This window comes from Nocardia sp. NPDC004278, assembly GCF_053602975.1.
The window spans coordinates 1-46,840 of sequence record NZ_JBSGEQ010000042.1; the positions used below are offsets into that span (position 1 = coordinate 1).

Genomic DNA, 46,840 nt, shown 5'->3' on the forward strand with positions numbered 1-46,840 from the left:
CGAGGGTGGCCGAGAACAGCAGTCGCTGACCGTCTTTCGGCGTCCGGTCGAGCAGCTTGGTGACCTGGGGCAGGAAGCCCATATCGGCCATATGGCGCGTCCGAGTCGTCGAAGCGCATGCGACGCAGTCGCAAGTCTCGACGGCTCGGACGCGAGACAACAGGGGGCCGCGAACACGCCGCGCCGGAGGCGCGGCCAAAGATTCAGAAGAGCGGGTCGTGGCGGATGTTCTTGGTTTGGGTACCGGCGGCCATCAATCGGAACTTGGTGGTCTGCACCATCGAGGGTGAGCCGACGATCTGCACATCCCGGTCGGCCCAGGAACCGTAACTGGCGACGACCTTGCCGATCTGGCCGGTCACCCGGGCATCCAGGCCCGGCCAGATGCGTTCGGGCTCGCCGGAATCCAGATACCACCAGGGGTTTTCATCGCTCTCGGTGACCGGGGTGACGGTGAGCCACTTATTGGCGGTGGCCAGTTGGCTCAGGATCTCCAGATCATAGAGATCACAGGGATGGTGTCCGCCGACGAACAGGTGCACCCGAGGATTGATGCGCCGCTGTGCCATCGCCATGAGCTGGGCGCGCAGGGGTGCGATGCCGGTACCGCAGCCGACCATCAGCATTTTGCGTTTCACATTGCGTGGTATGCCGAGTCCGCCCAGGGGTGAACCGAGGAACCACTGGTCACCGACGGCGGTGTGGCCGACGATGGCCGGACTGACCCAGCCGCCTAGCACTCCGCGGACATGGAATTCGATCTCCCCGTTCGCATTCGCGGGCACTGCCGGGGACATATAGCGCCACATGCGCGGCCGGGACGGAATCTGCACGCTGATGTACTGGCCAGCGGCGTACTGCATCGGCTGATCTAATTGCAGCCGGACGACGGCGAGATTGCGCAGCACCTCGCGGCACTCGACGACGGTTCCGGACCAGACCGATGGCGCCGATTCCTGTTCGGCCGCGCCGATCATGGTGTCGCCGATGATCTTCAGGCCCTCATCCCACGCCCGGTCGACCTCGTCGGTCCACATCTCGGCGCCCGCGAAGATCCGCATCGCGGACTTCAGCGAGGTGGCCACGGCGGTGTAGTGCGCGGCCTGTACACCGTACTTGCGGTGATCCCGCCCGAGTTGGGCGAGGAATGGCAATAGTTTGTCCGGCTCCTCGAGCCGATCCAGCGCATAGGAGATGGCCTTGACCAATCGGTCACGCTGCGCGTCCATGGCCGCCGGAAAAAAGTCCCTTGCGGCGGGGTAGTTGGTGAAAAGGATTGCGTAGAACGAACTGGCTAGTTTGGCGGGGCCGCCCTCCTCCGCAGCAACCGCCTTGAACGTTGTTCTGATCAAAGCGACCGTCCGCGAATCCATTTGTGTCACAACCCCTTTTTGCGCTCGAACACAATCCGTGGCCGACAAGTGAGGTGCTGCGGGACACTCGACAGCAGCCAATGCGAACGAGTGTAGGCGAGGTTTGCCAGCTACGGAATCAGTCGGATAAACATCAAGCATGTAATTCGGTTGAAACGGCGGTCAACACCACGAAAACCCTTGAAAACAAACCGAAAGAACGAACACGGCGGCGAAATCCGTCACATAACTGCCGGTTTCGCACGGCCCGTTTTGCAAGATTCATCCCATTGCGCCTCCGAGAGCGATTCCTCGGCAATCCGCGCGCCGCAACCGCTTACCCGGCTCGGGCAAACGCCGCGCATCCCGCCGACTTGGCGACCGACGAAATCGCACGGGCGATCCGGCGAATAGTTTGCTGAAATACCGCCCGCAGCAAACTTCACAGGTCGGCACATCATCGGCAACCCCATCGGTGGCGAGCCGACGCCGCGCAGCCACGAACCACCTGCCGGATGCCGAAATCCGAAGTCAGGAGTTTGCTCGAGTACTGCCAGCAGTTATTCGCCGCGGCAGCGGTTACGGCGTTGCCGCATAACGCATTTACCCATCGGCGAAATGACAACGGCTCCGAGCTCGGTTGTGTACCGAATCCCGGAGCCGTTGCTTTTGCCGAAACGCCTTTCAGCGCCGATTGCGCGGCTTCCACACCACCAGTGCGGTACTGCGTTGCGGCGGCGCGAGATCGGGGCGGTACCCCGCGCGCAGCCGATCCAGCTCGGCCGACATTTCGGCGACCCGCTGTTGCAGTTCCTCGACCTGATTGGTGAGTTCGATGATGCGCTTGATGCCCGCCAGGTTGACGCCCTCGTCCTGGGACAGCCGCTGCACCTCGCGCAGCAGCTCGACGTCCCGTGCCGAATAACGTCGACCGCCACCCGAAGTCCGTTGCGGCGTAACCAGTCCCAGGCGGTCATACGTGCGCAGTGTCTGCGCGTGCATACCCGCCAGCTGGGCCGCGACCGAGATCATGAAGAACTCGGCCCGCGCGGACCCACCGGATGCCTGCTTCGGATTATCGGACATCACGCACCTGCCCATCCTGCACGCGGATCGAACCCGCTGGTCTTCTCCGCCTCCGCGAACCGCTTGAGCGCCTCGGTGGCATTGTCGTCCAGCTTCTGCGGCACGGCCACCTTGACGGTGACGAGCAGATCGCCCGCCCCGCCGGCGGGGCCGCGCTTGGGCACGCCACGGCCACGCACCCGCAGGATGCGGCCGTCCGCGGTGCCGGGCGGCACCTTGACGCCGACGCGCCCTTCCAGCGTGGGCACGGAAACCGTTGTGCCCAGCACCAATTCACTGTAACTGACCGGCAGCACCAGGGTCAGGTCATCGCCATTGCGGCCGAAGACCTTGTCCTGGCTGACGTGCACGGTCACATAGAGGTCACCCGAGGGCGCACCACGCAGCCCGGCCTCACCCTGTCCGGCCAGCCGGATCTTCTGCCCGTCGCTGACACCGGGCGGAATCCGCACCGTGATGGTGCGCGTCCGATTCTGGATGCCGCTGCCGTGGCAGTCGACGCACGGGTCATCGATGATCGAGCCGGTACCACGGCATTCGTCGCACGGCTCGCTGAAGCCGAACGCACCCTGGTTGCGGCTGATCACGCCGTTGCCATTGCATACGGGACAGACTCGCGGACTGGTTCCCGGCTTGGCGCCGCTGCCGTGACAGGTGGTACACGGCGACGGACTGGTCATCCGCAGCGGAACGGTGACGCCCTGCGCGGCCTCGCGGAACCCGAGGGTCGTCTCGGTCTCCACATCCGCACCGCGGCGCGGGCGGCTCGAGGTTCGCGTGCCGCCCCGGTTGAACAGCCCACCCAGCAGGTCACCGAGGCCACCGTCGCCCGCATTCGCCTGGCCGAAGATGTCGCCGATATTGAAGTCCTGCGAGAAGCCGCCGCCCGTACCGGGAGTGAAGCCACCGCGCCCGTATCCGCCACCCGCGAACAGCTTTCGGGTGTCGTCGTACTCCTTGCGCTTGGCCGGATCCGACAGCACGGCATGGGCCTCACTGACGGTCTTGAACCGCTCCTCGGCCTTGGTATCGCCGGGGTTGGCATCCGGATGCAAGTCACGAGCGAGTTTGCGATACGCCTTCTTGATCTCGTCCTGCGAGGCGCTGGAGGAGACACCCAGCTCCTTGTAGAAGTCCTTTTCGATCCACTCCCGTTGACTCACCGGGCATCTCCTCCTCTCGGGTTCTTATTGGTTGTTCGCATTGGCATCATCGGATGCCTCTTCTTCGACCAGATCGGCCACGCCATCGGTTACCCCGACGAGCGCGTGCCGAAGCACCCGATCGCCGAACCGATAGCCCTTGCGCATAACTACACCGATCACCGGGTCGTGTCCGTCGCCCTCGTGCTGCACGGCCTCGTGCAGGGTCGGGTCGAAGGGCTCGCCCTCGGTACCGAATTCCTGCAGACCCTGCTTGTGCAGCGCATCGGCGAGCTTGTCCGCGACCGACTTGAGCGGTCCGGTTTCGAGGTCGCCGTGGGCGCGCGCACGATCGAGATCGTCGAGGACACCGAGCAATTCGGAGACCACGGCGGCCTTGGCCGCCTCGATGGTCGCCTGTCGGTCCCGCTCGACCCGCCGCCGGTAGTTGGCGTATTCGGCGGTCAGCCGCTGCAGATCGGCGGTGCGCTCGGCCAGCTCCTTGGTGATGGTCTCGGCCAGGACGTCGGCGCCCACATCGTTACCGAGGAGGGGTTCGGTGCCGTTCCCGGCTTCCGGGCCGGGCCCGGCGGCGGGCTCTGCCGCCGCCGGTTCCCGAACCTCACCTGTCTGTGCCGACTGGTCGCTCCGCTGGCTCCGCTCCTGCGGATCGATTCCACGATTGTCGACGAAGGTGATCGGCTCCTGTTCGGAGTTTCCCTGTGTCACTTCTTCTCCGTGTCGACCGGCTCGTCCACAACTTCGGCGTCCACAACCTGATCGTCACCAGCCGAGGAGCTGGCGGCGCCATTGCCGGAGGCAGCGGACTCGGCCGCCGACGCCTCGTAGATGGCCTGGCCCAGCGCCTGCGATTCGGTCGCGAGCTTCTCCACCGCGGACTTCACCGCGGCGATATCGGTGCCCTTGAGCGCCTCGTTCGCCTCGGCGATGGCCGCCTCGACCTTGGTCTTGACGTCCGCCGGGACCTTGTCCTCGTTCTCCTTGATGAACTTCTCGGTCTGGTGCACCAGCGACTCGGCCTGGTTGCGGGTCTCGGCCTCCTCGCGGCGGGCCTTGTCCTCGGCAGCGTGCGCCTCGGCGTCCTTGACCATCCGGTCGATCTCCTCCTTGGACAGGCCGGAGCCGTCCTGGATCTTGATCGTGTTCTCCTTGCCGGTGCCCTTGTCCTTCGCGGTCACGTGCACGATGCCGTTGGCGTCGATATCGAAGGTGACCTCGATCTGCGGCACGCCGCGCGGGGCCGGGGGGATACCGGTCAGCTCGAAGGAGCCGAGCAGCTTGTTGTGCGAAGCGATCTCGCGCTCACCCTGGAACACCTGGATCTGCACCGACGGCTGGTTGTCGTCGGCGGTGGTGAAGGTCTCCGAACGCTTGGTCGGAATGGTGGTGTTGCGCTCGATGAGCTTGGTCATCACGCCACCCTTGGTCTCGATGCCCAGCGACAGCGGGGTCACATCGAGCAGCAGGACGTCCTTGACCTCACCCTTGAGCACACCGGCCTGCAGGGCGGCGCCGACGGCGACGACCTCGTCCGGGTTCACGCCCTTGTTGGGCTCCTTGCCGCCGGTCAGCTCGCGGACCAGATCGCTCACCGCGGGCATACGGGTGGAACCACCGACGAGCACGACATGGTCGATATCGGCCACGTTGATGCCCGCGTCCTTGATCACGGACTGGAACGGCGCACGGGTGCGGTCGAGCAGGTCCGAGGTGATCTTCTGGAATTCGGCGCGGGTCAGCTGCTCGTCGAGGAAGAGCGGGTTCTTGTCCGCGTCGACGGTGATGTAGGGCAGGTTGATCGAGGTGCTCTGGCTCGAGCTGAGCTCGATCTTGGCCTTCTCAGCCGCCTCACGCAGGCGCTGCATGGCCATCTTGTCCTTGGTCAGGTCGATGCCCGCGCTGGCCTTGAACTTGTCGACCAGCCAGGTCACGACGCGCTCGTCCCAGTCGTCACCACCGAGGTGGTTGTCGCCGGAGGTGGCGCGGACCTCGACGACGCCCTCGCCGATTTCCAGCAGCGAGACGTCGAAGGTGCCGCCACCGAGGTCGAAGACCAGGATGGTCTGTTCCTTATCGCCCTTGTCCAGGCCGTACGCGAGCGCGGCCGCGGTGGGCTCGTTGACGATGCGCAGCACGTTCAGACCGGCGATCTGACCGGCCTCCTTGGTGGCCTGACGCTGCGAGTCCTCGAAGTACGCGGGCACGGTGATGACCGCGTCGGTGATCTCTTCGCCCAGGTAGGCCTCGGCGTCGCGCTTCAGCTTCATCAGCACGCGCGCGCTGATCTCCTGTGCGGTGTATTTCTTGTCGTCGATGTCCACCGACCAGTCGGTGCCGATGTGCCGCTTGACCGAGCGGATGGTGCGGTCGACGTTGGTGACCGCCTGGTTCTTGGCGGGCTGGCCGACCAGAACCTCTCCGTTCTTGGCGAACGCGACGATCGAGGGGGTAGTGCGCGATCCTTCAGAGTTCGCGACGACGACCGGCTCGCCGCCTTCGAGAACGGCGACGACCGAGTTCGTGGTCCCGAGGTCGATTCCGACCGCACGAGCCATGGTTGTTCCTCCTAGTTGACGTAACTACTTCTGTCGGTGCTGGGTAATCGCGGGTTTCGGGCAATCTGCCCGCCCGGCGACATCCGTGTTCGGCTGCCGCGAGACCTCGCCCCAAGCACCTCACGGAGCACGGTCCCAGCAACGCTGAGCGTGGTCGACTCAATCCTGCACCCGATTACGGCCGGGAGTCAACTCAAACTTGAGCCGAACCCACTCAACGTTGTCGAACGGCTCAACCGGCGTCCTGCGCGATCTATTCCCGGACCGCTCGGCAGGGCACTGTCCGCCATTCTCGCCAGCCGGATGGGCGCAGGCCAGGAACGTGCACCAGTTGTGACCAACCCCGATCCAGATCCCGACGAATCCCCCTGCCCTCGGCTTATCGGACCCCCGCCTATCGCGCTCGTCACCGTCGCCGCCTGTGCACGGAAGGCGCCGGTCCGGTCGAGCCGGTCACCCGCCTCCGCATTTCGGTGGCGCTGTCGGCCCGGGATATCGCAGGTGCTTGCCCGGCGATCGGTGCTCCACGAGGATGGCGGGCGGTGGTGCGGCCGATCGGACCGCCGAGAGGAGTGGTCGTGGCGACGAGGACGCGGTCGTGGTGGGGCTGGGGCAATGTCGAGGATGCGGTCGTCGGCGCGGAGTTGGACGCCCTGACGGCGCGGGTCGCGGCAATGCTGCCGGGGGCGGATCTCACACCACACGAACCGCCATCGGTCGAATCGCTCGGGCTGCCCGAACCGCGGATGACCGCGCCGGATTCGCTCGTCGAACTGGTATCGGCGGATCCGGCCGATCGCGCGGCACACGCACACGGTCAGGCATTTCGCGATGTGGTGCGCAATCTGCTCGGTGATGTGCGCAATGCGCCGGATCTGGTCGTTCGGCCGCGCGGCGAAGACGATGTCGTCGACATTCTGGACTGGGCGGCCGGGGCGAATATCGCGGTAATTCCGTTCGGCGGCGGGACGTCGGTGGTCGGCGGGGTGGAGCCGCGATTATCGAGTACGTCATCGACCGATTCGGCCGGCACGAACCGCGATTCCGACCGGGCGGCAGGCGAATACGCCGGGGCGATCAGCCTGGACCTGAGCGCTCTCGATCGCGTGTTGGAAATAGATCGGACCAGCCGGGCCGCGCGCATACAGGCCGGAGTGTTCGGGCCGGCATTGGAGGATCAGCTGCGCGGCGCGGATCTGACACTGCGGCATTTTCCGCAGTCGTTCGAATTCTCGACCCTCGGTGGCTGGCTGGCCACCAGGGCCGGTGGGCATTTCGCCACGCTGTACACCCATATCGATGACCTGGTCGAATCGATGCGGGTAGTGACACCGACGGGCATCAGCGAATCGAGGCGGCTGCCCGGATCCGGGGCAGGGCCGTCGCCGGACCGGATGTTCCTCGGGTCCGAGGGGATCCTCGGCATCATCACCGAGGCGTGGATGCGCCTACAGGGCCGACCACGTTGGCGCGCAACGGCTTCCGCACACTTCGACGATTATGCGAAGGCAGTTGCCGCCACCAGGGCCATCGCACAGTCCGGTCTGCACCCGAGCAATTGCCGACTGCTCGATCCGGCCGAGGCATTTCTCAATGCCGGTGCCGCCACCAGCGGGGGCGTACTGGTACTCGGATTCGAATCCGCCGATCACCCGACGCGCACCTGGATGGAACGCGCGCTGGAGTTGGTCGCCGAGCACGGCGGCACTCTGCCCGAACCCGCGCGCTACACCGAATCGGCCGTGCGCCAACCGAGTTCGGGCGCGGCCGATACCTGGCGATCGTCCTTCCTGCGGATGCCCTACCAGCGCGACGCCCTCGCGGCCCGATCGATGATCACCGAAACCTTCGAAACCGCCTGCACCTGGGACAAATTCGACAACCTGAAGGCATCGGTGACCGAGGCCGCGAACGCGGCCATCCGGTCGGTCGGCGCCACCGGCGTGGTGACCTGCCGCTTCACCCACGTGTATCCGGACGGTCCGGCACCATATTTCGGCATCTACGCCACGGGTCGCTGGGGCAGCACGCTCGCGCAGTGGGACGACATCAAAGCCGCTGTCTCCGAGGCACTCTCGGGTGCGGACGGGACCATTACCCACCATCACGCGGTCGGCCGGGATCACCGACCGTGGTACGACCGACAGCGCCCCGACCCGTTCGCGAATGCGTTGCGGGCCGCCAAATCGGCGCTGGATCCGGCCGGAATCCTCAATCCGGGTGTACTGATCTGATGCCGTAGCTCAGCCGCTACCCGGCCTGGAGGCCGGGATGAATGTCCGGGATCAGCCCATTGCCCATCGCGGTGCGCTGTAGGAGCTTGACGAGCGTCGCGCGCTCTTCGGGATCGAGCGATGCCGTCACATCCACATCCAATCCGGCCGCGATCTCCTCGGCCTGCGCGAGCAGCTTGTGCGCGGCCGGGAGCAGATAGACCGCGTGCGCCCGCCGGTCGGTCGGATGCTTGCGGCGCTCGACGAGTCCACGCTTCTCCAGTTCGTCGACGAGCCCGACCATCACATTGCGGTGAATCCGCTGCGCCTCGCACAGTTGCTGCTGCGATTGACCGTCGTTCGCGAGCAGTATCCGCAGCGTGCCGTAGTGGCGCGGGCTGATGCCGAGCGGCGCGAGCAGGTCGGTGAACCGATAGCCGACATGGAAGCCCAGCTGCCCGAGTAGGAAGGCCGGATGCTCGGACAGCGGCACGAAGGTCGGATCGTCGGTCACCAACCCAGCATACCCCAATCAACGCACTTTTAATGATTGCACACTTGATTGATAATCACTTCGTGTGCATAGTTTTGAGGAGTCGTCACATCCCACCGACCGAAAAGAGCTCCCGTGGATACCGACATCGCCCCGCACGCAGCCGCCCCACCACATCTCGATCCGCGCCGCTGGATCGCCTTCGCGGTCGTGCTGGCCGCCGGGTTCATGGACCTGCTCGACGTCACCATCGTCAATGTCGCGGTGCCGAGCATCCAGACCGATCTGGACGCGCAGTACTCGCAGGTCGAATGGATCATCGCGGCCTATGTCCTGGCCTTCGCCGCGGTGCTGATCACCGGCGGCCGACTCGGTGACAGCTACGGACGCAAGCGCATCTTCCTGATCGGCATGACCGGTTTCACGCTGGCCTCGGCCGCGTGCGGATTCAGCACGGATCCGACCATGCTGATCACCTCCCGATTCGTCCAGGGCGCGATGGCCGCGCTGATGGTGCCGCAGATCCTCGCGATCATCCGGGCCACTTTCCCGAAGGACGAGCGCGCCAAGGCGATCGCCATCTACAGCGGCGTCGGCGGTTCGGCCTCCGCGGTCGGTCTGTCACTGGGCGGACTGCTGGTGCAATGGGATCTGTTCGATCTGGCCTGGCGGCCGATCTTCCTGGTCAATGTGCCCGTCGGAATCGCGGCATTGATCGCGGCGAGCATCGTCATGCGGGATTCGCGCTCCGCGGCCGCACCGCGGCTCGATCTGGTCGGCATGTTGCTGGCGATCTCCGGGGTCCTGCTGCTGGCCTATCCGCTCACCGAGGGGCGCCGATTGGGCTGGCCCGCATGGACTTTCGTGATGATGGCGACCGCTGCGGTGGTCTTCGGTGTTTTCGTTGCCTTCGAGCGGCGGCGCGCGCGGACCGTCGGATCCCCGCTGATCGACCTGGAGCTGTTCCGGTCCCGGCCGTTCACGGTCGGCCTCGCGAGCTGGTTGCTCTTCTGGATCGGCCTCGGCGGGTTCTTCCTGGTGTGGACGCTGTTCATGCAGGCAGGTCTCGGCTGGTCGGCCATGCGGGCCGGACTCACCGCCGTGTTCTTCGCGGTCGGCGCCGGCATCGGGGCCGGCGTCTCGGTGAGTGTGCTCGCGCCGCGCTTCGGCCGCATGGTGCTGGTCGCCGGTGGTGTGGTCAATGCCGCCGGATTCGGGCTCTATGGGTGGATGGCCGCGCACTACGGTGCGTCGATCGCCTCATGGCAGATGGTGATTCCGCTGATCATCACCGGCGCCGGATTCGGAATGGTGGTCGCTCCGACCATCGACCTCATGCTGGGTCAGGTACCGGCGCGTGCGGCGGGGGCGGCATCCGGACTGCTCAATACCGGGCAGCAGCTCGGTACCGCACTCGGTGTCGCACTGGTCGGCGTGGTGTTCTTCGGTCAGCTGGACCATGATTCGGCGCGCGGCGTCGAGGCGGTCACGCCGCAGGTGCGCAGCGAGCTGACCACGATCGGTGTGCCGGAACCGGCACAGGCGGAGATCGTCACGAATTTCCTTGCGTGCGTGCGTGATCGGTCCGCCGAGGTCGATCCGACCGAGATCCCGGCCAGTTGCCGCAGTTCCGATGCGGGCAATTACGCTGTGACACAGGTGCTCACCGATGCGGGGGAACGAGCCAACGCGGTGAATTTCGCCAACACCTTCGAATACACGCTGTGGTTCGGAATCGGCCTACTGGCCGTGATGTTCCTCGGCTTCCTCGCGCTCCCCAAGGACGCACGGCCCGAGCACCTTGAAATCGATGACCCTTTGGAACTGGTACCGACAGGAGTCTGACATGCAAGTGCTTGCCATCGGCCGCGGACAAGCCGTCGTCGACACCGCGATCAAGCTGTTGCGCGCCAATGGATTTGCCGCCGAGGGCTGCATCGCCGACGCCGACGCGTTGCGCGCCCTCGACACCGGCGAGATCACCGACCTGATAATCGGCGGCGGTGTGGAACCGAATTCCCGTGCGGCACTGAAGCAAAGGGCGGCGGCACAGCAGGTCGTCGTGCACGAAGCCCAGCGCGGCGGCCGCAGCATCGAGGAATACCTGAACGACGTGGTGATCCCGACGCTGGAGCGTCAGTAATACCGCGACGGCGGCTCCCGTATCAACGCGGGAGCCGCCGCCGTTTGTGATCACGAATGCCTGAGGTCTCCGTCAGGCACGGACGAGCCGGTCGGAGGTGTCGGGCGTGACGGTTCGTCGCAGGCCCAAGCCGGCGACGGCGGCGGCGAGGGCGACTGTCTGATCCAGTCGCGCGCTTTTCGCTGTGTCCCACGAACTCGGCAGTAGGGTGGCGGCAAGGGAAGCTTCGTGCCCGCCGATCCGAGGAGTTCGTCTATGAGGGCCGCCGTCGTCACCAATACCAAGTTCGCGGTGGAGGAACTTCCGACACCGGTGCCCGGACGCGGGCAGGTACTGATCAATGTGTCACGCTGCGGGATCTGTGGTTCCGATCTGCATGCCCGCACCCATGCCGACGAGATGGCGGAGCTGGCCGGGCGCACCGGATACGACCAGTTCATGCGTTCGGATCAGAGTGTGGTGCTCGGGCACGAATTCAGTGGCGAGATAGTCGATTACGGGCCGGGCTGCCGCAAGCGGTGGCGGCCGGGCACCCCCGTGGTGGCGCTGCCCATCGTGCGCCACGACGGCACACCACAGCTGACCGGCCTTTCGACGGCGGCGCCCGGCGCCTACGCCGAGCAGGTGGTAGTCCAGGAGTCCATGACCATGCCGGTCCCCAACGGTCTTTCGGCCGAGCACGCCGCCCTCACCGAGCCGATGGCCGTCGCCTGGCACGCGGTGCGCAAGGGGCGGGTCGGCAAGGGCCAGACCGCATTCGTCATCGGCTGCGGCCCCATCGGTTTGGCGGTTATCAGCATGCTGAAGGCGGCTGGCGTGCGCACCGTCGTCGCCAGCGATTTCTCCCCGCGCCGGCGGGCCCTCGCCCTCGGCTGCGGCGCCGATATCGTGGTCGATCCCGCGACCGGATCCCCATGGGACGCAGCGCCGAAACGCGGCCGGATCAACGATGTCACCGATATCCTCAGCCTCGGATTCGACACCATGGAACGGCTGCGCCGCATCCCGAATCTGCCGTGGTGGTACCTGTTCCGCGTGGCACACACGCTCAATGCCGCACCGGTGGGCCCGGTCATCTTCGAATGTGTCGGCGTGCCGGGCATTATCGACCAGATCATCACGGCCGCGCCGCCGCTGTCGCGGGTGGTCGTCGTCGGCGTCTGCATGGAGACCGACCGCTTCCAACCCGCGATGGCCATCAATAAGGAGATCGAAGTCCGCTTCGTCCTCGGCTACGACCCGGGCGAGTTCCGCGACACGCTGCATATGCTCGCCGATGGCAAGGTCGACCCGGCTCCGCTGATCACCGGCACCGTCGGGCTGGACGGCATCGATAATGCGTTCACCGCCCTGGCGAATCCGGAGGAGCACGCAAAGATCCTCATCGATCCGGCCAGTAGCGCGACGACGCCCTGACTGGACAGGTCAGCCGAGATGGCGGTCGCGGTCGGCCTGACGGTCCAGCCACGAGGGAGCCGCCACCTCGGTACCCGGATGGACGAGCGTGGGTTGGCCGTGTTCGAGGTAGACGGCGTGGCCCTCCATGCGGGCGCGAAAGGCCTGCCAGATGCGGCGGGCCAGGCTGGGGCGGGCGAAGGTGTCGATGGTGTCGACGCGCGCCCACTGCCAGCGCTCGAGTTCGCTCGACAACTTGACCGCCGACGCGTCGCCGAGCTCACCGCAGTCGAAGATGTAGATGATCTTGTCGTCATCGGCTTTCGGTGCCCAGTCGTGCACCAACAGCCGCTGCGGCGGACGGTCCAGGCCGAGTTCGTCCCGGACCTCGCGACGACACGCCGCAGCGGGTGATTCGCCGGGCGCGGCAACGCCGCCCGGAATCTCCCAATGGCACCTATCGGCCGAATATACGAGCAGTACGTCCTCATCGCGCACGAACAGCGCTCCCGCGGCCAGCCTCACCTGGGCGAATTGTTGCTCGTCACGGTCCGGCATCACCTCACGACCTTCCTACGCTCGGTCCGGAATTACGGCGTGTTCGGCGGAGTTCCCTGCGTGCGGCATCACCGGCTGCGACGATGGGCACGGTCTCTCCACTTGTACACCGTCACTGCTCGAACAGCTCGAGAAGGTGGGCACAGCATGGCCGAGAAGATCTTCGACATCGTGTGGGATGCGATCGATGACACCCCGCGCGATCACGAGAACCTGCGGCTGCGGTCGCAGCTGATATTCGAACTGACCGACTGGATCGCCACGCGCGGCTGGAGCCGGGAGGCCGCCGCTGAGCAGCTCGGCGTGAGCGCCGCCCGGATCTCCGATCTGCACTGCGGTCGGTCGCAGCTGTTCAGCCTGGACGCATTGGTCAACATGATCTCTGCTGCCGGTATGCGGGTACACGTGCGGATCACCTGAGCCTCAGCTGGCGGCCAGGACCTGTTCGGCGATTTCGTTGTCCAGGGTGACGCGGACCAGCGCGGCGGCCAGGTCGGCGGTGTGGTTTTCCGGGGCCAGGTCGGCCAGGCGGTCCGGGTCGGTGGGTAGTCGGACGCGTTCGGCGCCGCGCAGTGCGCGTTCGTCGAAATGCGGCCGGACCCAGCTCCACACGTCCTGGACCTCGCGCAGGAAGATATCGCTTCCGGTGGGGCCGATGCCCTGGAACTGCTGCAGCAGTTGGGCGGTCCGGATCGGATCCTGCTCGGCTTCGTCGGCCAGCTTGCGCAGGTCGCCGTCGTAGCGGTCCAGGACGCGAGACGCATTGGCACCCAAGCGGGAAGCCGTGCTTTCGTCGTAGCGCTTGTAGTGGGCACGGTCGAGCGCGTCGACCAGTTCCTGCCAGTCGGCATCGGCGACCCGCTGCGGGGTGCGGTATCCGGTGCTCACCAGTTCCTTGGCCGCGGCGACCGCGATATCGGCGGAGATCCTGGTGCTGAGCAATTCGGTGAGCATGAGCAGTTGGAACAGCGGGGCGGGTTTATCGGCCAAGGCGATTCCAGCCTCGGCCGCATAGCCCGCACCCGCCCGATCCAACAGTGCGTTGACCACATCCTGCTGCGTCATCGTGTTCTCCCTGCCTCGGTAATTTCAGGCGTACCCGCGGGCGGCAGATCGACACAGGCGAGGTGTCACGCAGTCTCCAGCACCGCGTTGAGCTGCGTGGTCACCAGAGCGAGCACGCGCCCGGCGGTCGCCAGATCCGCGGCGGAGATATCGGCATAGGCCCGCGCCATCGCACCGTCGATATCCGCACGGACGCTGCCGAAACGGGATTTTCCGAGGTCGGTGACTCGGATGGTGTCGCCTTGCTCGATCAACGCGGCGGCAGCCAATTCGGCCAGTGCGTTTCGCGCGGTGGCCGCATCGGTCTTCAGCGCACCGGCCAGCCGAGACAGGAGCTGGTCGAGCTGGATTTCCCCGCCCGCGACCGCGGCGAGGGTGAGTCCGACCCACTGGTGGTAGGTCATTGTGGTGCCGCGCAGGATCTGCTCGAGCATCGCTCGATGGGCGTTCTCGGCCTGGCCGAGGATCTGCGGGTTCAGGGTGATGGTGGTGGTCATGGTGACTTCGTTCCTTTCCGGTGAACTGCTTCACCCCGTTTCGACACCGGATTCGTGGCGGCTGTGACCGGACTGCCCCGATCTTCACTGTGAGGTGCGCCACTCAGACGTCCGCGTACTCCTTGGCGGCAACAGTGCGGGCGACCTTCTGCGGGGCTCCGCCGATGAGACCGCGCCACGGCAGATATGGCAGCAGCCGGACATTCAGATTGCGCATGCGGATCATCGAATAGCTCGGCGGCGCATACCATTTGCCGACCCCCTCGGCGAAGGTCTGACAGGCCTCGACCATGGGGCGCATCGCCGCGCGATAGCGGGCGAAGGCGATGGTGTGATCGCCGCCCGCCGCGGCGAGTTCACCGGCCAGGATGTACGCGCCTACCAGCGACAGGTCGGCCCCCTGACCGGACAGCGGAGATGCACAGTAGCCCGCGTCCCCGACCAGCGCCACGCGTCCCTTGGACCAGTCGTCCATATGGATCTGCGCCATCGCGTCGAAGTAGAAGTCCTCGGCGGCATCGAGGTGCGCGAGCAGCTTCGGCACCTCCCAGCCCTGGTCCGCGAACCGATCGGCCAGGATCTTCTTCTGCTGCTCGACATCGCGGTAGTCGTAGTCGAGCTGCTCGGATTCGAATGCGAAAACCGCTTTAGCTTCGGTGTTGTTGCGTGCGCTGTAGCTGCCCGCGATGGTGCCGGGGGTGTTGTAGTCCAGCTCCCAGCGGTCGAGTTCGAGCAGGTTCGGGGTGGTGTAGATCGAGATGTAGTACCCCATATGCCGGATGAACTCCGATTCCGGACCGAAGACCAGCCTGCGGGTATTGGAATGCACGCCGTCGGCGCCGATCACCAGATCGAAGGTGCGCGGTTCGGCATTGGCGAAGGTGACGTGCACGCCCGAATCATCCTGGGCGAGTTCGACTATCGAATCACCGAAGAGGTATTCGACGTCTTCCTTGGTCGCCTCGTAGAGCACCCGGGACAAGTCGCCGCGGTGAATCTCGGTGTCGCCGTTGGCCCCGACGCCATTGAAGACCTCGCTGCTGATATCCGCCTTCACCTTGCCCGCCGCATCGACGTAGGAGGTGCCGCGCTTGCCGGTGCTCATCTCGCGCACCCGCTCCAGCAGGCCCATTCGGCGCACGACCTCGGTCGCGGTGCCGAGTACGTCGATGGCCTGACCACCCGCACGTAGTCGCGGCGCGCGCTCGACGATCGTCGGGGTGAATCCGTAGCGGCGCAACCAGTAGGCGAGTGCCGGTCCGGCGATGCTCGCCCCGGAGATGAGGACGGTGCGGTTCTTCAGGCTCTGCGTGCTGCTCATGCGCAGAACTGTACATTTGTCTTAGGCGCTTGCGCAAGACAAATGCCTAAGGCGATTGCGCTACCATGCTGACCATGGGAAATCGTGAGGATCTGCTGGCAGGCGCACGCCGGTGCCTGTTCGAGAAGGGCTATACGCGCACCACCGTGCGCGATATCTCGAATGCCGCGGGTGGGGTCAGCATGGCCGCCATCGGGTACCACTTCGGCTCCAAAGAGGCATTGCTGAATGCAGCGCTGGCGGAGGCGAATCGGGAGTGGGGCGATGAACTCGAACGCACTCTGAGCACTGTGGCCGAGCCGAATGCCACTGCCCTGCAACGCTTCGAAGCGAATTGGACCGCGGTGCTCGACTCCATCGCCGCCCACCGCGGCCTCTGGTCGGCCACCTTCGACATCCTCGCCCAATCCGGACTGGATGAGACGACCCGCGCACAACTGTCGGCGGGCCTCGATGAAGCCCGCCGCGGCCTGGCCCGGCTCTTCGAGGGCATCGATGAATCCGATACCGAGGGCGGCTACGCCATCGGCTCCTTCTACCAGGCGCTACTGACCGGCCTGGCCGCACAGGTTCTGATCGATCCGGACCACGCACCGTCGGGCAGCGAACTCGCCGACGCGCTGCGCCGGATCACCAGCTAGGTCACGCATCGGTGCGCACCCTTGGTCACGACTGCACACCGCGTGCGGCGGGTGTGCGGACGAAACGCGATGCGCCAACGCCCGCCCGCCAATTGCCCGGTCGCGGTGACGAATTCCGCATCCTGCGGCGGCGTGCGGGTGGCTTCGATCCGCGTGATCCGGCGATCGGCCGCGCGGGTCCGTCGCATATCGCCGCGGCGCGGGCGGTGATCCCTGGGGCACCGGATCGCGCACACCGAATCACTCCGGCAGCAGGCTGAGCGTCCCCTCGGCACTGCGCGCTGCGGTGAGGCAGGCGGTGGTGGTGAACTGGTCGGCCAGCGGGTGGCGGGCGCGGGCGCGCCATTTGCGCACCGCGGCCAGTGCCTGGGCGCGCTGGCCGGCGGCGTCGGTGCCGGAGGGCAGGCCGAGCCGCAGGTGGGTGGCCACGCCGGAGCCGCCGATCAGGCGGTGCAGTTCGGCGAGATCCGCTGCGGGCAGTGCCAATTCGTCGGTGCGCAGGCGGCCGAGCAGACGGAGCTCGGCGAAGCCGTGGACATCGGCGAGCAGGGTGCGGACTCGGGGCAGCAATTGATCGGCCTGGGTGCCTGGGTACACGGTGAGCACGCGCGCCAGCGCAGTCAGCGCCGAATGCGCCTTGAGTTGGTCGGCGCGCTGGCCGAATTGCACATCGAGCACCGAGCGCAGCTCGTCCACACCGCTGCGGCTGGTCAGTTCCGCTGCCAGCGTGGCGGAATCGCGCACACCGAGCCGAATCAGCGTCACCGCCATCCGAATTCCGAACAGGCCGAAGCGTTCGGCGAGCTGGGCGCGTAGTTCCGGCGGGACCGGGAGCGCAATATCGGGACGCGCGAAGCGATCCGCCGAGAGCAGTGCGGCGCTCAGCTCGTCGACCGGAACCCGGGTCAATGCCTCGAAGGCGGTGAATTCCTGCTGACGCAGCGTCGCGGCGGCGAAGGCGAGCAGACCGGCGACGGGAATGACGGCCTGGCACAGCCCGGTTCGCTCCAGCTCCCCCGCGAAACGCATCGCGACATCGCGGGCGGAGTGCAATGCATCGATTCGCCCCGCCCCGATCTCATCGGCGCGCGAAACCACTCCGATCACCCCGAGCGGTCCCGAAATACCCTGCGCCCCAGCGGCGCCGGCACCGACCTGTTCGAGAAACCGAATATCGGCGTCGTCCAGCCGACGCAGCAGATACACAATGGCGTCCGCGCCGGGAACCGAGACACCCGCACCCGCCCGGTCGCCATCCGCATCGCCCGGTGTGAGCAGTCGCGCGGTGCGCATCGACACCTCCCGCGATAGCGATGACGTGCCCGGGGTGTCGATGATGGTGGTATTCGCCAGCGCGGCGGCGGGCCACTCGACCTCGAGATGGTCGACCGGCCGCGGGCCCGGCGCATTCCAGTTCAGGCGTTCCAGCTCGAAGGTCAGCCCGTGGGTGCCGCTGCCGCGACGCACCACCACATTCGCCGTCGCCCCATCCGGTGCGTAGGCGGTAACGCTCGGGGTCGAGCCATTGCGGTACCAGGTGACGACACGCGTGCACTCGGTCGCATCGGTCGGGGCGATGTCCTGTCCGACCAGGGAGTTGAGCAGGGTCGACTTACCCGCCTTCAATGAACCGGCCAGCGCCACCCGCAGCGGTTGATCCAGGCGACGGGCACAGTCGGCCAGCAGTGCGCGCGGCCGCGGCTCTCGCGGAAAGGCCTGCCTGGCCGCGGCGACCAGCTGATGCGCCTCGGCGACGATGCCGGGCGCCTGCCGGGCATCGTGCCGGGTCACGTCTCTTCTCACGGAGCTACCGTACCGGCGGCCCATGCACCGGGCGCGGCGATGGCCGGTTACATGGCATCCGCATAGCGTCGCAGCTCGGCGACCATGTGCAGCTGCCGGTCGAGGACCGCGCAGCGCTCGGTGCGCCGCGCCGTCTCCATATTCGCCGCCTCCTGCGCGGCCCGCAGCGAATCGTCGATCGAACGCAGGGCGCGTTCGGCGATGCCGGTGTAGTGATCGCGCAGCGCCCGATGGATGCGGTGCATGCGGTCCTTGGACTCCTTGGCCGCCTGGAAGGCGACATCGTCGACGAAGCGCCGGATGGCAACCTTGGCCTCGTTGCGCCGGCGGGCCAGTCTGGCCTGCTTGTCATCGCGGAATGCCTTGCCGCCCACCAGCACACCGGCCCCGATGGAGATCGGATTGAGCATCGCGAGCCCGGCAAAGGTGGTGGCGAGCCCGACCATCAGCACACCGCCGTAGGAGCCGCGCATGCCGACCAGGATCTTGCTGCCGAAGCTGATATCGGGCTCGAGGTCGGCGAGGGTGCCGGTGCCGGTGCGACTGTCTTCGGTGTGCAGACCGGAGCTGACATCGGGCAGGTCGACCGCGCCGAGTTCGGTGAAGTGCGCGGCGACCCGTTCGGCCAGTTCGATCGCCCGGGTGTGCGTCCAGAGCAGGTTGTCGCCCAGCGCGGCGTCGATATCGCCGGTGAGCCATTCGGCGATCCGCTCCCAATGTCGGCCCGGATCGTGCTCATCGATCCACTCCTCGCCGGTTCTGGCGATCTCGCGCAGGCGTTCGCGCAGATCGTGATCGATATCGCCCGCCAGATCGGTGATGCCGTCGGACAGGGTCAGCTGCCAGGCCGAGGTGCGCCGGTGCAGATCCTCGGCGGTGGTCTTGGCCAACTGCAGCTCACGCACCGCCATTGCGCCCTGGCGCGGATCGCGCAGCGCGACCAGTTCACTGCCGAGCGCGAGCGCCAAATGCTCTGCGGCGGACTGGATATCGTGGGCCACCGCGAGCCGGGTCGCCGCCTGATCGCGGGCCACCACCTGATCGCGCAGGAACTGGTACAGCACCCCGAAGCCGGATTCGATGCCCAACTGCTGGTCCTGCAGCAGCATCGCGTGCCTGCGCAGTACCGCGGAGACCGGGATGATCGGGACATCGACGCGCGCGCGGTCCAGATGGTCCAGATCGGCCTGATGCACCTGGCGCCAATGCGGATACAGGTCGATCTTGGTGAGCAGCAGTGCGGTGGTCGGGCACAGTTCGCGGACCTGCCGGACGAAGGCGAGTTCCGGTTCGGTGAGTTCGGTGGAGGCATCGGAGAGCACCAGCACCGCGTCGGCGGTGGCGACCATGCCGAGAACGCCTGCCGCATAAGAACTCGCGTGCCCGCCGACGCCGGGGGTGTCGACCAGGACGATGCCGTCGGCGAGCAGCGGGTTCGGGAGCTGGATCTCGAGGCGCAGCACGCGACGGCCGTGCGCCTGCGGTGCGCGTGCGTGCACCGAGCCGATCTCGTTCATCGGCAACGGAACTCGCGCCTCCTCGGCACCGCTCGGACCGGCCAGCACGAGTTCGGCGCGCGGTTCGGTACCGTGCGCGAGCAAGGTCGGGACATCGGTGGTCGCATCATCGCCGACCGGGCAGATCTCGAGGTTCAACAGCGCATTGACGAAACAGCTCTTGCCCTGACCGAGCTGTCCGGTGATCACGATGCGCCGCCGCGGATCACGGACCCGGTCGGCCGCCACTTCCAGGCGGTCGACCAGATCATTGCGACCCGCGGCGCGTGCCGCGGCAATGGTTTCACCCAGTACCGTCAGCAGCGGTACTGCGGGCGGTTGAGCATGCACTGCGGGTGTCCCCATCGAACCTCTTTCGTACGGATATCTGCCGGGGCAGATACCTTCTTAGTGCAGGAAGGCGTCGCCGCCGAGATCGCCGCCCGCGTGTCCGCTCAGGTCGGCACCCGCATGCGAATCGGTGAAGAGCCCGGAGTCGCTGTGTCCGGTCACCGAGGTGTCCAGATGCGATCCGGCCGAACTGTCGAGTCCGGAACCGAAGGCACTCGAAACATCCAGCGACGACCAGGTATTCGCGGTGGAGCCGACGGTCGAGGACGCGCCGCCGGTCAGCGCGGAACCGGCGTGACCGCCGAGATCGGCGGCACCGCTGGCAGCGCCCTGCGCCGCACCGGCGGCCGAACCAGCAACACCGGAGTGCACCGTGCTGTCGACGCTCGACGAAAGACCGCCGCCGAGACCGGCATTCGCCGATCCACCGAGATCCGTGGCAAGTCCGGTTCCGGCGTGCACACCACTGTCGATGGCACCGCCGAGTCCGGTTTCCAAACCGGTTCCCGCGTGTGCGGCACCGCCGAGTCCGGTCGCCGAACCGGTTCCGGCATGCGCGCTACCGCCGAGCCCCGTTTCCAAGCCCGTTGCGGCCTGTGCACCGCCACTGGCGGCACCACCGATTCCGGTGGAAAGGCCGGTGCCCAGATGCGATCCGGCATCGACCGCACCCTGCACACCGGACGTCACGCTGCCGCCGACACCGGTGGCAGCGCCGATTCCGGTGGACAGACCCGACTGCAGTCCGGTAACCGCGTGGCCCCCGGCATCGACAGCACCGCCCACACCGGCGGACAGACCAGCACCGAGCTCCGAACCCGCGTGCGCCCCAGCACCGAGCGCGCCAGTGAGACCGGACGACAGACCCGCGCCGAGATCGGCACCCGCCTGGGCACCACCACCGAGCGCGCCAGTCAAACCGGACGACAGACCGGCACCGAGATCCGCACCCGCCTGGGCACCACCACCGAGGCCGGTGGTCAACCCGCCGTTCGCCGCACCTGCGAGCCCGGTCGTCGCATGCGCACCCCCGTCGACAGCACCACCCAGACTGGTCTCCAGACCCGACCCGACCTGTCCGCCGCCGTCGAAACCACCGCCCAGGCTCGTCGACAACCCGCCACCGAGGTCGGCGCCCGCACCGAGCGCGGCACCGGTGGCCAGCGTCGACTCCAGCCCGGTCGTCACCTGACCGGCCGCACCGACCCCGGACGACACACTGGACGACACACCAGAAGTCACACCGCCCCCCAGCCCCGTACCCGCATCCACCACGCCGCCGACACCGCTGGCCAGCCCCCCACCGAGCTCCGAACCCGCCTGCGCCCCAGCACCAAACGCACTCTCGATCCCCGAGGTCGCCTGCGCGCCAGCATCGACAGCACCACCCAGTCCAGCGGACAAGCCACCACTCAGATCGACACCCGTGTGCGCACCGGCATCGACCACACCACCGAGTCCCGTGGACAACCCGCCACCAAGTCCGGCACCAGCGTCGACGGCACCACCGATCCCGGTGGACAACGCGCCACCGAGACCGGCACCAACCTGCGCACCCGCGTCAACCGCGCCACCGATTCCCGTCGACAGCCCGCCACCAAGTCCGGCACCAGCATCAACGGCACCACCGATCCCGGTGGACAACGCGCCACCGAGACCGGCACCAACCTGCGCACCCGCGTCAACCGCGCCACCGATTCCCGTCGACAGCCCGCCACCAAGTCCGGCACCAGCATCAACGGCACCACCGATCCCGGTGGACAACGCGCCACCGAGACCGGCACCAGCATCAACGGCACCACCAATGCCGGTCGACAACCCGGTTTCCAAACCACCGGTCGCTTGGCCACTCGCATCGATCGCGCCATTCAGACCCGAGGACATCCCCGTGCCGAGATCGCTACCGACCTGCGCGCCACCACCGAGGACACCACCAATTCCAGTGGAGAGATCCGCACCCGCGTGAGTCCCGGCATCAACCGCCCCACCGATTCCCGTGGACAACGCGCCACCAAGTCCGGCACCGGCCTGCGCACCCGCGCCCGCACCGACGGCGCCGCCGATTTCCGTCTCCAGGCCCGCCGCCGCATGGGTGCCAGCATCGACGGCACCGCCGAATCCGGTGGACAGGCTCGTGCCGAGGTCGGCACCCGCTTGGGCACCGGCACCGATGGCGCTGCCCAGGCCAGCGCCGAGGTCGGCACCGGCATCGATGACGCCGTTGAGCCCGGCACCTACCTGGCCGCCCACGCCGAGACCGCCGGACAATCCGGTCTCCAAACCGGAAATCACCTGCGCACCGGTGCCGACGGCACCGCCAAGGCCCGCGCCGAGCGCACCACCCAGGCCAGTGCCCACCTGCGCACCGGCATCAATCGCACCCGACAGACCCGTAGCCAGATCGGCACCGGCCTGTGCACCGGCGCCGAGCGCACCACCGAGGCCAGCCGTGAGACCGGTCACCGCCTGCACACCGGCATCCACAACGCCGCCGAGACCAGTGGTCAGCCCCGTGCCCACATTGACAATGCCGCCGAGCCCGGTGGCCACACCGGCGCCGAGGTCGGCACCGGCCTGCAGGCCAGCGCCGATCGCGCCATTGAGGCCGGTGGCCAGGTCGAGTCCGGTGCCGATGCCCAGATCGGCGCCGAGATCGATATCGGTGCCCAGGTCGACGCCCGCGTCGGCGGCCGCGCCGACACCGACCGCCGCGGCGGTATTCGCACCCGCGGCGGCATTCGCATCGGCCGCGCCAGCGCCACCGGCCGCCACGATTGCCGACAGCTGCGAACCGCCCGCGATCAGGGCCGATTCGGCGACCATTGGGGCGACGGCGGCAATGTCTTCCGGCGTCACCGCGGGCAAACCGGCAGCCGCCAGTGCCTGTCCGGGGTTCGCGCAGTAACCCACCGCTGCCTCATGGTCGCGCAGCAGGTTGAGGATGAACTCCAGAATCGCGTTCGGTGTCATCGAAATCATCTCCCTGGATGAGCGGACCCTCGCGATCCGCGGTCGTTGGAATGCATTTCACGCTAGGGACGTCAAGCGTTACTTCGAAACGGGGCGCACCCCTACTGCGCACCGCACGTCACCGTTAGGGGCACCCGAACCATTAGGGGAATTTCCCCGCAACTTCCCCGCCTTAGTAACGGCGGATGCTCAGCAACCGACAGAAGTGTTGCGGTTGGCGGGTCCACTCCGCCCCTTCCTGAACTACAACAGCGACTACCGGGCCACACAGTTTTCGAACGGGGTTCTCGAATGACAGAGCGTCTGGCGCTCGGCATCAATGTCGGAGCGTCGAATTCGGTCGCGGTGGCGACCCGGGGGGACGGCAGCGATTTCGACCGGGGCCACTCCGGTGGCACCGTCATAACCCATCCGAGTGTGTTGCGCCTCACCCCGGAGGCGGCACCCGCGTTCGGCAGCGGCGCCCGCCCGACCGGCAGGCACTCCAATGACGTCGTACTCGAGGGCTTCCTCGCACGGGTCGGCGATCCGGTGGATATTCTCGCCGAAGACGGAAGTGCCCACTCCGCAGCGGATCTCGTGGCCACCGCGGTCAATTGTCTGATCGAGGAGATCGGCGCCGACGCAACACAATCCACGGTCGCCTGCCATCCGGCGTGGTGGTCACGGCACACCGTCGATGTGCAGCGGGCCGCGTTGGATCGCGCGGGTCTGCGCGAGGTGACCCTGGTTCCGGAACCGACCGCGGCGGCGCGCTGGCTCGAGGCCGCACACGGCCCACTCGGTGACGGCGCGGTGGTCGTCTACGACCTAGGCGCATCCGGTCTCACCGTCTCGGTGGTGCGTACCGGCGTTGCCGCGGCAGTGCTCGGCACACCACTGCGGACCACCGATGTTGCTGGCGCCGAATTCGATCTGCTGACCATGCGCTACGTCCTGGCTAATGCCCTGCGCGGAAATGATTTCGATCCGTTCGACCCGGTCATCGAACGGGAATTGTCGGCATTGCGCGATCGCTGTCGATATGCGAAAGAAGAGCTTTCCACAAATACCGCGACGGTCGTCCCGGTCCGTTTGAACCCGACCGATCACCACGCCGAAAACATCCGACTGGTCCGCGGCGAACTCGAGGATCTACTCCGCGGGCCATTGCTGACCTTGATCGACCTCATTCGCGACGCGGTACATCGCGCCGGACTCGATATCGGCAATATCGGCCGGGTGCTGCTCACCGGTGGCGGCGGCGCGATCCCACTGGTCGCCGAATTGGTCTCGACCGAATTCGGACTCCCGGTGGTCGCGGCGCCCGAGCCGAAGTTCACCAGCGCACTCGGCGCTGCCGAGCTGGCCGCGGATCTGCTCGCGGCGACGCTGGATCACACCCCGGTGGCGGCCATGGCCGTCGGCATCGCGAAGACCACCGAAATTCCGACGGCGCCACGACGCGTGGAGCCGACCGCACAGGGCGCCCGCATGACCGGCCGCACCCCGGCCGACGACAACGCCACCGTGCCCGATCAGACCTTGCCGAAAAAGCGCGACCGGTCCGGCCGGAGGCTCTCCGGCCGCCAGCGCGCCGCCATCATCGCGGGCGCGGCCCTGATACTCGGCGCACTCGCGACCGGTACCGTCGCCATCGGCACCGGCGCGCAGTCGGGGCCGAATCCGCCTGCGGGCCCCGACCCGACAACCGCGCCGGGCGCAGCGGTCGTCGCGGTGACCAATAGTGGCAACACCTCCGACACCGCGGCCACCTCCGCGAAGGACTCGCCCGCCGCAACCACGGACAGGCCGAAACCCGTTGCGGGACAACCGAGTTCCCCGACCGCGAGCACCGCCGCCGCGGTGAACGATCAGCCCGTGCCGGTCCAGACCACCGACGGCCAGCCCGCCCAGAGTCAACCGGCACAGAGTCAACCGGCGCAAGGTCAACCGATACCCGCGACCCAGCCGTCGACGGAGGCTCCGGCACCGCCGCCACGCCCGACAACGCAGCCGCAGCCGACAACGCAGCCGGTACCGCAGCCGCAGGTCCCGACCGTGCCCCTGACCCTGCCGACCGACACCCTGGGCGACACCGTCGGCGGCGTCGTATCCGCACTGCCGAAGATTCCCGGAGGCAGATGATGAGTGATATCGCCTTCGACACGCTGCCCTGTGCTCGCGAGATCTTTCGCGAATTGGACTCCGCCGACCGGCAACCGGTCGTCTATCTCATCCGCGGCCGCTCCGGCTCCGGCAAATCCACCCTCCTTTCGGTGATCCGGGCCCGCCTGCGCGCGCATGACATCCCGTTTCAAGACGATCCCGCAATGCCCGGATACCTTGCGCCGCAGGGCAACCCGGTCGACGGCGGGCATGCGATAACGGACGGTCACAATCCGGACCGGCAGCACGCCGACACCGATTCGCGCGCCAGCCGCATCCGCACGAACAGCGCGGACCAGGTCAGCGGCGACGGCCACCGCACCGGCCACCTGGTCCGAACCGCCGAAAAGCCCCGCACCGGCCAGGGCACTCGCGCCACGAACGGCACCCTTCCGGGCGCCAGCGCCCCGCGCCCCGCCCTGGTCATCGACAATGCGCACACCCTCAGCGCAGCCGATCTCGAATCCCTCTGCGCGACCATCGAATCCGGCCGCTACACCGTTATCGTCGCGACCCAGCCGCGTCCGCACGATCCGCACCTGCGCACGCTCGCCGACACCGTCGCCCGCCGCGGCCGGGTGGCCGATCTGCGCGCCCTCGGCGTCTCCGATATCGCGCCGTTCGCCCGCGAGCTGGGCATGGCGGTGCCGCGCCCGGTCGCCCAGCACATCCACCGCCAGACCGCGGGCAGCCGCGGCGGTGTGGTCGCCGCGCTGACCGCCGCCTGTTCGGCCCGCCTCGACGCCGGGATCAGCGCCGTCGACGACGCCGTCGCCGCATGGGCCCGTGCTCTCCTGGACAACCTCGAGCCGGACCTGCTCGAGACCTTGGTCGTCGCCACGACCGGCACCGGACTGGACTCCACCGAACTCGCCGAGGTCCTCGGCGTGGAAAATGCCGCGGCCCAGGACCTTATCGACCGGGCCAGGGCCAGCGCCCTGGTCACCGATGCCGATCTGCTGCTGGAACCCGCCGTCAAGCCGCTGCGCACGCTGCTCGGCGATCGCCGCTTCGTGGCCGTCCAGCGCCGATTGCTCAACGCTCGACTGGATGCGGGCCTGCTCCGCGATCACACCGCACTGCTGCTCGCCGAATCCGGCGTCCGCGACCGACGGCTGGCCGAATTCCTCAGCGCCGCAGCCGAAAAGGCGGGCCGCGAGGCGGTCCGCTACTACGCGGCCGCGGCGGCAAGCGGCGCCGATCCCGACCTCATCTCGCTGCGTTGGGCGGAGGCGGCCGCGCACACCGGCGACGGCGATACGGCCATACGGCTGGCCGAACCGCTCTTGGCTCGCCCGGGCGTCTCCGGTGTGGAACTGGCCGCGGCCGTGCGGATCTGCGCGGCAGTGCTCACCCGACGTGGTCTGGTCGGCCGCGCCGCCCAGCTGTATTCCTGGCTCGGCGCGCGGCGGATCGGCGCGGATTGGGCGGTCGGCGCCACCGTGCAGTACCTCGCGGGTGACGTGTCCGCCGCAGCAGAGCTGTCCGAATCATCGACGCAGTGGCCGCCGACCGAGGCCACTGCGCACGCCCGCCTGATCGCCAGCGCACTCGCCCGCACCATCGTCGAACACGAAACCGGTACCGCCGCAGCGGTATCCGCACTCATCCAGGCCGCGCAGGCCGATGCGGGCAGCGATCGGTTCCTGCCGTGCACCGCGGTCTCCATCGCGACGCTGCTGTGCCTGAGCACGGGTGAGCCGCGCCGCGCCGGTGAGGCGCTGCGCCGGGCCGGCACCAGCGGCCTGCGCTGTCATCAACTACAGGTGCTCACCGCGTGGGCCGCGATGCTCGGCGGCGACGAACAGGCCGCCGCGGCCACCGTGGCCGCGCTGCAACCGGATTCGCTCGATATCCGCGACCGCCTGCTCGCACACGGCGTCGCGGTCGGCCTGGCCCGCCGCGGCGGTGATCATGCCGCGCTCACTCGCGCCTGGCAGGCCGCCTATCCGCTCTTCGACGATGTCGATGCCGATCTGCTCACCCTGCTCCCGATCGGTGAGCTGTGGCTGGCGGGCATCCGGCTGCGCGATGAGCGCCGGATCGCGCCGCTGGTCGATGCCTCCCGTGCACTGCTGCGCCGGCTGGACCAACCACCCGCCTGGGCCAATGCCTTCCACTGGTACGGCGTGCAGGCCGCGATCGCGCACGAAAGTCCGGAGGAACTGCTCCCGCATGCCCGGCTGCTCAAGGCCGCGGCCGAAGCCGGGGACCGGCACGCCGCGATCCTCGCCGATGCGGGTCGCACCTGGGTGCTCGTCCTGCGCGGACAGGTCGCCGCGGCCCCGGTGCAGGCGGCCGTGGCCGGCCTCAGCGAGATCGGCCTGACCTGGGATGCCGCCAGACTCGCGAGCGAGGCCGCACTCGCGGCCGCCGATTCCGCCACCGCGACGGCACTGCTCAAACTGGCCAGAACCGTCCGCGCCGACGCCCGGCCCCAGGAACAGCCGGTCCGCCCGACCGCCCCCGCCTCGACCAACGGCGATGGGCCGACGCCGCCGGAACCCGCGCCGGACGCGGCGATTCTCAGCGACCGCGAACGCGAGGTCGCCGAACTCGTGCTACTCGGTCTGACCTATCGGGAGATCGGCGCTCGTCTGTATATTTCGGCGAAGACCGTGGAGCATCATGTCGCCCGTATCCGACGCCGGATCGGTGCCCGTTCCCGTTCGGAGCTATTGTCGATGCTCCGCGCCATGGGACACGGCTCACTGCTGGTGTGACCGGGGTGCCTGCCGATCCGTGACGCCGAAGCGAGGTAATTGAGGATGGCCACTGGGGTGGGCCTGCGCATCGCCGAGGACAACTGCACAGCAGCCATCGTGACCGATAACGGCGAACCACAGTTCATAGTCCGTGAGTCGATCCTGCACATGTCCGATGACGGCGATACCGTCCTCGGCGGTCCAGCCCCGGCCGGTCATACGCATTCGATCACCGGTTTCGCCTACGCGGTCGGCGATCCCGCCGGTATCTCCGTCGACGACGGCGAGGCCTACCGGGCCGAGGACCTGGTCGCGACGGCACTGTTCTGCCTGATCAACCTCACCGCCGAACATTTGAACGGCGCCGCCGAGTTCTACGCGACCTATCCCGCCGGCTGGCCGTCCCAATACGTGCTCTCGCTGCGCGAAGCCCTCGACTACCTCGGCCTGCGTTCGGTATTGCTGGTCAGCGAGGGTGACCTACCTGTCAGCGACGCCGTCGAACCGGAGCAGTCCTACGCCTACGACGCCGCCCGGGCGGCATTGGCCGCGGTGCTGGCGACACCCGCTGGCGCGACACCGCCGGATCCGAGCGATGCCGAGAATTCGACCGTCGTCACCGACGTCATCCCGGCGGTGCCGACGCCTGACGCACAGCTGCAGGCCTATTCGGCGGCGATCCCGATCGGCGAAACGCTCGCCGCGCCAGTCGAACCGGTTGCGCCGACCGCGGTCGAAGCGCCCGCGGCCGCCGCCGGAAAGCCCAAGCCACCGCGCGTCACCCCACTGCTGATCGGGGTCGCCGCTGTCATCGGTCTGGTGCTCGGGGGCTTGGGCATCTCGGTGCTGTTCCATGACCCGGCGACCCCGGTGCCGCCGGTGCGTGATGCCAAATCCGATCAGGTATCGGTGAGCCCGTCGCCGCAACCGCCGGTCAACCTCCCGACCGCGCCGATCACCACCACCACCGAACCACCTGTGGTCATCACCAGCAGCGAACCGGAGACGACCACCGAGGCGCCGACCACCACACCGCCGCCGACCACTCCAACCACCACCGAGCCGCCGACCACGACGACCACGACGACACCGCCGACCGCCACCACCACCACGCGCTCGAGCCGAACCACGACGACACGCCCGTTCCCCATGTGGACCGCCCCCGGCTGGAGTCCGCAGCCGTGGGAACCGCAGTACACGTTCGACTTCCCATCTCCTCGCTGATTTAGTGGGGCCCGACGTGGGTTTGTGCCTTAAAGTGATCGGCTGACCGATGTTGTCGCAAAATTTGCGCACAACAGGTCTGTTGCTGGACGAAGACTGTGCGCCGAGCGGATGCAGCCCGTGGCCCACGGACGTAGCTGGCACACCTCGTGCCGACGAAGGGACTTCATGCGCAAGTTGGTGGCGCGTAGCGCCGCGGTCAAGGCGGCCTCGATCGGATTCGCCGCGACCGTATTCATCGCACCCCTCCTCGTCACCACCGCCGCCTCGGCAGAACCGACCGCACCCGGGCAGCTGAGTGCGGAGAACCTGCCGCCCGAACTGGTGCAGGCCATCTCCCGCGATCTGAAGATGACGCCCGCGGAGTATCTGGAGCGCTCGGCCAAGGCCCAGCAGCTCAGCGACTACGCGCGCTCGTTCCGCAGCGAACGCCCCGATACCTATGCGGGCGCCTGGATCGGCACCGACGGCAAGCCGGTCGTCGCGGTCACCTCGGTCGATGCCGCCAAGATCGCCGCGGCCGACGGCTATCAGACCCGGTTGGCCCCGGTCTCGGCGAACAGCCTGGAGAACTCACTGATGCAGCTCAATCAGTGGATCAATACGCTGCCGAAGGAGATCTCCCAGTCGATCAACTCCGTCGCGATCGACTTCCTGAACAGCCAGCTGGTGATGTCGGTCGCCAATACGCCGGTCGGTCACGCGCTGAACCTGCCGACCCTGATCGCCAACGTCAAGGTCATCCTGTCGCCCAATAACGGCGGTCCAGTCGAGCGCCGTCCGATGGGCGGCGACACCTATATCACCGCGCCGACCTCGCTGAAGGACACCTCGCTGCGCGGCGTCGATGTCTGTTCGTTCGGCTTCAACAGCGTGGACGCGGCGGGCAACGCGCTGAATATCAGCGCGGGCCACTGCGATCCGAATATCGATAAGAGCGATCAGCAGGCCGCGGTCTACCTGCCCAATATCCGGGACATCCCGAACAGCATCGAGCTCGGCAACTTCGTCCAGGCGAGCCTGGGCGGCCCGAGCGCGCTCGACTACTCCGTCATCAAGCTGAACGAGCGCTCGGTCAATGCGGGTATGGACCAGCCCTCGGTGCGCGGATCCAATGGCACCACGCTGACCATCACCGGCACCGCCGAGCCGGTCACCGGCGCTCCGGTCTGCAAATCGGGCCAGTCGTCCACCTTCACCTGTGGGTTCGTGGTGGCGGATCGGGTCGAAACCCAGCTCTACACCTCCGAGGGCGTGAGCAAGACCGTGCGCGGCTTCGCCAGTTCGGCCTGCACGCTCGGCGGCGACAGCGGCGGCGCGATCGTCTCCGGCACCCTCGCCCTCGGCATCACCAGCGGTTCCAATGCGGCCGACGCACCGGACTGCAATGAGGCCAATATCGCGCTCGCGCAGTACGGCGGCACCGCGACGCTCGGCATTCCGATCCGCTCGATCCTGGCCGATATCGACGCGGCCTCCGGCGGTGGCATCGGCAATGGCATCACCGTGCGGACCCGGCCGAACGCCGGGTAATCCGGTTGCCGGACACCGTTTTTGTGCAACGCCATCCGCTGGATTCACAGTGGGCAGCACAACATTCCGACATAAGTAGGCATAACCGGCCGGACACCTTAAGGTATGGGACATGCTCCTGCCACGTATAGGTCAGTTCCGATCAGCTGCGCGACAGACCCGAGTCCGAAAATCAGTAATCGCCGCCTCGGCGGCGATTCTGCTGTTCGGTCCGACAGCGGCAGTAGCGAACGCACAACCCGATCAGCCCGCCCTGCCCGCCGAGCTGATCGCGGCGGTCGCGCGTGATCTGAAGATCTCCCCCGAGGAGTACCTGCACCGCGCCGATCTGGCCCAGCAGGTCGCGGCCTTCGCCACCACGGCGCAGCGCCAGTTCCCGCAGGTCTTCGGTGGCGCGTGGCTCGATGACGGCGGCAAGGCCGTGGTGGCGCTCGCGCAGGGCACCGGCGCCGACGAGGCCCGCAAGGCCGCCACGTCGGCCGGATTCGAGGTCCGCAATGTCGCCAAGAGCGAGGCGGCGCTGCGCGGTGAGAAGAGCGCGTTCGAGCGCTGGCTGGACGGGCAGCCCGAAGCCGTTTCCGCGCTGGTGCGCGGCGTGGTCGTCGACACCGTCAACAACAGCATCGCGGTGCGGGTCGAGCAGGCCGGTCTGCCGATGCCGAACTTCATCGATCCGTCGCGGGTCATCGTGATGGCGCCGCCGGTCGCAGGAGAGCAGCTGCAGACGACTCCGGTCGCTGGCGCGATGCAGACCGGCCCGCTGGCCGGTGGTGACGCCTACGCCTCGATCGCCGGGAAGACGTCGCTGCGGTGCTCGTTCGGCTTCAACGGCACCGACCGGGCGGGCAATGTCGTGAACATCACCGCGGGCCACTGCAACCCCGACATTGCGTCGGCGGGCTCGGCTAATGCCTCCGGCGTCTTCGAGATGGCCGGCGATCGGCCGGGCGCGCAGCTGGGCACCTTCCAGAAGTCGGTGCTCGGCGCGCAGGACTACTCGATCATCCGGATCAACGACCAGGCCAGGGATAGGTTCACGAACAACTTCGTGCGCCAGCCGGGCGCGCCCGTCGCCATCGAGGGCGTTGCTGTTCCGGTGGTCGGCGCTCCGGTCTGCAAGTCCGGTTCGCGCACCGGCTTCAGCTGCGGCATCGTCAACGCCGTCGACCAGACCGTGCAGGTCGGCGAGCGGGAGCTGACCCAGGCCTTCTCCGCCAATATCTGCGCCCTGCCCGGCGACAGCGGTGGCGCGATCGTCTCCGGCCGGATGGCGCTCGGCATTTCCAGCGCGTCGTCGGTCGCCGACTTTCCGATCTGCGAGATCCCGAATCTGATCGGCGCCCTCACCGGCAATGCACCGCAGCTGTTCGCACAGCCGGTCAGCGTGGTGCTTTCGGACAACCCGGGTCTGAAGGTCAATAACTGAGCCAGAACCGACCGGTGGGTACCCGGAACTAGCCCGGGGCTCGAAAAGGCCGACAGCGGCGACGCTGCCGGCCTTTTTGCTGTCACTGCGGGCGATCCACTGACCTTGCGCGGCCCGTACGTCGCGAAATGCCCTGTGGGGCGCGGCCCTGTTCCGGCATCCTGGACTGCATGTGTTTGGTGTTGATCGGTTGGCGGGTACATCCGGAATTTCGGTTGATCGTCGCGGCCAATCGCGATGAGTTCTACGCCCGACCGACCGAGTCGATGCGATGGTGGTCCGAGGTACCTGGACTACTGGCCGGGCGCGATCTGGGAGCGATCGGCAAACCCGCGGGCGACCCGCCCGGGACCTGGCTGGGCCTGACGCGGGAAGCGAAGGGGCGCAATCGATTCGCCACGGTGACCAATGTGCGCAACCCGAAAGCCGAACGCGGCGACGCCCGTTCGCGCGGGGCGCTGCTGATGGACTTCCTGCGCGGCACCGATGCCAGCGACGATATCCCGGGGCCGGAGCAGTACGTCCTCGATGTCGCCGCCGCTCCGGACGACTACAACGGCTACAACATGCTGGTCTCGGACCTCGAATCGCTGTGGTGGCACTCCAACCGCAGCGCAGTGCCACCGCAAGAGCTGACACCGGGGTTCCACGGCGTGTCCAACGGCACCTTCGTGACGTCGGCCGTACCGGGCTCCGCCGCGGCATTGGATGCGCCCCAACCCATTTGGCCGAAGGTGCGCGGCGGCCTCACCGATCTGCGCGCGGTGGTCGAATCGGATCCGGGAAACCTGGCCCGCTACTTCGAGGTGCTGGCCGATCGGACCGAGGCCCCCGATGATCTCTTGCCGCACACCGGAGTTCCGCTGCGCCGCGAGCGCACGCTCTCGGCCAGATTCATCGCCAACGCACTGCACGGAACCAGGGCGAGCACGCTATTGCTGGTGCGCGAGGACGGATCGTTCGAAATGGCCGAGCGTTCATTCGGGCGGTTCGGGCGCGATAAGGGTGAGGAAGTCTTCAGCGGCAGCCTGGATTTGCGCGAGCGCCAAGCCTGAAAACACAAAACCGGCCTGCCCTCCAGAGAGGGCAGGCCGGTCGAGTTCGGTTCGAGCTAGTTCGGCGTCTGAACCGGCGCAGCCGCGGGCGCCGCCACCGGCTTCTCGGCCCACTTCGTGGTGCCATCCGGAGCCTGGATGGTGTTGAGCAACTCGACGCCCGCAGCAACCAGTGTCGGACCGCCGACGGCGATGGTGCCAAGGATGCCGCCGATGCCCGCACCGGTCACCAGACCTGGAATGCAGCCGACCGGAAGACTGATGATGCAGCCAGCGATCGCACCGATCGCGGTGCCGACGAAGCCACCGACCGCAGTCGCGATGCCGAAGTTGCTGGCGAATTCGTTCTGCGCGCGCTGGTTTTCGATCGGCGACGCGATGTCCTTGGCGACGACCGGCTTTGCGACGACCGGCTTGTCCGACACCACGAGATCCGCCGGCTTCTCCGGGGTGACCTCGAGCACGGTGCCGTCGTTCTTCATATCCGCTTTGACCGGCACGAGCTTGCCGTCGACGTCCACGTTCAGCGGGAAGGAGACGAGGGTGTTGCCCTTGCCGTCACGCACGTTCGCGACCGTGGTCTTCGGATCGTCGGCAGTGGCGCCGGGCTCCTCGGTCAACGAGAAGGTCCCCCCCTTGAGCGCCGCCACAACGGTCTTGTCCACCAACTTGACGGAGTAGGTGAGACCGGGATCAGCCGGTGCGGCCGGATCGGCATGCGCGGTTCCGAGACCGATGGTCATCGCACCAATGGCCATCACGGCAGCCGCGGTGGTGCTGCGGAGTTTCATTCAGTATCCAATCCATCATCAAGGTTGTCCGCGAGCTGCCTCCGTACACGCGAGAGCGCTCATCAACCCAGAGTGGTCGGCTCCGGGTTCTCCCCGAGCAGTGTGAAGACAGGCACAGCAGACAGAACGTCGTGAGCGTAATCCAACCGACATGAAGATGCGAGATCCGGTGCCCATACTGTGATCTCCGCGTGACTAAGCCTGTCCTTAGCGGCAGAACGCCACCACTCACTGTTTACGGTGGTTAGCGCCCGAACTCACATCCGGATTGTCGGATCTTCGTGAGATCCATCACAGGCGGAATTCGTGTCAAGCCCCAGGAAGAAGGGGCTCCGGCCAACTGCCGATCGTACGATAGACAGGTAAGTTACCGGTGGGTAACTTACCTGCGGTTAGGATACGAGCCAACCGGGTGGCTGAATCGCCGCCCACGCTCGTGTTGCCTCTAAAGAAAGGTCGCGACATGAATGCCCTGACACTGACGCTGGGCACGATTGGTGTGGCGTTCAGCCTCCTGGGTTGGGCTTCATTCGTCGGCGGCGTCGGCAAGATGACCCGCGCGATCATGATCGGCCAACCCGCGCCGGATCGCTGGCGGCCGTTCTTCCCTCGGCTCAAGACAATGATCGTCGAATTCCTGGCCCACACCCGGATGAACAAATTCCGCACGGTGGGCTGGGCGCACTGGCTGGTGATGATCGGCTTCCTCGGCGGTTTCATCCTGTACTTCGAGGCGTACGGGCAGACCTTCGATCCCGAATTCCACTGGCCGATCTTCGGCAGCTGGGGCATCTACCACCTGTGGGACGAGGTGCTCGGCATCGGCACGGTGATCGGCATCATCGTGCTGATCGTCATCCGCCAGCTCAACCACCCGCGGGTGCCGGAACGGCTGTCGCGATTCAGCGGTTCGCAATTCGGTCCGGCCTATGTCATCGAGTCGATCGTCTTCCTCGAGGGCATCGGCATGGTCATGGTGAAGGCGGGCAAGATCGCCACCTACGGCCACTCCGAGGTGTGGACCGACTTCTTCACCATGCAGGTGGCCAAGCTGCTGCCGTCCAGCGTGGCGATGGTCGCCATCTTCGCGTTCATCAAGATGGTGTCGGGCAGCACCTTCCTGCTGCTGGTCGGTCGCAATATCAACTGGGGTGTGGCCTGGCACCGGTTCGCGGCCTTCTTCAATATCTACTTCAAGCGTGAGGACGACGGCAGCGTCGCGCTCGGCGCAGCCAAGCCGATGATGTCCAAGGGCAAGCCGGTCGATATGGAGACCGCCGACCCGGATGTCGACACCTTCGGCGCTGGCCGGGTCGAGGATTTCTCCTGGAAGGGCTGGCTGGACTTCACCACCTGCACCGAATGCGGTCGCTGCCAGTCGCAGTGCCCGGCCTGGAATACCGGTAAGCCGCTCTCACCCAAGCTGCTGATCATGTCGCTGCGCGACCACGGCGTCACGAAGGCGCCGTACCTGCTGGCCGGTGGCCGCAAGGATATGGGCGGCGATGAGGTCGGGCTGGTCGATGCCGACGGCAAACCCGATGAGCGCAAGCTGGCCAAGATTTCCGCGGCGGCCAAGGCCGAGGCGGAGCGTCCGCTGGTCGGTGGCGAAGATCTCAACGGCATCATCGATCCGGAAGTGCTGTGGTCGTGCACGACCTGTGGTGCGTGTGTCGAGCAGTGCCCGGTCGATATCGAGCACGTCGACCACATCATCGATATGCGCCGCTACCAGGTGCTGATCGAATCGGAGTTCCCCTCCGAGCTGGCCGGGCTGTTCAAGAACCTGGAGAACAAGGGCAACCCCTGGGGCCAGAACGCCAAGGACCGGTTGAACTGGATCAACGAACTCGACTTCCAGATCCCGGTCTTCGGTCAGGACGCCGATTCCTTCGACGGCTATGAGTACCTGTTCTGGGTCGGCTGTGCCGGTGCGTACGAGGATCGCGCCAAGCGCACCACCAAGGCGGTCGCGGAACTGCTCGCGACGGCCGGGGTGAAGTTCATGGTGCTCGGTGCCGACGAGACCTGCACCGGTGACTCCGCCCGGCGTGCGGGTAACGAGTTCCTGTTCCAGCAGCTCGCTGCCCAGAACATCGAACTGCTCAACTCGGTTTTCGAAGGCGTCGAACAGTCGCGCAAGAAGATCGTGGTCACCTGCGCGCACTGCTTCAACGCGTTGAACAACGAGTACCCGCAGGTCGGTGGCAGCTACGAGGTGGTGCACCACACCCAGCTGCTGAACCGGCTGGTGCGGCAGAAGCAGCTGATCCCGGTCGCGTCGGTATCGCAGAACGTCACCTACCACGACCCGTGCTACCTGGGCCGCCACAACAAGGTCTACAACGCGCCGCGCGAGTTGATGGAGGCCTCCGGGTCCACCCTGGTCGAAATGCCGCGCCACGGGGAGCGCTCCATGTGCTGTGGTGCCGGTGGCGCCCGCATGTGGATGGAGGAACAACTCGGCAAGCGCATCAATATCGATCGCGTCGACGAAGCCCTGTCCACCCTGGGCGGCGGCAATGAACCGTCCAAGATCGCGACCGGCTGCCCGTTCTGCCGGGTCATGCTCACCGACGGTGTCACCGCCCGCAAGGACGGCGGCGCGGTCGGCCAGGGCGTCGAGGTCGTCGATGTCGCCCAGCTCATGCTCGATGCCATCGACCGCGTCGATCCGGCCACGCTGACCGAGAACCTGACCGTGGTGCAGGAACCGAAGACGGCCCCCGAGCCGGAACCGGTCGCCGCACCCGAGCCGGCCCCGGCCGCCGAGGCTGCAGCCGAGCCGAAGGCGGCACCGACCGGTGGCGGCCTCGCGATGAAGGGCGGCGGCAAGGCTCCCGGTGGTCTCGGCATGAAGGGTGCGGCCAAGGCACCCGGTGGCGGGCTCGGGATGAAGGGAGCCGCGAAGGCTCCCGGAGCCAAGGCGGCCCCTGCCGCGGACACTGAGGCGACTTCGGCTCCGGCCGCACCGGTCAAGGGCCTGGCAATGAAGGGCCCCGCCAAAGCACCCGGAGCCAAGGCACCCGGCGGTCTCGGTATGAAGGGTGGCGCAAAGGCACCCGGCGCCAAGGCGGCCCCCGCTGCCGCGGACACAGCGGCCACCGCCGCCGAGGCGCCGGCCACCCCCGCGCCCCCGGTCAAGGGCCTGGCCATGAAGGGCCCGGCGAAGGCACCCGGCGGTAAGGGACTGGCGATGAAGGGTGCCGCCAAGGCACCCGGAGCCAAGGCACCCGGAGCCAAGGCACCCGCGACAACGGAGGCGTCGGCAGCTCCCGCCCCGGCCGCGGAAACCCCCGCCGCCGAACCGGTTTCGGCCCCCACCGAAACCAAGCCGTCCATCCCCGCCAGGGGCCTGGCCATGAAGTCCGGCTTCAAGCGCCCCGGGCCGAAGGCTCCCGGCACGGCCGCACCGTCGACCCCGGTCGAATCCACACCCGCCGCGGAAACCGCTGCGGCTCCTGCGGATTCGACCCCGGAACCGGAACAGCCCACCAATGGCACCTCCGGCAACGGCGCCCCCGAAGTCACGCCGCCGACCGCCAAGCCCGGTGGCCTGGGCTTCAAATCCGGGGCCAAGGCCCCCGGCCGTAAGAACTGACGGGAAATCCTGAAAGATCGGCCCGGGTGCGCAGTGCGCACCTGGGCCGATCGCAGTTCTGCCGATCGCCGTGGGTTACCACCGCGCCACCGATGGCGGTGGCACGGTTTCGCAACCGGGCTCACGGCCCGAAGCTGGCGCCCAGGAGGCTATGCGAGGCGGACATCCGCAGTGGCGAGGCCGAAAACCTTGCGTCCGGCAGACTTCGCGACGATGACGACAACCGCGGTCTTGCTCGCGGCGTCGACCGACTTGATGCGCCCGGTGAACTCGACACTTCCAGCGGATGCGGCTTCGATGACCGTGTAGTTCGACAGCCGGACCCCGTACCTGATCATCGCGCCCGGGTCACCGAGCCATCCGGTCACGAATCCCGCCCCCAAGCCCATGGTGAGCATGCCGTGGGCGATCACATCCGGAAGACCCGCCAGCGCAGCGACTTCGTCGTGCCAGTGGATAGGGTTCGGGTCCCCGGAGACTCCGGCATAGTTCACCAGATCGCCGCGCGTCAGGCGCATGGTTCGAGCGGGAAGCTCGTCACCGACGGCGATATCGTCGAATCTGGTTGCGGTGCGCGGAACACGCGTGCGTGAGATCTGGGACAGGCGTGGAGCGGCCTCCGGATCCGGATTCGCTACCGATGGTCCGTCGGCTGCCACAACCGCAGTCCGGGAGGTCACCTCGCGTCCGCTCTTGATGACCCGCTCGATCGTGTCGCTGATGTCGGCGCTGACGTCCTCGCTGGTGATGCCGACGACGGTGGTGTGCATGATGTGCACAATGTCACCGGTCTGGTCGGCGAAGGTGTTGGTGATGGTGAGCAGGTCCTTGCCGGCGATGCGGCGCACCGAGGCGAGTTCGACATCGCTGATCAACTGGTCGCCGGTGAGTATCGGCTTGTACATTTCGAAAACCTGATCGGTCTGCACGAACGTGTCGTAGCCGGCCATGACGGTCTGGAGCCTGCGGTTGGCCAACATCGCGGCGATGGAGATGAACGTGGTCGGTGCGATCAGACCGGCGTATCCGAGCTCACCGGCAGCGTCCTCACTCCAGTGCGCCGGGTGGAAATCCTGCACTGCTCGCGCGTACTCGCGGATCTTCTCGCGCCCCACCACGTAAGAGTCATCCGCGCGATAGCGATGCCCCACCAGCCCAGCCACATCGGACGCTGCTTCCACCAAGCCCCTCCTCCATCCGGATTTCGACGGCACTCGTAACCGGTATCGGAAGAACCGAATTCACGAGTGAAACCTCACCTTCTCACACGCCATGCCCTCATGCCGAGGAAGCAAACGTTCGTTAACGAGACACCCGCGGCCGCGACAGGTCGCCATCGAGGCGTGCCGCGTGCTCACGATCAACGATCGGATCCGCCGGCACCCGAATTCGAACAGGAGGCGCTCGGTGGTGCTACGCCAACCAGTCGTCAAGTGACGGGAGTTCGGTGGCGACCTTGCCGGTGAATGCGGGCGGACGCTTCTGCAGAAAGGACATGATGCCTTCGCGCAGGTCGGCGCTGGAGAAGGCGTAGGAGATGAGGCGGGCGTCGAGGGCGAAGACGTCTTCGGGGGTTTTGTCACCGGACATGGCGACCAGACCGCGCCGGATGGCGGCGATCGAAACGGGTGCCACCTGGGTGGCGAGTTCGGTGGCCAGGGCGTGCGCGGCGGGAAGTAGGTCTTCGGGGGCGTGCAGACTGGTGACCAGGCCTGCGGCCAGCGCCTCATCGGCGCCGAACACGCGACCGGTGATCATCCATTCCTTGGCCTTTGCCAGGCCGACAATGCGCGGGAGGAACCACAGCGAGCCGCCCTCCGGAAAGAGGCCGCGGCGGGCGAAGACGAAGCCGAAGCGGGAATCCGTTGCGGCGAGCCGGAAATCGGCGGCCAACGTCATGGACAGGCCGACGCCGACGGCGGCACCCTGCATGGCGACGATCACCGGTTTATCGAGGTCGGTCATCGGCCGGACCACGCGGGTGGACCACTCGACCCAGCCGGGTGCGGTGACATCCTCTGCGGAGCCGCCCGCCGTGAGATCCATGCCGACGCAGAAATCCTTTCCCGCCGCGGCGAATACAACGGCGCGCACGTCATCATCGTGATCGGCGGCGGTGAAGGCGGCGCCCAGTTCATCGGCCATTTCGGTGGTGAAGCCATTGCGGGCGTCGGGTCGGTTGAGGGTGATGGTGGCGACCGCGTCCGTCACGCGGTAGGTGATGGTGTTGTAGGACAATTCGACTCCCTGAGGTTGGCGCGGCGGATCAGTACTTGCCGGATGCGGCCGAGACGAGCAGTTCGACCATGGCAGTGGCCTTTTCCGACCGCGGTGGATCGCCGGTAATGACATCGCTCCAGACGAAGGCCTCGCCGAGGCGCACGATCGCGTAGGCGAGATCACGGATTTCGATGCGCGGGTCGAGATCGGGCAGCCCGGCCAAACGTGCCGCGGCCCAGTCGATCATGCGGCCCTGGACGACGCTGTAGCCGGAGGTCAGCACGCGCAGGCCGTACTCCGGGTCGTCGGCGACGAATCGGGACAGCGGTTCGAAGGTGCGCACGGTATCGGCGAGCTTGCCGAAATTGCGGACGAAACGTTCGGCGGGTGCACCGTATCCGCGCGCTTCGACCCGGGTGATCGCCTCCTCGATGATCCGCCACACCACCTCGCCGATCACCACTTCCCGACTGCCCCACCAGCGATACAGCGTGGCACGGCCGATACCGAGTTCGCGGGCGAGCTGGCGCATATCGATGCGGCGGCCGTCGAGGAACCAGCGGTGCGCGAGGTCGATCACGTCCTCGCGCACCGGCTTCGGCGCGAGCGCCACCGACGAGTCCGCACCGTCGGGCATGGCTATGGCCTCGTCAGCGCGGCGTAACGGGCCAGATGTTGGTCACTGGAACCGAATTCGTGCTCGATAGCGGTCAGCCGCTTGAAGTAGTGGCCGATCGCCAGTTCTTCGGTCATGCCCATCGCGCCGTGCAATTGCACCGCGTTCTGGCCGATGAAGCGCGCGGCCCGGCCGATGGTGACCTTCGCGGCCGAGACCGCACGCGCCCGATCCGCCGCGGCCGCGCCCAGCGAATAGATGGCCAGATAAACCGCGGCGATGGCCTGCTCGAGTTCGATGTACATATCGACCATGCGGTGCTGGAGCACCTGGAAGCTGCCGATCGGCTGGCCGAATTGCTGCCGCTGTTTGGTGTATTCGACGGTGTCCGCCAGTACTTTCCGCATGCAGCCGACGGCCTCGGAGGCGATCGCCGCGATCGCCTCGTCCACGGTGACATCGATTGCGTCCCACGCCGCGCCCTCGGCGCCCAGCAGCGCGGCGGCGGGCAATCGGAGGCCGGTGCAGGTGATGTCGGATCCGACCCGGTCATCGATCGTCCGGTAGGAATGCACTTGCACACCGGCGGGCGGATTCGTCGCGTCGAATTCGGTGAGGAACAGCGATATGCCGTCCTTATCGCGCCGAGCACCGGCGGTGCGCGCGGTAATGAGGAGATGGGTCGCCAGCGGCGCACTGGTCACAACGGTCTTGACGCCGTCGATCAGCCACGAATCACCATCGCGGCGCGCGGTGGTCGAAACGTCGTGCAGCGTCTGCCCCGAGGTCGGCTCCAGTGCAGCGAAGGCGGTCCGCGCGGCACCGGAAACGATCCGTCGCAGTACCGAATCGGCGAGCTCACCGCCGCAGCGGTTTAACAGCCCCGCGCCGACGACCACGGTGTCGACGTAGGGCTCGACGACCAGCGCGCGGCCGAGTTCCTCGGTGATGATCATCAGCTCGACCGGACCGCCGCCCATACCGTCGACCCGCTCGGGCAGCGTGGCCCCGAGAATGCCCAGCTCCTCGGCGAATCCGCGCCAGACCCCCGGCTGCCAGCCGATATCGGATTTCGCCGCACTCCGACTCTTCGCCAATTCGTAACGGGCACCGAGGAATCCGGCCACCGCAGCGCGGAGTAGTTCCTGCTCATCGGTGAAGGTGAAGTCCATCAGAGCCCCAATGCTGCCTTGGCGAGGATATTTCGCTGAATTTCATTGCTGCCCGCGTAGATCGAGCCGGCGCGGTCGTTGAAGTAGCGCAGCGGTGCGACCGCCTGCCAGTCCTCGCCGCTGCGATAGCCGTCCGCGGGCGGGGTGAATTCGGCGATCGGCCCGCCGGGTTCGGTGGCATGCGGCTGATAGACCCGGCCGCGCGGACCGGCCGCCTCCAGCGCCAATTCGGTGAGCTGCTGGCTCAACTCGGTGGCCAGAATTTTCAGCATCGATGCGGCCGGGCCCGGATTCTTGCCGTGTGCCATTGTCGAAAGCGTTCGGTACTCCAGGATTTCGAGCACTTCGGTGCGAATTCGGGCCTGCGCCAACTTCGCCGCGAACGCCGCGTCATCGATCAGCGGATTGCCGTCGGGTCCGGTCTGCCCGGCCGCCGCGGTCGCCACCTCCTGGGCCATGACCTGCAGTATCGGCGAGGCCGCGCCGCCGCGCTCGTGGACCAGCAGATATTTTGCGACGGTCCAACCGTCATCGATGCGACCGAGCACATTGCTCTTGGGCACCCGGACGTTATCGAAGAAGATCTGATTCTGCACCTGTTCACCGGAGGTCATCACCAGTGGGCGAATCTCGATGCCGGGCGTGGTCATATCGATCAGCAGGAAGGTGATGCCCTGCTGCTTCTTGCCCTCGCGTGCGGTCCGCACCAGACAGAAGATCCAATTCGCCACTGTCGCATGCGTGGTCCAGATCTTGCTGCCGGTGCAGACGAAATCCGCGCCGTCATCGACAGCCGCCATGGTCAGCGATGCCAGGTCCGAACCGGCCTCCGGCTCCGAATACCCTTGGCAGAAGAAGATTTCCCCGGTCAGGATGCGCGGCAGATAGAAATCCTGTTGCGCCGGCGTGCCGAAGGCGATGATCGCGGGCGCGACCATTCTGATCCCCATCGGCGACAGGGTCGGCGCACCGGCAAGAGTCGATTCGCGGTTGAAGATGTAGTGCTGGGTGAGGCTCCAATCGCAGCCGCCGTGTTGCACCGGCCAGGCGGGTGCGGCCCAGCCGCGCTCGTGCAGGATGTGCTGCCACTGCATGCTGGCCTCGTGGTCCGGATACACACTCGTCGCCAAGCGCCCGGCCCGCCGTAGTTCCGGCGTCAGCTTCTCGTCGAGGAAGGCGCGAACCTCGTCACGGAAGGCCAGATCGGCCGCTGACCAGTCGTAATCCATCTGCCCTCCCGGAGGGATATGCGTCTTCGCATCCGTGTGGCCATATGCCCCACGAGACACAATCTACGACTGTCTCATCTCGAAATCAAACTGAAGTCACCCGACAGCACTTGTTTCCCCGAGCTACTTCGAACAAGCCGCGCAACACCCGATGGCGCGGCGCTAGCAGTCTTCGAAGAAGGCCTTGAGGTAACCGGCGGATTGGTAGACGTAGTCGTAGGCCCAGCGCCGAATCGAGATATGCGGTTCCGGGTCGACCATGAGAAGCTCACCGTCCCAGCACTTTCCGAGGATGTAGCGGGCCCGCGAAATATGCGGGGTGAAGGTGATGACGATGACGCGGTGCCAGTTTTCGGCGGCAGCGAGTCTGGCCAGTTCGCGACCTTCGCCGCGGGTGGTGCGCGGCGAAGGATCGAAGCAGGTGACCTGGAAGCTGTAGCGGCTGTGGCAGATTCGATTCATCAGGGCGCTGTCCTCATACGGATCGGACAACAGCACCCTGGGTGCATAGCCCGCGCTGGCCAGCCGCAGCCCCAGCTTTTCGCGCCCGTCGTGCGCGCCGCCGAGCACCAGGATCGCATCGGCCCGCGCGGGCGCGTCGACCCGAGGCCGGACGTACACCGGCCACAGACCCGCGATCAGGACCACCAGCGCAACGCCGAGCACCAACCAGACGTTGCGTGCCCGGTTCTTGTGGCGGCCTCGCACAAGATCGATGGTAACGGGGGCTTCGCCAGCACAGTTCGCGCAGTTCAGCAGCCCATCGACGATTCTTGTCGCCACCTGTACACCTGCTGTTGCCGAGACCCTTGCCTCACTGACCAGCGGCGGCCATCGTCGGGTCCTATCAATCGATCATGCGATGCACAGTCTTCGGAACCGGGTACCTCGGGGCCACGCACGCTGCGTGCATGGCCGAACTCGGGCACGACGTGATCGGCGTGGATATCGATCCGGGCAAGGTCGCGAAGCTGTCCGATGGCGTGGTGCCGTTCTATGAACCCGGGCTCGAGGAGGTGCTGCGGCGCAACCTCGATGCGGGTCGGCTGCGGTTCACCACCTCGTACGCGGAGGCGGCGGCCCACGCGCAGGTGCATTTCCTCGGGGTCGGGACGCCGCAGAAGAAGGGCGAGTACGCCGCGGACCTGAAATATGTGCATGCCGTGGTCGATACGCTCGCGCCGCTGCTGGAGCGGCCGTCGGTGATCGTCGGGAAGTCGACGGTGCCGGTCGGAACCGCGGCCGCATTGGGCGCGCGGGCACGAGCGCTCACCGACGCCGAGGTGGAGGTGGCGTGGAATCCGGAGTTCCTGCGTGAGGGTTTCGCGGTGAAGGACACACTGCGACCGGATCGACTGGTGCTCGGGGTGGACGGCGAGCGCGACGCCGCGGCTTGGGTCGAGGAGCTTGTGCGGGATATCTACGCCGACCTGATCGCGGCCGAGGTGCCGTTCCTGCTGACCGATCTGGCCACCGCCGAATTGGTCAAGGTCTCCGCGAATGCCTTTCTCGCGACCAAGATCTCATTCATCAACGCGGTATCGGAGGTCTGCGAGGCGACCGGTGCGGATGTGACGATGCTGGCCGACGCACTCGGCTACGACGCGCGCATCGGCCGCCGATTCCTCAATGCCGGACTGGGTTTCGGCGGCGGCTGCCTACCCAAGGACATTCGCGCGTTCATGGCGCGCTCCGGTGAACTCGGCGCCGATCACGCGGTGGCATTCCTGCGCGAGGTCGACAACATCAATATGCGCCGCCGCACCAAAATGGTCGATATGGCCACCCGGGCCTGCGGCGGATCGCTGCTCGGCGCCAATGTCGCGGTGCTCGGCGCGGCGTTCAAACCCGAATCCGATGATGTCCGTGACTCGCCCGCGCTGAATGTCGCCGGAATGATCCAGCTGCACGGCGCAGTGGTGACGGTGTACGACCCGAAGGCCGCGGAGAATTCGCGACGGGTCTTTCCCACTTTGAACTACGCAACATCGGTGACGGAGGCCTGCGATCGCGCGGATGTGGTGCTGGTGTTGACCGAGTGGGATGAGTTCGTCACATTGCGTCCGCAAGACCTCGATCCGGTGGTCCGGAAGCGGTCGATCATCGATGGCCGCAACTGTCTCAATCGTGCCACCTGGAGAGCCGCGGGATGGGTGTACGCCGGACTCGGCACACCGTAAAGTTGCGTGCGACGCGGGGGCGATGCCGGGGCGACCAGGTCCTGCCTTCGGCACTGTCGGACGTCGGCGGTATGGTCCCGAGGGCGGGCCAATCCACCGGCGAGCGGCGCAGGCTCGCATGTCGTGATGTGTGAAACGGGATGGGCAGCTGATGAGTTCGGTTCTGGGTGTTTCGGTGGGGGCCGGTGCCGTTCGTATGGCACGACCACACACCGGGAACCCCCACGGCCCGGTCGCGCCGCATTCCTTCGATCTGCAGACGATTCCGGTTGTCGAACATCAGGTGGAGGAGCTGGCGGCCGAGGCGATCGGCGTCACGCTGGAGTCCATGCCCGGCATCGCGGCCACCGCCATCGCCTACCGCAGTGAGCAGCATGCCAGGGCGCTGCGGGCGGCCATGGCGCGTCAGCAGCTCACCAATTACGAACTGGTGCCCGAGATCGTCGCTGCGCTCGAATTCGCCCAGTCCACCGGGGATATTCGCGGCATCTCCTCACTGGTCGTCTACGACCTCGGCAGCTCCGGACTGACGGTCAGCGTCGTCGACACCCAGACCCGCGAGATCCGCCACAGCGAACGCACCAGCGATATCAGCGGCGACTACCTCGATTCGCTGATCCGCGAACAGCAGATCGCCTCCGGCCGGATCGCGCATCCGCCGGATTCGGCGGGGCTGGCCGCCCTGGATGCGCTGTGCCGCGAGGCCAAGGAACAGCTGTCGACCAATACCGCGGTGGCGCTGCCCAGCGAACAGGGTCTGGTGCTGCTCGCCCAGGAGAATTTCGAAGCCCTCATCATGCTGGCGATCGAATCGTCGGCACGCATGGCGCGCGATGTCATCGTGCGCTCCGACCGTCCGGTGCACGGTGTGCTCGCGATCGGCGGCTGCGCCCGAATTCCGCTGATCGCCAAGGTGCTCGAACGGTGGATGGGCGTACCGGTCATCGTTCCCGACAGCCCGGAGACCGTGGTCACCCGCGGCGCCGCCATGCTGGCCCGGCCGATTCGCACCGTCATCGCCACCCCGCAACACCACGCGCCGGTCGCGGGTCAGCTGCTCGATGACGACGAGCTCTCCCCTGCCTGGCTATCCACACCGCCCAAGGGCCGCCGCGGCAAGCGGGAGATCAATGGCGCGGTGCTGACCGTCAGCGCACTGGCCGTCGTCGCCGCCATCGGACTCGGACTCGGCTACGGCCCGCAGGTCCTCGAACGCGATTCGCAGAGCAGCGACCGCCCCACCTCGGTCGCCCCGACCAGCGCGCCGCGCACCACCACCCTCGACCCACAGATCGCCGTCGCCCCGGGCAGCACCACCGAGACCAGCGAATCGCTCGCCGCACCGCCCCCGCGCCGCACCACGACGACAACGGAGCCGCCCCCCACCACACCCGGCCCGAATACCATTGTCGTGCCGGGTCTTCCGCCGATCGTGGTGCCGACCCTTCCGCCGGAGGTCTTCCCCTTCCCGCCACCCGGCCCGCACTGAGCCCGGTACGCCAGGGCGGCCAATGCCAGGGCCACAGAATGAACCGCGCCACGTCGGGCACCCCTGGACAACCGATCACCATGCACTCATGCACCCAAGCGAGAGCTCCCCTGCACCAGCGCATCTCGACTGATCAGGTGGCCCTGGTGGCGATTGGCCGGTTGCTCGGCGGGCCATGTTGGGCGGGGCGCGAAGTCAGGCAGGGCGCGAAGTCGGGCAGGGCGCGAAGTCGGGCAGGGCGCGAAGTCAGGCGGGGCGCGAAGTCGGGCAGGGCGCGAAGTCAGGCGGGGCGCGAAGTCGGGCAGGGCGCGAAGTCAGGCGGGGCGCGAAGTCGGGCAGGGCGCGAAGT

At 67.0% G+C, this 46,840-nt stretch carries 36 protein-coding genes and 1 pseudogene; 16 read left to right on the plus strand and 21 right to left on the minus strand.

Annotation, left to right across the window (positions count from 1 at the left end; translation table 11 throughout):
* Positions 1-203 precede the first annotated feature (203 nt).
* The 5 genes from ACWEO2_RS37840 to dnaK all read right to left on the minus strand — a co-directional run bounded on the left by ACWEO2_RS37840 (position 204) and on the right by dnaK (position 6,156).
* The gene (locus ACWEO2_RS37840; RefSeq protein WP_452409764.1) at positions 204-1,373 is read right to left on the minus strand and encodes a globin domain-containing protein; all 1,170 of its coding nucleotides are present in this window, start codon (positions 1,371-1,373) and stop codon (positions 204-206) included.
* A 663-nt stretch (positions 1,374-2,036) separates the two neighbouring features.
* Positions 2,037-2,438 carry a heat shock protein transcriptional repressor HspR gene (locus ACWEO2_RS37845; RefSeq protein WP_355181587.1) on the minus strand — a complete coding sequence of 134 codons (402 nt, stop codon included), beginning with the start codon at positions 2,436-2,438 and terminating at the stop codon, positions 2,037-2,039.
* Positions 2,438-3,601 carry a molecular chaperone DnaJ gene (gene dnaJ, locus ACWEO2_RS37850; RefSeq protein ID WP_354954772.1) on the minus strand — a complete coding sequence of 388 codons (1,164 nt, stop codon included), beginning with the start codon at positions 3,599-3,601 and terminating at the stop codon, positions 2,438-2,440. The genes ACWEO2_RS37845 and dnaJ overlap by 1 nt, the downstream gene beginning before the upstream one ends.
* A gap of 24 nt (positions 3,602-3,625) precedes the next feature.
* Positions 3,626-4,309, minus strand: coding sequence for a nucleotide exchange factor GrpE (gene grpE, locus ACWEO2_RS37855; protein WP_452409765.1), 684 nt, complete (start codon positions 4,307-4,309; stop codon positions 3,626-3,628).
* Positions 4,306-6,156 (minus strand): molecular chaperone DnaK, encoded by a 1,851-nt coding sequence (gene dnaK, locus ACWEO2_RS37860; RefSeq protein ID WP_355181583.1) that lies wholly within the window; start codon positions 6,154-6,156, stop codon positions 4,306-4,308. Before dnaK ends, grpE begins: the two co-directional genes overlap by 4 nt.
* A gap of 578 nt (positions 6,157-6,734) precedes the next feature.
* Here dnaK and ACWEO2_RS37865 point away from each other — a divergent pair.
* Positions 6,735-8,390 (plus strand): FAD-binding oxidoreductase, encoded by a 1,656-nt coding sequence (locus ACWEO2_RS37865; RefSeq protein WP_452409766.1) that lies wholly within the window; start codon positions 6,735-6,737, stop codon positions 8,388-8,390.
* 16 nt (positions 8,391-8,406) lie between these two features.
* On the opposite strand, the gene ACWEO2_RS37870 is transcribed toward ACWEO2_RS37865, so the two are convergent.
* Positions 8,407-8,883, minus strand: coding sequence for a MarR family winged helix-turn-helix transcriptional regulator (locus tag ACWEO2_RS37870; RefSeq protein ID WP_452409767.1), 477 nt, complete (start codon positions 8,881-8,883; stop codon positions 8,407-8,409).
* Positions 8,884-8,997: 114 nt separating this feature from the next.
* On the opposite strand from ACWEO2_RS37870, the gene ACWEO2_RS37875 reads away from it, so the two are divergent.
* The 3 genes from ACWEO2_RS37875 (at position 8,998) to ACWEO2_RS37885 (ending at position 12,421) form a co-directional block, all read left to right on the plus strand.
* A complete protein-coding gene (locus tag ACWEO2_RS37875; RefSeq protein ID WP_452409768.1) occupies positions 8,998-10,707 on the plus strand; it encodes an MFS transporter in 1,710 nt (569 codons plus the stop codon).
* 1 nt (position 10,708) lies between these two features.
* Entirely contained in the window at positions 10,709-11,005 is a 297-nt protein-coding gene (locus tag ACWEO2_RS37880; protein WP_452409769.1) for a hypothetical protein, read from the plus strand.
* A 255-nt stretch (positions 11,006-11,260) separates the two neighbouring features.
* A complete protein-coding gene (locus tag ACWEO2_RS37885) occupies positions 11,261-12,421 on the plus strand; it encodes a zinc-binding dehydrogenase (protein ID WP_452409770.1) in 1,161 nt (386 codons plus the stop codon).
* Positions 12,422-12,430: 9 nt separating this feature from the next.
* Here the strand turns inward: ACWEO2_RS37885 and ACWEO2_RS37890 are convergent, their stop codons facing one another.
* The gene (locus ACWEO2_RS37890) at positions 12,431-12,958 is read right to left on the minus strand and encodes an NUDIX domain-containing protein (protein WP_452409771.1); all 528 of its coding nucleotides are present in this window, start codon (positions 12,956-12,958) and stop codon (positions 12,431-12,433) included.
* Positions 12,959-13,105: 147 nt separating this feature from the next.
* Here ACWEO2_RS37890 and ACWEO2_RS37895 point away from each other — a divergent pair, with 147 nt between their 5' ends.
* Entirely contained in the window at positions 13,106-13,378 is a 273-nt protein-coding gene (locus ACWEO2_RS37895) for a helix-turn-helix domain-containing protein (RefSeq protein WP_452409772.1), read from the plus strand.
* Between the two features lie 3 nt (positions 13,379-13,381).
* On the opposite strand, the gene ACWEO2_RS37900 is transcribed toward ACWEO2_RS37895, so the two are convergent.
* From ACWEO2_RS37900 to ACWEO2_RS37910, 3 genes are all read right to left on the minus strand, one after another.
* On the minus strand, positions 13,382-14,023 hold the full coding sequence (locus tag ACWEO2_RS37900; RefSeq protein ID WP_452409773.1) for an endonuclease: 642 nt from the start codon (positions 14,021-14,023) through the stop codon (positions 13,382-13,384).
* A gap of 65 nt (positions 14,024-14,088) precedes the next feature.
* Positions 14,089-14,520 (minus strand): hypothetical protein, encoded by a 432-nt coding sequence (locus tag ACWEO2_RS37905; RefSeq protein ID WP_452409774.1) that lies wholly within the window; start codon positions 14,518-14,520, stop codon positions 14,089-14,091.
* 103 nt (positions 14,521-14,623) lie between these two features.
* Positions 14,624-15,841 (minus strand): FAD-dependent monooxygenase, encoded by a 1,218-nt coding sequence (locus ACWEO2_RS37910; RefSeq protein ID WP_452409775.1) that lies wholly within the window; start codon positions 15,839-15,841, stop codon positions 14,624-14,626.
* 74 nt (positions 15,842-15,915) lie between these two features.
* Between ACWEO2_RS37910 and ACWEO2_RS37915 the strand changes: the two genes are divergently transcribed.
* Complete coding sequence (locus ACWEO2_RS37915) at positions 15,916-16,482, plus strand: TetR/AcrR family transcriptional regulator (protein ID WP_452409776.1); 567 nt, start codon at positions 15,916-15,918, stop codon at positions 16,480-16,482.
* 11 nt (positions 16,483-16,493) lie between these two features.
* Positions 16,494-16,742 (plus strand): hypothetical protein, encoded by a 249-nt coding sequence (locus ACWEO2_RS37920; protein ID WP_452409777.1) that lies wholly within the window; start codon positions 16,494-16,496, stop codon positions 16,740-16,742.
* On the opposite strand, the gene ACWEO2_RS37925 is transcribed toward ACWEO2_RS37920, so the two are convergent.
* From ACWEO2_RS37925 to ACWEO2_RS37940, 4 genes and pseudogenes are all read right to left on the minus strand, one after another.
* The gene (locus ACWEO2_RS37925; protein ID WP_452409778.1) at positions 16,723-18,285 is read right to left on the minus strand and encodes a dynamin family protein; all 1,563 of its coding nucleotides are present in this window, start codon (positions 18,283-18,285) and stop codon (positions 16,723-16,725) included. The two genes, ACWEO2_RS37920 and ACWEO2_RS37925, sit on opposite strands and share 20 nt — an antisense overlap.
* A gap of 47 nt (positions 18,286-18,332) precedes the next feature.
* Positions 18,333-20,147: a dynamin family protein gene (locus ACWEO2_RS37930; RefSeq protein WP_452409779.1), complete on the minus strand. Its 1,815-nt coding sequence runs from the start codon at positions 20,145-20,147 to the stop codon at positions 18,333-18,335.
* Positions 20,148-20,189: 42 nt separating this feature from the next.
* Entirely contained in the window at positions 20,190-21,602 is a 1,413-nt protein-coding gene (locus ACWEO2_RS37935; protein WP_452409817.1) for a hypothetical protein, read from the minus strand.
* A 1,401-nt stretch (positions 21,603-23,003) separates the two neighbouring features.
* Positions 23,004-23,111, minus strand: a pseudogene (locus ACWEO2_RS37940) (hypothetical protein); the annotation flags it as partial.
* A gap of 282 nt (positions 23,112-23,393) precedes the next feature.
* Between ACWEO2_RS37940 and ACWEO2_RS37945 the strand changes: the two are divergent.
* The 6 genes from ACWEO2_RS37945 (at position 23,394) to ACWEO2_RS37970 (ending at position 33,193) form a co-directional block, all read left to right on the plus strand.
* Entirely contained in the window at positions 23,394-25,229 is a 1,836-nt protein-coding gene (locus ACWEO2_RS37945) for an Hsp70 family protein (protein ID WP_452409780.1), read from the plus strand.
* Positions 25,229-27,973 (plus strand): LuxR C-terminal-related transcriptional regulator, encoded by a 2,745-nt coding sequence (locus tag ACWEO2_RS37950; protein ID WP_452409781.1) that lies wholly within the window; start codon positions 25,229-25,231, stop codon positions 27,971-27,973. The genes ACWEO2_RS37945 and ACWEO2_RS37950 overlap by 1 nt, the downstream gene beginning before the upstream one ends.
* 45 nt (positions 27,974-28,018) lie before the next feature.
* Complete coding sequence (locus ACWEO2_RS37955; protein WP_452409782.1) at positions 28,019-29,179, plus strand: hypothetical protein; 1,161 nt, start codon at positions 28,019-28,021, stop codon at positions 29,177-29,179.
* A gap of 168 nt (positions 29,180-29,347) precedes the next feature.
* Positions 29,348-30,712, plus strand: a complete 1,365-nt coding sequence (locus ACWEO2_RS37960) for a S1 family peptidase (protein WP_452409783.1) — start codon at positions 29,348-29,350, stop codon at positions 30,710-30,712.
* 112 nt (positions 30,713-30,824) lie between these two features.
* On the plus strand, positions 30,825-32,138 hold the full coding sequence (locus tag ACWEO2_RS37965; RefSeq protein ID WP_452409784.1) for a S1 family peptidase: 1,314 nt from the start codon (positions 30,825-30,827) through the stop codon (positions 32,136-32,138).
* Between the two features lie 170 nt (positions 32,139-32,308).
* Entirely contained in the window at positions 32,309-33,193 is an 885-nt protein-coding gene (locus ACWEO2_RS37970) for an NRDE family protein (RefSeq protein ID WP_452409785.1), read from the plus strand.
* Positions 33,194-33,249: 56 nt separating this feature from the next.
* Here ACWEO2_RS37970 and ACWEO2_RS37975 read toward each other — a convergent pair whose 3' ends face one another.
* Positions 33,250-33,984 (minus strand): hypothetical protein, encoded by a 735-nt coding sequence (locus ACWEO2_RS37975; protein WP_452409786.1) that lies wholly within the window; start codon positions 33,982-33,984, stop codon positions 33,250-33,252.
* Between the two features lie 463 nt (positions 33,985-34,447).
* Here ACWEO2_RS37975 and ACWEO2_RS37980 point away from each other — a divergent pair, with 463 nt between their 5' ends.
* Entirely contained in the window at positions 34,448-37,585 is a 3,138-nt protein-coding gene (locus ACWEO2_RS37980; protein WP_452409787.1) for a (Fe-S)-binding protein, read from the plus strand.
* A gap of 149 nt (positions 37,586-37,734) precedes the next feature.
* On the opposite strand, the gene ACWEO2_RS37985 is transcribed toward ACWEO2_RS37980, so the two are convergent.
* From ACWEO2_RS37985 to ACWEO2_RS38010, 6 genes are all read right to left on the minus strand, one after another.
* The gene (locus tag ACWEO2_RS37985; RefSeq protein WP_452409788.1) at positions 37,735-38,769 is read right to left on the minus strand and encodes a fused (3R)-hydroxyacyl-ACP dehydratase subunits HadA/HadB; all 1,035 of its coding nucleotides are present in this window, start codon (positions 38,767-38,769) and stop codon (positions 37,735-37,737) included.
* Positions 38,770-38,998: 229 nt separating this feature from the next.
* Positions 38,999-39,823, minus strand: coding sequence for an enoyl-CoA hydratase-related protein (locus ACWEO2_RS37990; protein ID WP_452409789.1), 825 nt, complete (start codon positions 39,821-39,823; stop codon positions 38,999-39,001).
* A 28-nt stretch (positions 39,824-39,851) separates the two neighbouring features.
* On the minus strand, positions 39,852-40,442 hold the full coding sequence (locus ACWEO2_RS37995) for a QsdR family transcriptional regulator (RefSeq protein ID WP_452409790.1): 591 nt from the start codon (positions 40,440-40,442) through the stop codon (positions 39,852-39,854).
* 2 nt (positions 40,443-40,444) lie between these two features.
* Positions 40,445-41,593, minus strand: a complete 1,149-nt coding sequence (locus ACWEO2_RS38000; RefSeq protein ID WP_452409791.1) for an acyl-CoA dehydrogenase family protein — start codon at positions 41,591-41,593, stop codon at positions 40,445-40,447.
* The gene (locus tag ACWEO2_RS38005; RefSeq protein WP_452409792.1) at positions 41,593-42,822 is read right to left on the minus strand and encodes an acyl-CoA dehydrogenase family protein; all 1,230 of its coding nucleotides are present in this window, start codon (positions 42,820-42,822) and stop codon (positions 41,593-41,595) included. The genes ACWEO2_RS38000 and ACWEO2_RS38005 overlap by 1 nt, the downstream gene beginning before the upstream one ends.
* Before the next feature lie 162 nt (positions 42,823-42,984).
* Positions 42,985-43,530, minus strand: coding sequence for a YdcF family protein (locus tag ACWEO2_RS38010; protein ID WP_452409793.1), 546 nt, complete (start codon positions 43,528-43,530; stop codon positions 42,985-42,987).
* Positions 43,531-43,679: 149 nt separating this feature from the next.
* On the opposite strand from ACWEO2_RS38010, the gene ACWEO2_RS38015 reads away from it, so the two are divergent.
* A complete protein-coding gene (locus ACWEO2_RS38015; protein ID WP_452409794.1) occupies positions 43,680-45,002 on the plus strand; it encodes a UDP-glucose dehydrogenase family protein in 1,323 nt (440 codons plus the stop codon).
* 151 nt (positions 45,003-45,153) lie between these two features.
* Positions 45,154-46,491, plus strand: coding sequence for an Hsp70 family protein (locus ACWEO2_RS38020; protein ID WP_452409795.1), 1,338 nt, complete (start codon positions 45,154-45,156; stop codon positions 46,489-46,491).
* Positions 46,492-46,840: the final 349 nt, after the last annotated feature.

Coding starts and splice junctions, on each gene's coding strand:
- ACWEO2_RS37980 (WP_452409787.1), top strand. CDS start 34,448: ATGAATGCCCTGACACTGACGCTGGGCACGATTGGTGTGGCGTTCAGC.
- ACWEO2_RS37915 (WP_452409776.1), top strand. CDS start 15,916: ATGGGAAATCGTGAGGATCTGCTGGCAGGCGCACGCCGGTGCCTGTTC.
- ACWEO2_RS37965 (WP_452409784.1), top strand. CDS start 30,825: ATGCTCCTGCCACGTATAGGTCAGTTCCGATCAGCTGCGCGACAGACC.
- ACWEO2_RS37845 (WP_355181587.1), bottom strand. CDS start 2,438: ATGTCCGATAATCCGAAGCAGGCATCCGGTGGGTCCGCGCGGGCCGAG.
- ACWEO2_RS37970 (WP_452409785.1), top strand. CDS start 32,309: ATGTGTTTGGTGTTGATCGGTTGGCGGGTACATCCGGAATTTCGGTTG.
- ACWEO2_RS37945 (WP_452409780.1), top strand. CDS start 23,394: ATGACAGAGCGTCTGGCGCTCGGCATCAATGTCGGAGCGTCGAATTCG.
- ACWEO2_RS37895 (WP_452409772.1), top strand. CDS start 13,106: ATGGCCGAGAAGATCTTCGACATCGTGTGGGATGCGATCGATGACACC.
- dnaK (WP_355181583.1), bottom strand. CDS start 6,156: ATGGCTCGTGCGGTCGGAATCGACCTCGGGACCACGAACTCGGTCGTC.
- ACWEO2_RS37885 (WP_452409770.1), top strand. CDS start 11,261: ATGAGGGCCGCCGTCGTCACCAATACCAAGTTCGCGGTGGAGGAACTT.
- ACWEO2_RS37840 (WP_452409764.1), bottom strand. CDS start 1,373: ATGGATTCGCGGACGGTCGCTTTGATCAGAACAACGTTCAAGGCGGTT.
- ACWEO2_RS37910 (WP_452409775.1), bottom strand. CDS start 15,841: ATGAGCAGCACGCAGAGCCTGAAGAACCGCACCGTCCTCATCTCCGGG.
- ACWEO2_RS37930 (WP_452409779.1), bottom strand. CDS start 20,147: ATGGGGACACCCGCAGTGCATGCTCAACCGCCCGCAGTACCGCTGCTG.
- ACWEO2_RS37900 (WP_452409773.1), bottom strand. CDS start 14,023: ATGACGCAGCAGGATGTGGTCAACGCACTGTTGGATCGGGCGGGTGCG.
- ACWEO2_RS38015 (WP_452409794.1), top strand. CDS start 43,680: ATGCGATGCACAGTCTTCGGAACCGGGTACCTCGGGGCCACGCACGCT.
- ACWEO2_RS38000 (WP_452409791.1), bottom strand. CDS start 41,593: ATGGACTTCACCTTCACCGATGAGCAGGAACTACTCCGCGCTGCGGTG.
- ACWEO2_RS37905 (WP_452409774.1), bottom strand. CDS start 14,520: ATGACCACCACCATCACCCTGAACCCGCAGATCCTCGGCCAGGCCGAG.
- ACWEO2_RS37995 (WP_452409790.1), bottom strand. CDS start 40,442: ATGCCCGACGGTGCGGACTCGTCGGTGGCGCTCGCGCCGAAGCCGGTG.
- ACWEO2_RS37950 (WP_452409781.1), top strand. CDS start 25,229: ATGAGTGATATCGCCTTCGACACGCTGCCCTGTGCTCGCGAGATCTTT.
- ACWEO2_RS37880 (WP_452409769.1), top strand. CDS start 10,709: ATGCAAGTGCTTGCCATCGGCCGCGGACAAGCCGTCGTCGACACCGCG.
- ACWEO2_RS37975 (WP_452409786.1), bottom strand. CDS start 33,984: ATGAAACTCCGCAGCACCACCGCGGCTGCCGTGATGGCCATTGGTGCG.
- ACWEO2_RS37960 (WP_452409783.1), top strand. CDS start 29,348: ATGCGCAAGTTGGTGGCGCGTAGCGCCGCGGTCAAGGCGGCCTCGATC.
- ACWEO2_RS37955 (WP_452409782.1), top strand. CDS start 28,019: ATGGCCACTGGGGTGGGCCTGCGCATCGCCGAGGACAACTGCACAGCA.
- ACWEO2_RS37890 (WP_452409771.1), bottom strand. CDS start 12,958: ATGCCGGACCGTGACGAGCAACAATTCGCCCAGGTGAGGCTGGCCGCG.
- ACWEO2_RS38005 (WP_452409792.1), bottom strand. CDS start 42,822: ATGGATTACGACTGGTCAGCGGCCGATCTGGCCTTCCGTGACGAGGTT.
- ACWEO2_RS38020 (WP_452409795.1), top strand. CDS start 45,154: ATGAGTTCGGTTCTGGGTGTTTCGGTGGGGGCCGGTGCCGTTCGTATG.